At 31.5% G+C, this 57,671-nt stretch carries 47 protein-coding genes (2 of these 47 cut by a window edge); 14 read left to right on the top strand and 33 right to left on the bottom strand.

The annotated features are described in order from the left end of the window. The 4 genes from ACVC3Y_RS02360 to ACVC3Y_RS02375 all read left to right on the top strand — a co-directional run. Positions 1-8, top strand: the end of a protein-coding gene (locus ACVC3Y_RS02360; protein ID WP_452226006.1) for a DUF2200 domain-containing protein. 358 nt of this gene lie to the left of the window's left edge; the window shows 8 of its 366 coding nt (coding positions 359-366); its start codon lies off the left edge, out of view; its stop codon occupies positions 6-8. A 40-nt stretch (positions 9-48) separates the two neighbouring features. Then, entirely contained in the window at positions 49-867 is an 819-nt protein-coding gene (locus tag ACVC3Y_RS02365; protein ID WP_452226007.1) for an alpha/beta hydrolase, read from the top strand. A gap of 28 nt (positions 868-895) precedes the next feature. Next, positions 896-1,309, top strand: coding sequence for a hypothetical protein (locus ACVC3Y_RS02370; RefSeq protein WP_452226008.1), 414 nt, complete (start codon positions 896-898; stop codon positions 1,307-1,309). A gap of 124 nt (positions 1,310-1,433) precedes the next feature. Beyond that, on the top strand, positions 1,434-2,837 hold the full coding sequence (locus tag ACVC3Y_RS02375) for a M20/M25/M40 family metallo-hydrolase (RefSeq protein ID WP_452226009.1): 1,404 nt from the start codon (positions 1,434-1,436) through the stop codon (positions 2,835-2,837). A gap of 25 nt (positions 2,838-2,862) precedes the next feature. On the opposite strand, the gene ACVC3Y_RS02380 is transcribed toward ACVC3Y_RS02375, so the two are convergent. Next, entirely contained in the window at positions 2,863-3,375 is a 513-nt protein-coding gene (locus ACVC3Y_RS02380; protein ID WP_303426332.1) for a nuclear transport factor 2 family protein, read from the bottom strand. A 276-nt stretch (positions 3,376-3,651) separates the two neighbouring features. Here ACVC3Y_RS02380 and ACVC3Y_RS02385 point away from each other — a divergent pair, with 276 nt between their 5' ends. Beyond that, positions 3,652-4,647 carry a T9SS type A sorting domain-containing protein gene (locus ACVC3Y_RS02385; RefSeq protein WP_452226010.1) on the top strand — a complete coding sequence of 332 codons (996 nt, stop codon included), beginning with the start codon at positions 3,652-3,654 and terminating at the stop codon, positions 4,645-4,647. A 39-nt stretch (positions 4,648-4,686) separates the two neighbouring features. Here ACVC3Y_RS02385 and ACVC3Y_RS02390 read toward each other — a convergent pair whose 3' ends face one another. Further along, on the bottom strand, positions 4,687-5,625 hold the full coding sequence (locus ACVC3Y_RS02390; protein WP_303426334.1) for a sterol desaturase family protein: 939 nt from the start codon (positions 5,623-5,625) through the stop codon (positions 4,687-4,689). A gap of 133 nt (positions 5,626-5,758) precedes the next feature. Beyond that, positions 5,759-6,997: a diaminopimelate decarboxylase gene (lysA, locus tag ACVC3Y_RS02395; RefSeq protein WP_452226011.1), complete on the bottom strand. Its 1,239-nt coding sequence runs from the start codon at positions 6,995-6,997 to the stop codon at positions 5,759-5,761. Positions 6,998-7,195: 198 nt separating this feature from the next. Here lysA and sucC point away from each other — a divergent pair, with 198 nt between their 5' ends. Further along, on the top strand, positions 7,196-8,389 hold the full coding sequence (sucC, locus tag ACVC3Y_RS02400) for an ADP-forming succinate--CoA ligase subunit beta (RefSeq protein ID WP_303426336.1): 1,194 nt from the start codon (positions 7,196-7,198) through the stop codon (positions 8,387-8,389). A gap of 66 nt (positions 8,390-8,455) precedes the next feature. Here the strand turns inward: sucC and ACVC3Y_RS02405 are convergent, their stop codons facing one another. After that, the gene (locus tag ACVC3Y_RS02405; RefSeq protein WP_303426337.1) at positions 8,456-8,728 is read right to left on the bottom strand and encodes a DUF1456 family protein; all 273 of its coding nucleotides are present in this window, start codon (positions 8,726-8,728) and stop codon (positions 8,456-8,458) included. Positions 8,729-8,945: 217 nt separating this feature from the next. Here ACVC3Y_RS02405 and ACVC3Y_RS02410 point away from each other — a divergent pair, with 217 nt between their 5' ends. Further along, on the top strand, positions 8,946-9,347 hold the full coding sequence (locus ACVC3Y_RS02410; protein ID WP_303426338.1) for a TerB family tellurite resistance protein: 402 nt from the start codon (positions 8,946-8,948) through the stop codon (positions 9,345-9,347). 83 nt (positions 9,348-9,430) lie between these two features. Here the strand turns inward: ACVC3Y_RS02410 and uvrB are convergent, their stop codons facing one another. From uvrB to ACVC3Y_RS02480, 14 genes are all read right to left on the bottom strand, one after another. Further along, positions 9,431-11,434: an excinuclease ABC subunit UvrB gene (gene uvrB, locus ACVC3Y_RS02415; RefSeq protein WP_303426339.1), complete on the bottom strand. Its 2,004-nt coding sequence runs from the start codon at positions 11,432-11,434 to the stop codon at positions 9,431-9,433. Between the two features lie 91 nt (positions 11,435-11,525). Beyond that, the gene (locus tag ACVC3Y_RS02420; protein ID WP_452226012.1) at positions 11,526-14,213 is read right to left on the bottom strand and encodes a T9SS type B sorting domain-containing protein; all 2,688 of its coding nucleotides are present in this window, start codon (positions 14,211-14,213) and stop codon (positions 11,526-11,528) included. A 64-nt stretch (positions 14,214-14,277) separates the two neighbouring features. Continuing rightward, positions 14,278-16,605 (bottom strand): T9SS type B sorting domain-containing protein, encoded by a 2,328-nt coding sequence (locus tag ACVC3Y_RS02425; protein WP_303425822.1) that lies wholly within the window; start codon positions 16,603-16,605, stop codon positions 14,278-14,280. Between the two features lie 79 nt (positions 16,606-16,684). After that, positions 16,685-21,472 carry a choice-of-anchor L domain-containing protein gene (locus tag ACVC3Y_RS02430; RefSeq protein WP_452226013.1) on the bottom strand — a complete coding sequence of 1,596 codons (4,788 nt, stop codon included), beginning with the start codon at positions 21,470-21,472 and terminating at the stop codon, positions 16,685-16,687. Positions 21,473-21,637: 165 nt separating this feature from the next. Next, a complete protein-coding gene (locus ACVC3Y_RS02435; protein ID WP_452226014.1) occupies positions 21,638-23,458 on the bottom strand; it encodes a gliding motility-associated C-terminal domain-containing protein in 1,821 nt (606 codons plus the stop codon). Positions 23,459-23,488: 30 nt separating this feature from the next. Beyond that, positions 23,489-25,936 (bottom strand): T9SS type B sorting domain-containing protein, encoded by a 2,448-nt coding sequence (locus tag ACVC3Y_RS02440; protein ID WP_452226015.1) that lies wholly within the window; start codon positions 25,934-25,936, stop codon positions 23,489-23,491. Positions 25,937-25,944: 8 nt separating this feature from the next. Beyond that, positions 25,945-29,265, bottom strand: a complete 3,321-nt coding sequence (locus ACVC3Y_RS02445; protein WP_452226016.1) for a T9SS type B sorting domain-containing protein — start codon at positions 29,263-29,265, stop codon at positions 25,945-25,947. An 84-nt stretch (positions 29,266-29,349) separates the two neighbouring features. Beyond that, the gene (locus ACVC3Y_RS02450; protein ID WP_303425830.1) at positions 29,350-30,174 is read right to left on the bottom strand and encodes an ABC transporter permease subunit; all 825 of its coding nucleotides are present in this window, start codon (positions 30,172-30,174) and stop codon (positions 29,350-29,352) included. Positions 30,175-30,220: 46 nt separating this feature from the next. Beyond that, positions 30,221-31,117: an ABC transporter ATP-binding protein gene (locus ACVC3Y_RS02455; protein ID WP_303425832.1), complete on the bottom strand. Its 897-nt coding sequence runs from the start codon at positions 31,115-31,117 to the stop codon at positions 30,221-30,223. 127 nt (positions 31,118-31,244) lie between these two features. Then, positions 31,245-31,760, bottom strand: a complete 516-nt coding sequence (locus ACVC3Y_RS02460; protein WP_303425834.1) for an IS1096 element passenger TnpR family protein — start codon at positions 31,758-31,760, stop codon at positions 31,245-31,247. A gap of 116 nt (positions 31,761-31,876) precedes the next feature. Next, positions 31,877-32,893 (bottom strand): COX15/CtaA family protein, encoded by a 1,017-nt coding sequence (locus ACVC3Y_RS02465; RefSeq protein WP_303425836.1) that lies wholly within the window; start codon positions 32,891-32,893, stop codon positions 31,877-31,879. A gap of 2 nt (positions 32,894-32,895) precedes the next feature. Further along, positions 32,896-33,345 carry a GNAT family N-acetyltransferase gene (locus ACVC3Y_RS02470; protein WP_303425838.1) on the bottom strand — a complete coding sequence of 150 codons (450 nt, stop codon included), beginning with the start codon at positions 33,343-33,345 and terminating at the stop codon, positions 32,896-32,898. Between the two features lie 26 nt (positions 33,346-33,371). Then, positions 33,372-34,790, bottom strand: coding sequence for a CCA tRNA nucleotidyltransferase (locus ACVC3Y_RS02475; RefSeq protein WP_303425840.1), 1,419 nt, complete (start codon positions 34,788-34,790; stop codon positions 33,372-33,374). A gap of 75 nt (positions 34,791-34,865) precedes the next feature. Beyond that, positions 34,866-35,426, bottom strand: coding sequence for an L-threonylcarbamoyladenylate synthase (locus tag ACVC3Y_RS02480; protein ID WP_303425842.1), 561 nt, complete (start codon positions 35,424-35,426; stop codon positions 34,866-34,868). A gap of 103 nt (positions 35,427-35,529) precedes the next feature. Between ACVC3Y_RS02480 and ACVC3Y_RS02485 the strand changes: the two genes are divergently transcribed. Next, positions 35,530-36,288 (top strand): lipopolysaccharide kinase InaA family protein, encoded by a 759-nt coding sequence (locus ACVC3Y_RS02485; protein ID WP_452226017.1) that lies wholly within the window; start codon positions 35,530-35,532, stop codon positions 36,286-36,288. Positions 36,289-36,354: 66 nt separating this feature from the next. On the opposite strand, the gene ACVC3Y_RS02490 is transcribed toward ACVC3Y_RS02485, so the two are convergent. The 5 genes from ACVC3Y_RS02490 to ACVC3Y_RS02510 form a co-directional block, all read right to left on the bottom strand. Beyond that, positions 36,355-37,110, bottom strand: a complete 756-nt coding sequence (locus tag ACVC3Y_RS02490; RefSeq protein ID WP_452226018.1) for a glycosyltransferase family 2 protein — start codon at positions 37,108-37,110, stop codon at positions 36,355-36,357. Beyond that, complete coding sequence (locus ACVC3Y_RS02495) at positions 37,103-38,185, bottom strand: CDP-glycerol glycerophosphotransferase (protein WP_452226019.1); 1,083 nt, start codon at positions 38,183-38,185, stop codon at positions 37,103-37,105. The genes ACVC3Y_RS02490 and ACVC3Y_RS02495 overlap by 8 nt, the downstream gene beginning before the upstream one ends. Before the next feature lie 36 nt (positions 38,186-38,221). Then, positions 38,222-39,160, bottom strand: coding sequence for a Stealth CR1 domain-containing protein (locus ACVC3Y_RS02500; RefSeq protein WP_452226020.1), 939 nt, complete (start codon positions 39,158-39,160; stop codon positions 38,222-38,224). 24 nt (positions 39,161-39,184) lie between these two features. Beyond that, positions 39,185-40,054 carry an ATP-grasp fold amidoligase family protein gene (locus tag ACVC3Y_RS02505; RefSeq protein ID WP_303425851.1) on the bottom strand — a complete coding sequence of 290 codons (870 nt, stop codon included), beginning with the start codon at positions 40,052-40,054 and terminating at the stop codon, positions 39,185-39,187. Positions 40,055-40,214: 160 nt separating this feature from the next. After that, on the bottom strand, positions 40,215-41,030 hold the full coding sequence (locus ACVC3Y_RS02510; protein ID WP_303425853.1) for a 2,3,4,5-tetrahydropyridine-2,6-dicarboxylate N-succinyltransferase: 816 nt from the start codon (positions 41,028-41,030) through the stop codon (positions 40,215-40,217). A gap of 203 nt (positions 41,031-41,233) precedes the next feature. On the opposite strand from ACVC3Y_RS02510, the gene ruvX reads away from it, so the two are divergent. From ruvX to mazG, 5 genes are all read left to right on the top strand, one after another. After that, a complete protein-coding gene (ruvX, locus tag ACVC3Y_RS02515; protein ID WP_303425854.1) occupies positions 41,234-41,644 on the top strand; it encodes a Holliday junction resolvase RuvX in 411 nt (136 codons plus the stop codon). Between the two features lie 150 nt (positions 41,645-41,794). Continuing rightward, the gene (locus tag ACVC3Y_RS02520; RefSeq protein ID WP_303425856.1) at positions 41,795-42,373 is read left to right on the top strand and encodes a T9SS type A sorting domain-containing protein; all 579 of its coding nucleotides are present in this window, start codon (positions 41,795-41,797) and stop codon (positions 42,371-42,373) included. 116 nt (positions 42,374-42,489) lie between these two features. After that, on the top strand, positions 42,490-43,080 hold the full coding sequence (gene def / locus ACVC3Y_RS02525) for a peptide deformylase (RefSeq protein ID WP_303425857.1): 591 nt from the start codon (positions 42,490-42,492) through the stop codon (positions 43,078-43,080). A gap of 56 nt (positions 43,081-43,136) precedes the next feature. Then, complete coding sequence (locus tag ACVC3Y_RS02530; RefSeq protein ID WP_452226021.1) at positions 43,137-43,556, top strand: DUF5606 family protein; 420 nt, start codon at positions 43,137-43,139, stop codon at positions 43,554-43,556. Positions 43,557-43,634: 78 nt separating this feature from the next. Further along, a complete protein-coding gene (mazG, locus tag ACVC3Y_RS02535) occupies positions 43,635-44,408 on the top strand; it encodes a nucleoside triphosphate pyrophosphohydrolase (protein ID WP_303425861.1) in 774 nt (257 codons plus the stop codon). 230 nt (positions 44,409-44,638) lie between these two features. On the opposite strand, the gene ACVC3Y_RS02540 is transcribed toward mazG, so the two are convergent. The 7 genes from ACVC3Y_RS02540 to ACVC3Y_RS02570 form a co-directional block, all read right to left on the bottom strand. Further along, positions 44,639-46,561 carry a DUF349 domain-containing protein gene (locus ACVC3Y_RS02540; RefSeq protein WP_452226022.1) on the bottom strand — a complete coding sequence of 641 codons (1,923 nt, stop codon included), beginning with the start codon at positions 46,559-46,561 and terminating at the stop codon, positions 44,639-44,641. 116 nt (positions 46,562-46,677) lie between these two features. Next, the gene (locus ACVC3Y_RS02545) at positions 46,678-47,412 is read right to left on the bottom strand and encodes a shikimate dehydrogenase family protein (RefSeq protein ID WP_303425865.1); all 735 of its coding nucleotides are present in this window, start codon (positions 47,410-47,412) and stop codon (positions 46,678-46,680) included. Continuing rightward, positions 47,405-48,424 (bottom strand): DUF368 domain-containing protein, encoded by a 1,020-nt coding sequence (locus ACVC3Y_RS02550; RefSeq protein ID WP_452226023.1) that lies wholly within the window; start codon positions 48,422-48,424, stop codon positions 47,405-47,407. Before ACVC3Y_RS02550 ends, ACVC3Y_RS02545 begins: the two co-directional genes overlap by 8 nt. After that, positions 48,425-49,432: a DUF368 domain-containing protein gene (locus ACVC3Y_RS02555; protein ID WP_452226024.1), complete on the bottom strand. Its 1,008-nt coding sequence runs from the start codon at positions 49,430-49,432 to the stop codon at positions 48,425-48,427. It lies immediately after the preceding gene. 54 nt (positions 49,433-49,486) lie between these two features. Continuing rightward, a complete protein-coding gene (locus tag ACVC3Y_RS02560) occupies positions 49,487-50,872 on the bottom strand; it encodes a tetratricopeptide repeat protein (RefSeq protein ID WP_303425871.1) in 1,386 nt (461 codons plus the stop codon). A gap of 138 nt (positions 50,873-51,010) precedes the next feature. Beyond that, entirely contained in the window at positions 51,011-52,144 is a 1,134-nt protein-coding gene (locus ACVC3Y_RS02565; RefSeq protein WP_407941826.1) for an aspartate aminotransferase family protein, read from the bottom strand. Between the two features lie 49 nt (positions 52,145-52,193). Further along, positions 52,194-54,008, bottom strand: coding sequence for an OstA-like protein (locus tag ACVC3Y_RS02570; RefSeq protein ID WP_452226025.1), 1,815 nt, complete (start codon positions 54,006-54,008; stop codon positions 52,194-52,196). Between the two features lie 320 nt (positions 54,009-54,328). Here ACVC3Y_RS02570 and ACVC3Y_RS02575 point away from each other — a divergent pair, with 320 nt between their 5' ends. Then, positions 54,329-55,144 (top strand): CBM96 family carbohydrate-binding protein, encoded by an 816-nt coding sequence (locus ACVC3Y_RS02575; RefSeq protein WP_452226026.1) that lies wholly within the window; start codon positions 54,329-54,331, stop codon positions 55,142-55,144. 104 nt (positions 55,145-55,248) lie between these two features. On the opposite strand, the gene ACVC3Y_RS02580 is transcribed toward ACVC3Y_RS02575, so the two are convergent. The 3 genes in view from ACVC3Y_RS02580 to ACVC3Y_RS02590 are tightly spaced (at most 24 nt apart) and all read right to left on the bottom strand, a layout consistent with a single transcriptional unit that may run on beyond the window. Next, a complete protein-coding gene (locus tag ACVC3Y_RS02580) occupies positions 55,249-56,520 on the bottom strand; it encodes an adenylosuccinate synthase (RefSeq protein WP_303425876.1) in 1,272 nt (423 codons plus the stop codon). Between the two features lie 10 nt (positions 56,521-56,530). Beyond that, positions 56,531-56,983: a Fur family transcriptional regulator gene (locus tag ACVC3Y_RS02585; protein ID WP_303425878.1), complete on the bottom strand. Its 453-nt coding sequence runs from the start codon at positions 56,981-56,983 to the stop codon at positions 56,531-56,533. Positions 56,984-57,007: 24 nt separating this feature from the next. Continuing rightward, positions 57,008-57,671, bottom strand: partial view of a RelA/SpoT family protein gene (locus ACVC3Y_RS02590; protein WP_303425880.1) — the final stretch only. The gene runs 1,553 nt beyond the window's last position; 664 of the gene's 2,217 nt are visible here — the last part of the coding sequence; its start codon lies off the right edge, out of view — the gene reads right to left on this strand; it ends in the stop codon at positions 57,008-57,010.

Raw genomic sequence — 57,671 nt, forward strand, 5'->3', positions numbered from 1 at the left:
TAGCATAATTTTTATTTTTTTTAGTTCAATATTAATCCCAACAACAAAATGAAGAAATCTATTTATTATTTATCGGTTATAGCACTCTTAACCTTTGGTTGTGTTAATACAGCTAGGGTTCAGGATATTATTCCTAATCACGATAGTTTCACTATACACTCTAGTTTTGTAAACGAAACACGCGTCATTAATGTGTGGCTTCCACCAAATTATAAAAATAGTACGGATGCTTTTCCTGTGTTATATATGCCTGATGGCGGAATAAAAGAAGATTTTCCACATATAGCGAATTCCATAGCCAAACTAGTTGAAAGCAAAAATATTCCACCAGTAATTCTTGTGGGTATTGAAAATACAGAAAGAGGAAGAGACTTAACAGGTTTTTCGGAAGTGGAAGCGGATGCTGAATATTGTCCGTTAACCGATGGTGCAAAAAACTTTAGAGCATTTATAACCGAAGAATTAATGCTTCAGATAAATACAAAATACAGAACAAGTTCACAAAAAGGTATTATTGGTGAATCTTTAGCAGGTCTTTTTGTTATGGAAACCTTCCTTGTACAACCAAATGCATTTGATTTCTATATCGCAATGGATCCTTCACTTTGGTGGAATAATCACTATCTAGAACAAAATGCTTCCACATACCTAAAAGCTTTTCCAAATAAAACAAAGAAACTGTGGTTTGCTGGCTCGGGAGTAGAAGACATTTCCATACATACTAATAATCTTGCAAAAACCTTAAAAAGTAATTCGACTAGTGCGTTAATTTGGAAATATGAAGATGCACCTAATGAAAAGCATAGCACCATTTTTAGAGCTAAAAAAGAACAAGCTCTGACTTGGATAATGAGTGAAAACAACTAATCTAATATTATATAATAAAAAAAAACAAATGAAAAACAAATTAAAAATCATAGTATTCTTACTATTAGCAACGACATCGATAGTGCATGCCCAAAAAGTGAAGCTTAAAAAAGGTAAAGCTTTAATTGAAGATGTACATGTATTTAATTGTGAAAAAGGACCCGCAGAATGGGTGACTCTAATGGATAAGGAAACTGGAGAAGAGCTGATTTTTATAAGAATAGAGTTTGGAGCAAAACAAGGAAAACAAGACTATACTATTTACAAATTTATTAAGGAAGATATAATTGTTGAAATTTCAGGTTATAGTTTTTTAAAAAATCATGTGAAGTTTTTATACAACAACAAAGTATTTGATTTAAACGGGAAATTAGATCTTTCTAAAATAAAATTATTAAAAGAAAAGTTTGATGAAGATATTACGAATAGAACCAACTATTAAAAATAAATAATAAAAGTAGAAGTGTTTTATACTTTAATTAAGAATCTTAATTTCTAGAAGCAGTATCTTTAAACTTCAATTTGACATTCCTGTAAAAGTAGGAATCGACATTCAAAATAATAATATGAAAAAATTCCTTCTTTTACTTTTAGCTTTAAGTTCAATTACAAGCTATTCTCAAACAGACCAAGAAATTCTTAAAAAAATATACTCGCAATCATTAACTAATGGTAAAAGCTATGAGTGGTTAGATTATTTATCCAATCAAATTGGAGGGCGTTTATCTGGATCTATTCAAGCAGAATTTGCTGTACAATGGGGAAAAGAGGAACTAGAAAAACTTGGATTAGATAAGGTTTGGTTACAAGAAGTTATGGTGCCAAAATGGGTTCGTGGAGCAAAAGAATATGCATTTATGGAGTCTTCAAAAAAACAAACTACAAATGTTAATATTTGTGCGCTTGGTGGCTCTGTAGCAACAAATCCTTTAGGATTAAAAGCAAAGGTTATAGAAGTGCACGATTTTAAAGCATTAGAAAAATTAGGAGAAGAACAAATTAAAGGTAAAATCGTTTTTTTTAATAGGCCAATGCAAGAAGATTTAATAAGTACTTTTAACGCTTATGGTGGCTGTGTAAATCAGCGTTATAGTGGAGCTGTAGAGGCTGCAAAGTATGGAGCTGTTGGTGTGATTGTTCGTTCTATGAATCTTCGTTTGGACGATTTACCACACACAGGAAGTATGACCTATGATAATCTACCTATAGAAAAACGAATACCAGCAGCAGCAATAAGTACTAATGATGCAGAGTTATTAAGTACTTCATTAAAATTAGATGAAAACTTAGAGTTTTATTTTAAACAAAGTTGCTCACAATATAAAGATGTACTGTCTCATAACGTAATTGGCGAGATTACAGGGAGCGAATTTCCTAACGAATATTTTGTGGTAGGTGGTCATTTAGATTCTTGGGATTTAGGAGATGGTTCGCATGATGATGGGGCAGGAGTTGTACAGTCTATGGATGTTTTAAGACTTTTAAAAGCTTCTGGGATTAAACCTAAAAGAAGTATTCGTGTCGTTTTATTTATGAACGAAGAAAACGGATTACGAGGAGGAAATAAATATGCAGAAGAAGCAAAACGTAAAAACGAGAATCACGTTTTTGCCTTAGAGAGTGATGCTGGCGGTTTTACACCAAGAGGTTTTAGTTTTGATTGTAGTGATGTTAATTTTAACCAAGTATTAAGCTGGAAACCTTTATTTGAACCATATTTAATTCATTATTTTGAAAAAGGGGGAAGTGGAGCAGATGTTGGACCATTAAAAAATGATAGTAATGTTTTAGCAGGATTACGCCCAGACTCTCAACGTTATTTCGATCATCATCATGCAGCTAACGATACTTTTGATGCGGTTAATAAACGCGAATTAGAACTTGGTGCAGCAACTATGACTGCTTTAGTGTATTTGTTTGATAAGTATGGCACGAACCCTTTGCCAAAACAAAGTGGGGTTAAAAATTAATATCTATAAAGCAGGTGCTATTTTTTTAACGAATAAAAATAGTGTCTGTTTTTTTCATGTCTTCAAGTTGCTGTAGTGCTAAAACTAATTCGCTAGCATCCCAATAGCCATATTCAAGCACTATTTTCTTATTAATAAATTGATAGGTAATATGTACAGGCATTTCAATTTTTTTATTGTTTTCTAATAGATTGCCTTCCCATATACCCCAAAAGTTCACCCATTTTTTTCCATTGTCATCCGTTACCATTTCAAATTCTCTTCTATTTTCTTCAAATGCTCTTGTTAAAAAACTAGAATCATTTTTTTTATGATACTCGGGCAAACTTGTAGCTGTAAAATACTTGTTTCTAGTGTTGTAATACACTTTTGCAGTATCTGCATACTGCATAGTTAAACTATCCCATTTTTGATAGTCATAATTATTAATAACAGCTTTAACAATGTCAATTTCTGGAGATTTTTGCGTGTAGCGATTTTTTTTGGTACAGGAAACTAGTACAAATAATAACAATCCTAATGTGATAATTTTTTTCATGAAACTAAAATTTAAATGAATAAACCGTTTTCATAAATAAATAGGAAGATTTTCAATAACTGTAAAAATGAGGCAATGCTAATTTAAATTAGTAATATGATGCTTATAAAGATACAAAATAAAAATATTAATTGTTGATTTTTAGTGAATTAACAATTGGTTAGCATGAATTCATTTATTTGATTAAACATTAAATAATTATTATTTTTTAATTAAATATTAGATGGTTTGTTTCATTTTAGTATTTTTATAGCACTATTAATCAACCTTTTAAAAATGAAAAAAAAATTACTTTATTTAGCCTGTATCATTACAAGCTTTACTTTTGCACAAACTATTACTACATTTAACAGTACAGATGGGGCTACCTATGCTATAGTGAATGGTACTATAGATCAATCGCCTACAGGAGCAGGTACTTCGTGGAGTTTTACTGGTTTAACAACAACAGAAAACTCTGTAGATACGTATGCCGCACCAACAGCTACACAAATTACAAATTTTCCAGGCACTACTAATGTTTATAAAAATACTGCAGGAACAACTGTAAACAATATTCTGTTAAAAGAAAACGGAACAGAAATATCTTTAACAGGAGCAACAACACCAGATATAGAGTTAAATTATAGTAATGATAATGCACTTATTGGTACTTTTCCTTTAAGCTTCGGATATAATAATTCCGATCCAGTCGCTGGAACTTTTACTTATCAAGGTACTAGTGGTACATTTGCAGGGAATATTGTGAAAACAGTAGAAGCCCATGGTACATTAAACATGGATGTTGATGCAATAGGGGCTTTTACAGGAACTGTTACTCAATTGAAAACAGTACAAACAGTTAGTTTGAGTATTCCACCAATTTTTAATAATATCGGTACAGCCACACAAACTACACATAATTATTATGATAATACTAGTGGGGACCTTGTGTTTAGAGTAACAGAATTAAATATAATAAGTGGGTTTTTAGGTGTTAATGAAACAGATACTATAGCTGAAAGTTTAGCTGCATACTTATTGAATGTTAATGAAAATGTTATTACAGAATTTTCTGTAACTCCTAATCCAGTACAATCTGTTTTAAACATTAATTTAAAATCACCAACAGCAATCAAATCAGTTAGTGTTTTTGATATTAATGGTAGGCAAGTTTTAAGTTCATCTAATATTACATCAGTAATAGATGTTAGTACTTTACAAGCAGGGATGTATATTGTTCAGGTGTATACCAATAAAGGAACACTTACAAAAAAGTTTATTAAAAAGTAATATTTTAGTTTTTATACTAGAAACACAAAACCTGAAAAGTTAATTTTTCAGGTTTTGTGTTTCAAGTTGTTTTCTTATTTGTTTTATGGTAAGTGTACTACCATCATGACTCCAACCAGGAGCAGCAAAAGCATACATGAATTTATGATACCAGTTTTTCGATTTCTTCATATCGTTCCAAATATCTTTGTATTCATGCGTTAAAATAATTAACGGATTATACGAATTTGGTGCGTGAGTAACACCATATTTAATTTCAATATTTTCATCTAAGGCTTTCCAAGTACCAAAAATTTTGTCAAAAATATTTAAAAATCCACCATGGTTTTTATCCATATATTCTATGTTTTGTGCATGGTGTACTTGGTGCATAGTATGTGTATTAAATACTTTTTCAATAATACCTAGTTTAGGAACGTAAACCGTATGTAATTGAAATTGCCAAAGCGATTCAATACCTAAGCAAACGACTACCATTTCAGGTGGAAAGCCAATTGCTGGCATCCACATATAAAATAACGGTTTGTAAAAAAGAGTAAACCATCCGTTTCTCACTGCTGTGCCTAAATTAAAATTATTAGAAGAATGATGTACAATATGTGCAGCCCAAAGAAAGCGTATATTATGGTTTTGTCGATGAAACCAATAGTAACTAAAATCGTCACAAAGTTGGCAAATAAGCCAAACGTACCAGGCATATCCAAATGATTCGTAGCCCATAATATTAGTAGGTACACCATCTACTATAGGGTTAAAAAGGTGGTAAACATAGTTAAATAGTACAATAGCGGCAATTGTTTTTGTTAGTGGAGCAATAATCGCAGAGCCAACACCCATAGTTACACTTGCGGCTAAATCTTTCCAAGCGTATAATTTTTGACTTCTAGCTTCTTTATGATGTTTGCTATAACTAAGCTCTAATAAAATGAGTCCTAAAAAACATGGTACACCGTAAACTAAAGGGTTTGTGAAATTCATTAAAATTTATTTTAGTTTCAAAAATACCTTGATTTTGTACGAAAACCTTGATTAAATGGTTTTTCTTTAAAAAATAAATCCACTTAAAGCATATGATGTCTTCTAGTGGATTTATTTTTATTTTGAAAGTGTTTTATTTTGCTAGTACATTTTCAGTTTTACTACTCGTAATTTCAATTTCAATTTGATTGTTTAGTATATCATCAAAGGTTTCTCTTTTACGTATTAAATGCGCTTTGTTATCCATCCAAAGTACTTCTGCTGGACGATAACGAGAATTGTAATTGCTAGCCATAGAATAACAATATGCTCCAGCATTTTTAAAAGCTAAGATATCTCCTTCATTAATCTCACTAATTCTTCTATTATTTGCAAAAGTATCTGTTTCACAAATATAACCTACTACACTATAAAAACGTTCTCTTCCTTTTGGATTAGAAATATTTTCAATTTCATGTTGCGAACCATAAAGCATTGGTCTTATTAAATGATTAAAGCCAGAATCTACTTGAGCAAATACAGTTGAGGTAGTCTGTTTAACAACATTTACTTTTACTAAAAATTGCCCAGCTTCACTAACTAAAAACTTTCCAGGTTCAAAACCAAGGGTTAGTTCTTTACCGTATTCTTTGCAAAAAGCATTAAAACGTTTAGAAAGTTTTTCTCCAAACTCTTCAATATTGGTTTCAATATCGCCTTTTTTGTAAGGTACTTTAAATCCAGATCCAAAATCTATAAAATCTAAAGTTTTAAAGTGTTTAGCCGTTTCAAATAAAATTTCGCTGGCATATAAAAATACATCAATATCTAAAATATCACTTCCGGTATGCATGTGAATTCCGTTAATATGCATTTTAGTGTTTTCTACAATACGAAGTATATGTGGTATTTGGTGAATAGAAATTCCGAATTTACTATCTATATGTCCTACAGATATATTCGTGTTTCCTCCAGCCATTACATGTGGATTTATACGAATACAAACCGGTGTTTTTGGATGCTTTGTTCCAAATTGCTCTAAAATTGAAAGGTTATCAATATTAATTTGAACGCCAAGTTTTGCAGCAGTTTCGATTTCTTCTAAAGAAACACCATTAGGTGTAAAGATAATTTGATCTGGAGTAAATCCAGCTTTCAAACCTAAATTTACTTCTTGAATTGAAACAGTATCTAAACCTGCTCCTAAAGATTTCATTAATTTTAAAATGGAAATATTAGATAACGCTTTTACAGCATAGTTAAGCTTTACTTGTTTCACCTTCTTAAAAGCAGAAGTTAAACGCGTATACTGAAAACCAATTTTTTCAGCATCATATACGTAAATTGGGCTTCCAAAATCTTTGGCTATTTGTAATAATTGATTGTTTTTCATCTAAATATTTTTTTCAAAGATATTTTTTTCAACGTGTTTTAAAATTAAAATGGTATAATATTACATATTTAAAACAATTTGTTAATTATTTAACAAATTTGAATTTATATCGTTTGTTGCTTTTTTTCATAATTAAATATTAGGGTAAGTTCTTGTGATTATTTACTTTTGTAAATCTAAAATTTTACTTTAAACAAGATGAATTTACACGAATATCAAGGAAAAGAATTATTAAGCAGTTTTGGCGTACGTATTCAAAGAGGAATCGTTGCACAAAATGCTCAAGAAGCAGTAGCAGCTGCTAAAAAATTAACAGAAGATACAGGCACTGGTTGGCACGTGATTAAAGCACAGGTCCATGCTGGTGGTCGTGGTAAAGGTGGAGGAGTTAAGCTTGCAAAAAGCTTAGATCAAGTTGAAGAAATTGCAGGACAAATTATTGGAATGGATTTGGTTACACCTCAAACTTCTGCCGAAGGTAAACGTGTACACCAAGTTTTAGTTGCAGAAGATGTGTATTATCCTGGTGATTCTGAGCCAGAAGAATATTATATGTCTGTACTTTTAAATAGAGGAACAGGTAAAAATATGATTATGTATTCTACTGAAGGTGGAATGGATATCGAAACAGTTGCTGAAGAAACTCCTCATTTAATTTTTCATGAAGAAATAGATCCAGCTTTAGGTATTATGGGTTTTCAAGCTAGAAAAATAGCTTTTAACTTAGGTTTATCTGGATTAGCTTTTAAAGAAATGACAAAATTCGTAACAGCTTTATATAAAGCATATGTAGAATCAGATTCTTCTTTATTTGAAATTAACCCTGTTTTAAAAACAAGTGATTCTAAAATAATGGCAGTAGATGCTAAAGTATCTTTAGACGATAATGCTTTATTTAGACATAAAGACTTAGCTGCATTACGCGATTTACGTGAAGAAAATGCAATTGAAGTAGAAGCTGGAGAGCATGGATTAAACTATGTAGACCTTGATGGAAACGTTGGTTGTATGGTAAATGGTGCTGGTTTAGCGATGGCAACAATGGATTTAATTAAGCAAGCAGGTGGTGAGCCAGCTAACTTTTTAGATGTTGGTGGTACAGCAGATGCAGCAAGAGTAGAAATTGCATTCGAACTTATTTTAAGAGATCCAGCTGTAAAAGCTATTTTGATTAACATTTTTGGTGGTATCGTTCGTTGTGATCGTGTTGCTCAAGGTGTGATTGATGCTTATAAGAACATGGGTAATATAGAAGTACCAATTATAGTACGTTTACAAGGAACAAATGCAGACATTGCTAAAGAATTAATTGATAATTCTGGATTAGATGTAATGAGTGCTACCGAGTTTCAAGAAGCTGCAGATAAAGTACAAGCTGTATTAGCTAAATAGAATAAAAATACTATGTTAGTATGCCAATTTTGGTATTACTTAAATAGATAAAGTAAAAAAGAGCAACTAATTGTTGCTCTTTTTTTGTGTTGTACTGTTTGCTTTTTTTTCTCCTTTTTTTGGCATTGGCCCACGTAAATGAATTACTAAACCATTAAGAAAATTACGTAATATTTGATCGCCACACTCCATATATTTGGGGTGATCTTCTTTTCTAAAAAAAGCATTAAGCTCACTCTTTCCTATCCTAAAATCTACTAGAGCAAGAATTTTAATAATATCGTCATCACGAAGTTTGTGGGCTACACGTAGTTTTTTAAATATATCATTATTTGTCATAGTAGAATTTTAAAAAATGTTGTTAGTTTTATTACTGAAACCCGTCTAAAACCATGTAAACAAAGGTGTTACTGCTAGTTTTTCGAGGGTTTGTTTCTATGAAACTAGTATAAAATCGATGAATTACTCTTTTTTTTTCGACAAGATACAATATATCAACGATTATAAAAGAGGGATTATATCTAACTTTATAATAATTAATTAATTCCTAATAATAATGATAAATAGGGTAGAAAAACTAAGCCTTTTGTCCGAAATGATTGCGTTTGCAAAGTGTGATAAAAAAGTAAAAAGTATAGAACATAATTTTTTGTTAGGTGTTGCAAAACAATTGCATATATCTCGCGAAGATTTCGATTATCTTATTGCACATCCTATAAATTATAAACATTTACAATCCCATAGTGAACGCATTGTGCAGTTTCATAGATTGGTTTTATTAATGAGTATTGATGGAGAAATTACAGATCAAGAAATTATTAAATTGCATAATTTTGGATTACGAATGGGATTAAACCACGAATCTATTAATAAAGTATTGTATTTAATGGATAGCTTCCCAAACAAAATTGTACCACCAGATGTACTGATTGATATTTTTAAGGTACAATATAATTAAAGTTAGAAATAAAGAAGTTAGGTATAAGTAAAAAGGAAATCAATCCTGAAGAAGTTTATATATAACATTGTATTCAATTCACTTTAATTTTTCAATGCTTCCAGTTTGCTTTGATAGATTTTAATTTCATCACGTAGTTTTGCAGCAACTAAAAAGTCTAAAGCTTTTGCTGCTTGTTCCATAGTTTTTCGTTTTTCACGAATTTTCTTCTCCAACTCACCTTTACTTAAGTATTCGTTTTCTGGTTCGGCTGCTTTTGCAGCTTCTAATTCATAACTATAGGTGCTTACCGAGTTTTTAGATAAAGCACTATCTAAGCTTTTATTCAATGCTTTTGGTACTAAGTTGTTTTTGGTGTTATATGCAATTTGTTTGGAGCGTCTGTATTCGGTTTCATCAATAGTTTTTTGCATACTTTTAGTGATTTTATCCGCATACATAATTGCTTTTCCGTTAAGGTTTCTTGCCGCTCGACCAACCGTTTGTGTTAGTGATCTTGCCGATCGTAAAAAGCCTTCTTTATCTGCATCTAAAATAGCGACTAGTGAAACTTCTGGTAAATCTAAACCTTCACGTAATAAGTTTACACCTACCAAAACATCATATATTCCTTTACGTAAATCTTGCATAATTTGTACACGTTCTAGAGTATCAACATCACTATGAATATAATTTACGCGAACTTGAATTCGGCTTAAATATTTGGTTAATTCTTCTGCCATACGTTTGGTAAGCGTTGTAACTAATGTACGTTCGTCTTTCTCTACGCGTTGTTGAATTTCTTCAATCAAATCATCAATCTGATTTAAACTTGGTCTAACCTCAATGATTGGATCTAATAAACCTGTAGGTCGAATAACTTGTTCTACATAAATACCATCCGTTTTTTGAAGCTCATAATCTGCAGGAGTTGCACTTACATAAATGACTTGGTTTTGAAGCGCTTCAAATTCTTCAAATTTTAAAGGTCTATTGTCCATTGCAGCAGGTAACCTAAAACCATATTCCACTAAGTTTTCTTTTCTACTTCTATCTCCTCCATACATAGCGTGTACTTGCGAAATGGTTACGTGACTTTCATCAACAACCATTAAAAAATCCTCTGGGAAATAATCTAACAAACAGAAAGGTCGTGTTCCTGGCTGTCTTCCGTCAAGGTACCTTGAATAATTTTCTATTCCAGAACAGTAGCCTAATTCACGAATCATTTCTAAATCAAATTCGGTACGTTCTTTCAACCTTTTTGCTTCTAAATGTTTCCCTATTTCTTTAAAATAATCGTGTTGTTTTACTAAGTCGTCTTGAATATTTTTTATAGCACCTTGTAACACATCTGGTGAAGTAACAAACATGTTTGCAGGATAAATAGTTAAAATATCGTATTTTTCAATGACTTGATTCGTTTGAATGTTGAAGGATTCAATTTCTTCGATTTCATCACCAAAAAAGTGAATTCGAAATGCATCATCTGCATAACTTGGAAAAATATCTACTGTATCCCCTTTAATTCGGAAGTTTCCATGGTTGAAATCTGCTTCTGTACGCGAATACAAACTTTGTACTAATTGGTGTAACAATTTCGTTCGCGAAATGATTTGGTCTCGTTTTAATGTGATGACATTTTTTTGAAACTCTACCGGGTTTCCAATACCATATAAACATGAAACGGAAGCTATTACAATAACATCACGTCGACCAGAAAGTAGAGAAGAAGTGGTGCTTAATCGCATCTTCTCTATTTCTTCATTAATAGATAAATCCTTTTCTATGTATACACCAGAAGTCGGTATGTATGCTTCTGGTTGGTAATAATCATAATACGAAACAAAATACTCGACAGCATTTTCAGGGAAGAACTGTTTAAACTCACTGTATAACTGTGCCGCTAATGTTTTGTTATGCGCAAGAACTAAAGTTGGTCTTTGTACTTCTTCAATAACATTAGCAACAGTAAATGTCTTCCCAGAACCTGTTACACCAAGTAAAGTTTGATATTTTTCGTTTGTATCTAGTCCATTCACTAGTTGTTTAATAGCTTGTGGCTGATCTCCAGTTGGTTTAAATTCGGATTCTATTTTAAATTTCATATGTTATTGTCATGCTGTACTATGATTCCGCATCTAAAAACGTAATACCTTTAATTGACTTCAAGCTAGTGGAAATTGAAATCTTAGGAAGCTATCGTTTTAAAGTAAAATGTCCTTTAAGTTCCTCATCAGTATGTAATGTGATTAGGTACCAATAATCATTGCTTTCTAGGTTATATCCTCTGTAGGTTCCATCCCAAGATTTTTCAGCAGGGGAAACCTCTTTTAGAAGTTTACCATATCTGTCAAAGATTAGGATTTGTTTAATGGTATTTTGAGTATCTGTTATTAACCAAGTATCATTAAATGTATCTCCATTAGGTGAGAAAAATAAAGGGATATTTATTTCTTGGATACTATCGATTGTAAAAGGAATCGATTTAACGACACAACCATTTTCATCTTGAACAACTAAAGTATGTATACCATTGGCAAGATCTGAAAATGTTGGATTCATTTGTGAAGTACCAGAATCTACAGTATATAAATAATTTATACTAGTATCCGTCATACTTACTGTTATGGAATCATCCACGATTGTAATATTAGAAGCATCCAGTGTGAAATCTGTAGCAGGATAAATAGTGATATCAAAACTAGTTTCGTTATCACAAGTGTTAGGAGCGGTACCAATTATATTATAAATATAAAGAGTTTGCGATGTTGTGATCATATCACCAGCGTTTAATTGCGTTCCACCACCATTGGTTGCGGTGTAATAGTTTCCATTAGTTAATGTTGGTAAAGTATAACTTGTACAAACTGCTTCGTTGGATAAAGTATCTACAGGAGGGTTTCCGGTAACCGTAATATCAAAGCTAGATTCGTTAGAACAAGTGTCAGGAGCAGTGCCCACTTCGTTGTAAATATAAATAGTTTGTGTGGTTGTAATATTGTCCCCAATGTTCATTTGTGTTCCGCCACCATTGGTTGCTGTGAAATAGTTTCCGTTGGTAATAGAAGGAAGTGTATAGCTAGCACAAACAGTTTCGCTAGAAACGGTATCTACAGGAGGTGTTCCGCTAACAGTTATTGTGAAACTAGATTCGTTTTCACAGGTATTAGGAGCGGTTCCCGCAATATTATAAATATAGATAGTCTGCGTAGTTGTAATGGTGCTTCCAGCAGTTAGAGCAGTTCCACCACCATTGGTTGCGGTGTAATAGTTTCCATTAGTTAATGTTGGTAAAGTATAACTTGTACAAACAGATTCGCTAGATACTGTATCTACAGGAGGGTTTCCGCTTACAGTAATTGTGAAATTAGATTCGTTAGAACAAGTGTTAGGAGCAGTCCCAACTTCGTTGTAAATATAAATAGTTTGTGTGGTTGTAATATTGTCCCCAATGTTCATTTGTGTTCCGCCACCATTAGTTGCTGTGAAATAGTTTCCGTTGGTAATAGAAGGAAGTGTATAGCTAGCACAAACAGTTTCGCTAGAAACGGTATCTACAGGAGGTGTTCCGCTAACAGTTATTGTGAAACTAGATTCGTTAGAACAAGTATTAGGAGCGGTTCCAATTATATTATAGATATAAATGGTTTGTGTTGTTGTAATAGCACTTCCTGCAGTTAGTGCAGTTCCTCCACCATTGGTTGCCGTATAGTAGTTTCCGTTAGTAAGCGTTGGTAAGGTATAACTTGTACAAACGGTTTCGTTTGAAAGAGTATCTACTTCTGCGTTACCAACAAGTAACTGTGCCGCATTAGTAACCAAGTCACAAGATGCAGAAGTGACTTCGCAATAATATTGATTCATATCAAAAGTTAATGGCGCATTAGTAATGGTTAAGGTGTCTGTTGTTACTCCAGAATAATTAGCATCATTCGTTACATTTACCCAATTTCCAGCACTGTTTAAAACTTTCCATTGGTAGGTATATGTTTCGGTACCAGATATAGCAATTGTAAAAGTAGCTGTACCATTCTCACAAATGGTTTGTGAAGTTGGTTGTGTAATTGTTGGTGTATTATCCGGAATTGGATCTGCGGTATGCGAACCAAGATCTGCACAACTTTCATTTGTGTTGGTATCCCAATCTGAAGAAACAAACGTACTATTAGGAACAACAGCATCAGGATTTCTTTTTACCGTATATCCTACATTATTAGGAGCATTTACAACATCAATAAGTGCTCCGTTTTTTAAAAGCTTAATTTCATCATTACCATTAATACCTAATCCCATTTCAGTATCTTCTGTTAGTCCACAAGCCGTAGGGCCACCAATTTTCACTAAATAGGTTTGAAGAGGGCCAATAGAACCAGGTAAGATATGTGTAACACTCGGAGTTGCATCTCCAACATCTCTAAAGCGTTGTAATTCATATTCACCATTAAATGTAAGTGTTGTATTAGTCGGATTGTAAAGTTCTATAAGACCAGTACTACCTCCATTTACATCATAAATTTCTGAAATATAAACATCTGGAGAATCACATTCTGATTCTAATACCGAGAAGTCAGTTGTAGAATTTCCCACACAGCCACCTGTGCTTGTAATGGTTATGTTAGATGTAGTAGAAGTTCCTGCAGGAATAAAAGCTTCAATTACATTATCGTTAATGATATTAAAAGTCGTACTAACACCATCAAATTCTACTGTAGCAGCAGCATTAAAATTGCTTCCATCTATGTAAACTATTGTGTTTTCAGGACCACTTGAAGGGAAAAAAGATGTAATAACAGGAGCTGGACACTCTGATTTAAGCGTTTTATTAGAAGCGATAGTTGTGTTTAAAAAGAGTAAGAACCAGAATAGGGAAATTGAATATTTCATTTAAAAAAATTAGACTGCAAATTAAAAAATAATAAATAAATACAAAGTTAAGCGTATGTTACCATTATCTAATTAAAGCAAAATGACCTTTGTATGTTTTTCCGTTAGAAAAGCTAACAACAAACCAATAATCTGAAGATGGTAAATTTTCGCCATTAAATGTACCATTAAATCCTTGATTTTGTGGGGTTATTTGTTTTAAAAGTTTACCATATCTATCAAAAATTTGAATAATCATAGTTGCTTTAAAGTCTAAATCTACACCTAAAGGCATCCAAGTTTCGTTGTAATAATCTCCATTAGGAGTAAAATAAGATGGGAAACCTAATACATAAATAAGTTCTTGAACGGTTTCACAACCATTTTTATCACGAATGTAAACCATATGTTCACCTGCTGAAACATTAGTAAAGGTATTACTTTCTTGGTATAAACCACTAATAGAATCTATCGCAAACTCATAATCTCCATTACCTGAAACAGTAATGCTTATTGAGTTTTCTGGAGCAATACCCGAAACCGAAACCGATTCTACAAAAGCACTTTCGGTAGCTTCAACAAGGATATCTCTAGTTGCAGTACAGCCATTAGGAAGTGTAACAATAACTGTATAGATGCCAATTTCATTAATATATATAGTCTCGCTACTAAAGGTTGTTGCTAGGTTGTTTAAGCGCCATTGATAAGTGAAATCTCCCGGAGAGCCTGTTTGTATTCCTGCTTTTAATGGAATGGTATTTGGATAATTGTTTACGCAATATTTTATAGTTTCATCTTCTAAGAGAATAGGGGATTCTTCTGTAGTTAAAGTTACTGTGCTTACAGCAAAACAATCACTTCCATTAATAATAAGCACATAGATGGTTTCTAAATCTTGAGATGTATTTGTGTAGTTTCCATTGATACTATTTGTTTCTGCTAGTAAATCTGCTTCCGAAGGAAAAAATGTAATTACGGATCCTGCAGGAACTTGTGTTTCTATTTGGGAGCGTAGCTGATTTAAATCAAATTCGGTAAAACCGTCTACAGGTGCATTATCACATGCTGGAAATGGTGGAATAATAACTGTGTTTGTTGAAATATCTAAAATTACTTCCGCTACAGCGAAACAGCCAAACTCATTTTCTACACGAGCAAAAACGGATTGTAAAATCGTATTGTTTTCAAAAGATGTTGGATTAGGTATTTCGCCTATACCTTGTTCAGCATCGGCTTCAAACAGATAATAATCGGTAACATAATCTCTGTTGTTAGTAATAATATTTGGTTCGGCATCGAACAGATTATATCTTGTAATTCCGTCTTGGTTTAAATCGCAAGCAACTAAGGAGTAGTCGTTTACTATAGGTTTTGGAGCATATTCTACATTGATTTCCCCAGAGGTTATACAGGAAGTAGGGTAGGTAATAGCAACGCTATATATACCTTGATCCACAATAGTATAGGTTGGGTTTGTTTCTCCAGCAATAGGCAGACTATTTTTAAACCAAGTATATCCTGTAGCTCCAGTTTGTGTTGCATCTAGTTCTAGGGTTTCGTTTTCGCACAAGGGATTTCTTGTTGCTATTAGCCTATCTATGCCGAGGTTAATGTTTGAGGTAAAACTTCCGGCTTCTAAAAAAACAGCAGAATCGTACCTGTAATTAAACTCATCTGCAATGACTAGTTTTACATGGTACGTTTGGTTTGGTGTAATGGCAGTGGTTGCTGTTAAAACCGTAGTTTGACCATTAAAATTTATAGGAGCAGTGTTATTGTTCCAACCTCCAAAATAATTTCCATTAATTGCTTGGCAAGAACCAGGAATTCCTGAATGTACAGTGGTTACTTTTACAGGAGTATTTGTTCCTGGTACTAAAGCAATATTTGTATACGTTGAAGCGCTTACTGGGCGAATTAAAAAGCCAAATAAATCGGAATATTGACAGGTGCTATTATCTCCTTCTTGGTATTCTTCGGAAGCAAATAAATATCTAAAACTTATTTGATTACTAACCGATTGAAAATCGAATTCTAAAATAGTAGCATTATGCGTGTTGTTTTCTCCTAAGGCGGTTTCTAAATCTGTATCCCCAGACCATCCAGTTGCATCATCATCACTTAAGCTTGTATTTGGACCCGGAACGTTAGATAATCTTCCGGTGCTTAACACCAGGCCACTAGCGATAGGGAAAGAGGTTCCTGTAGCATCAAAATAACCATAACTTTGGTCTGTACCATTAAAGTTTCCTCCAACAACATTATTTACAATCACATTGCTAATACAATCACTATTTATTAAAATATCTTCAATAAGTTGTTGTGGCGTATAGGTATTATTGTCTACTTGTATGTTTTGAGAAAACAGCAAACAAGTGAAAAGAGATAATAAAACCGAGAAATAATTCTTCATTACACGCAATTGGATTGCAAATATAAGTAAGAACTTACTTTTATATATACTATGAAGTGTTAAAGAATGTTGTTACACCTTATCGTTTTAGCGCAAAATTTCCTTTAAGTTCAAACTTTTTACCTTCTTGTATTACTTCAGCAACAAACCAATAATCGTTAGTTGGCATGTTTTGCCCTCTGTAAGTTCCGTCCCAACCTGGAGAAGTATGTGTTAGTGTTTTTAAAAGTTTGCCATATCTATCAAAAATATGCACAATAGTGCCAGTAAGTTGGTTCACACCTGTAATGTGCCAAGTATCATTATAGCCATCATTATTTGGTGTCATAAATAGAGGAGTATCTATAATTATAATTTCTTTGGTAGCAGAAGCACAACCATTGGCATCTAAAACTGTAATAATATGTGGACCAAGAGTTACATTATTAAAAAAGTTAGATTCTTGTGCAGGACCGTTATCTAGAATATAGAAGTAATCGCCAATTCCACTAATAGTAACTGTTATATTATTTGGATCTGAAAAATCTACTTGTTCTGTAAATTCTATAGTTGCCTGTTCGGATTCTATAACATTAAAAGTAGTAGAAGTAGTGCATCCAAAAGCAGTTGTTACACTTATAGAGTAGGTTCCTATTTGTGTGATTTCAATTTCTGGAGTTGTTTCGCTGTTAGACCATGCATAGGTGTCGTTACTAAAACCTGTATTTGCACTAACTATAAGAGGAAGACTTTCTAAGCAGATGGTTTGGTCTTCAATTTCTACTATTGGTTTTCTATGTACAATAGTATTAAAACTAGTTATGCTATAACATAGTGTGTTTTTATTTTCGATGCGTATGTAAAAGGTTTGTCCATCGAAAGCAATGTAGTTTAAATCTGTAATTGCATTTTCGTTAGTAATGGCTTCATCTTCTAATTCAAAATAAGAAACATTAAAGTCGTTTGGGTTTTGACTTCCTAATACGATTGCTGTTTGTTGTTCTAAATTAAATTCTTCCATAGAATCATAATCTTCATCACATGTTTGTAAGTCTGTTACAGTATATGCTATAGGATTACTATTAACTTGTAATATAAAGGAAGAAGTAATATGACAGTTAGAAGTTGTATTCTCAGCTCTAACATAAATCGTGTCATTATTAGAGACGTAAGTATAATTATCGTTTAGCGAGTTTTGTCCATTTTCTGCATCTGTAGAATTTCTATAAAACGAAACAGCTACATTTGTTGTATCGTCTAATAAGCTATCTATGGTTTCTAAAAGGTTAAAAGTATTATTATCACTTTCGCAAGTTTCGATATTAGAAATAGCGTTTATAGTTGGTGGGACGTTTACAATTAGTTCAATAGGTACTGCTACATGACAAGTAGAAATAGTACTCGTGATTTTGATATATGCTGTTTGTGGATTGGTAATATTGGTATAATTACTTGGGTTTGTGATTATATTTGTGTGCGCTTCTACGTCTTCAATTGAAGGATGGTAAGTTATTTCTATATCATCTTGCCTTACACCTAAAACATCTACTTCGACATCTGTTAAATTAAAGTTTGTAAGTCCGTCTGTATCTGTATCACACTTTTGTAGCGGTCCAGTAAGGTTTACATTTGGTACTTGTATGATGTTTAATCCAAACTCGGCGATACCATGACAGTAGGTTCCATTTTCTATTCTAGCATAAATCTGTTGCGGATTTTCTATGTTTTCATATTGAAGTGGTAGGCTATTTTGTTCGTTTTCTGCATCATTAAATGAGGTGTAGAATGTTATTGTTAGATTGTCTGTAGAAGCTGCAGACATTTCTATTATTTTTTCAGAAAAATCAAAAATCTCTTTGGCATCATTTGAAATGTCATCACAAACAATAAAATCATTAGGAGCTGTAAATTCTGGAATTAATCCAACTTCTATCTGTAAAGAACTTGTGTCAAAACAATCTATATCTGTAACGTTTTCTACTCTTACAAAGATTTCTTGTGGATTTTCTATGTTTTGATATTCTGTATTTTTATCTATTATACCAACTCTGTCGATAGCATTTTGTGGTGTTTCAAAATACAAAACACGTTTTCCTGTTTGGTTATTTAAGATTTCGGTATCTTTTTCATTAAAAATAAAATCTGCTGTTTGGTCTCCATCTGCTTCACATTGTCTAAAATTAGAGATATCTGTAAAAATAGGTTCTGTATTAACGGTTATTTCAAAAATAACTAAAGCAAAACAGGTTGTGATTTCACTTTCTACTCTTGTATAAATTGTTTGTGTATTTGCATTATAAGCAGCGGTGTTTGTTATTGCATTTTCATTTGCATTAGCGTCATTTTCTGAGGTATGAAACGTAATTGTTAAGTCTGAAGTGCTAGTAACTATTTCGCTTATTTTATTATCCAGATTTACAATATAGGAAGCGTCATAATCGTCATCACATATTACTATATCCATAGGTTGCATGACAGTTGGAGCAGGGATTACATGTATTTCTAACTCAGCGACATCATAACAATTTGTGTCTGTATTTACGACTCTTGTAAATACTATTTGCGGATTTGTAGTATTTGTATAAAAAGGAGGTAATTGGTTTTCGTTATTATCGGCATTTTCTTCTGTTAAAAAATAACTAACTGCCGTATTTGTAATTCCTTCACTTACATAACTATTAAAGTCTTCTAAAGCAATAGAGGTATAGCCATCATCATCTGTATCGCAATAATCTACAGGAGATAAAGGTTGAATTATAGTTGGAGGGTTTATATATAAATTAATAGATGTAAAATAAATACACCCAGGAGTTTCAATAGTTACATAAAGTGTATGTGGGCTACTTGTTACTGTGTAAGGTAAGGTTTTATCAATTTCGCTTACATTGTTAGTCTGGTCTTCTTCAGTTTCAAAGAAAGTTATTATAACGTCTTCAATATTATTCGCAATATTATCAGCAATATCTTCCAAGTTAAAATCATGAATACCATCATTAGATACATCATCACATGCGCTAAAATTGATAATATGTGTGCCAGATTGTAATAGGTTAGCATGAAGTTCTACACCAGATATAGAAGCACATCCAGTAGCATTACTTACTACTCGAATATAAACGGTTTGTGTATTAGGCTCTGTGTTATTAAAATTTTGATAATCTGAAATTGGATTTGCACCAGTTTCTGCATCTTCATAAGTTATATGAAAAGATACCGTAACATCCGTTAGACCGTCTAATACATCTGGAATTATTGTAGATAAATCGAAAGTCGCTAATCCGTCATCATCTGGTTCACAAGCATTAATTTGTTGTGTGTCCATATTTATAACAGGATTTTCTAAAACATTAATTAATAATGTTGTTGTGCTAACACATCCAGTTGTTGCATCTACAACACTTACAAAAAGTTGCTCTGTTATATTGGTGTTTGCATATGGCAAAGGAATTGCATTTTCTACATTATTGGCATCTGTTTGCGAGTAATGATAGTTTACAATGTAGTTCGAATTCCCTCCTGATATTTCGTCGTTTTTTACCGATAAATCTATGGTTGTAAAACCGTCTGAAGTAGCATCATCGCATATATCTAATTGTGTAGGGTCTATAATTGTTGGTAACGAATTTACAACAAGGTTAAAGGTAGAGAATGCTAAACAACCATTCGCTGTATCTTCAATTCTTACGTGAATTATTTGCGGATTACTTGCATTTTGAATTGGAACAGTAATCGGGTTGTTTCCACTTTGTGCATTAGTATCTGAATCGTGATAACTAATATTATAATTGGAAGGCGGTACAGAGGCTAAAATTTCGGTTTCCATAGTAGAAAGATCGAAGGTTTCTACTTCATCATTACTTATGTCATCACAGATTTCATAATCTTCAATTTCTCCTGCAGATTGTTCCGAACTTAAAGTAACAGATATTTCATCTTGTATTTCGCAAAAAGTATCACTTATAGGAATAGTTACTAAAACTTGGTACATACCAGATTGCGTAACATTTTCTAAATCATGTTGTGTTTCCCCTGTTATTAAAGTCCCATTTAAAAACCATTGGTACGTTGCTAAAGGATTTTGTGTATCTGCATTAAGGGTAATAGAGTCTGCACAAGTTGTAATGTCTTCTCCTAGATTTACAGTTGCATTAAAACTGTTACCTTCAATAAAAACAGCAGAATCATAATTTTGGTCATCTTGATCTGCTATTACTAATTTAATTTGGTATTGTACGTTTGGCTGAATACTAGCTGTTGCCGAAAGTACTGTTGTACGACCATTAAAATTAGTGTCGCCAATGTTATAACCATCAAAATACGTTTCATTTTCTGCAGCACAATGACCAACAATTTCATCGTGTATGGTACTGGTGTTTACCGGTGTATTCGTTCCTGGTACTACAGCAATATTTGTATACGTAGTTGTGCCAACTTCTCTTAACAGAAAAGCAAAACCATCAGAATATTCGCAAGGGTAAGTTGCATAGTATTCTTCGGAAGCTAAGATATAGTTAAACTGAATTTGATTTGAAACAGAAATAAAATCGAACTCTATTGAAGTCGCATTCACTGTATTTGTAATGCCGAGAGCAGTTTCTATATCTGTATCTGTTCCCCAACTGGCATCTCCATCATGTAAGTTATTTTCGTTTGTAGTATTACCAGCAGAAGTTACGTTTCCAGTAGAAAGTAAAATACCATTTTCAAAAGGAAAATTAGAAGTCCCCTTTTCAAAATAACCATAACTAGTTAGTCCATTTACACTTCCGTTTACGTTAGAAACAATATTGGAAACCTCTACACAACCTAGAATTAAATTATTCTCAATAAGTTGTTGAGGTGTTTGTGTATTATCTATAGTAATTTTTTGCGAAAAGGAGTTATGCAAAAAACTAATACTTACTAAAACACATGTAAATAGTAACCTTAGTCTATGGTTTTGTTTTATGGGACTCTTTTTCAAATTATTATACTTAGATTTTATGGGTCAAAACTAAGTAGAAATTAGATTAAATGCAAATTAAATCGGTGAAATACATTAAAAATAAATAGGTTATCTATTTAAATAGACCCAACCCGTTCTAATTTTAAAGTTAGAATCGTTTAAATTTAGTACATAAAAATAGGTGCCAACCGGAAGTAATGTATCTAAATTATTTAAACCTCGATTGGCTTTGCCTTCCCATCTTTTGGAGTTGTCTCCAACAAAGATTAATGTACCATATCTATTATATATTTGCAATTCATGGTTTTCGAAAATATCGTATAAACCTTGAATGTTAAACCAGTCGTTAACGGTGTCGTTATTTGGTGAAAAACCTTGAGGAATAATTGGTGGGCAGTTTTCTGTTAACAGGTTGAATTGATAAATAGCTGCACAACCTTCGTTTTCCTGTTTTATAAAAATGGTTTGCGGACTTGCGTTACTTTGGAAATTTTCTGGTTGAATTATATTATTTTCATTATTAAGTAAGTCTTCCAATTCTTCATAAAAACTAATGGTGTTAATGTCTACATTTTCAATAAATTCTAATTGGTTTGTTATATTAAAAATGGCAGTATTAAAACCTATATCACAACTTAACATCGTTTCTAGTTTTGTTATTTCTGGTAGCGGGATAAGTTGTATGTTTTCAATGGTTATGTTGTTCGTTTCGTTTAATTCAATTACAATTCCGCTAGAATCTCCAATATCATCTACCACAAGACTTAAAGTGAAATTGTCTGGTATATTATCCGGTATTGTAAGAGATATATTTCTATTTTCTAAACCATCAATAGCTATTTCGTTTTGTGTTGTGCTTTGCGCTATAAGAATATTATTAGCATAAAAAGCTATAGGTGTATTTTCAGGTAATACTTCTGTACTATTTATATTATATACGGTATAATCTAGGTCTATTGTTTTGCTATAACAAGGTATTGTGTAATTGTTAAGTGTTATTGTAGCGTCTGGTAATTGGCTATTTAATACGGTAATAATGTTGTTTAGAATAATTAAATCTGCCTGTGTAGTTAATTTTATAGCTGCTGAAACATCTCCAATTGCAATATTATTTTGAATGGAATATACGTCTAAATCTACATTGTAAAAAGTTGTCGAGTTTGTAAACGTATTGGTTCCATTAAAAGCATTATCTGCTAAGTTTAATGGAGGGTTAGAGATTACAGCTTCATTGATAGTTAATGTTTCTCCAAGATTTAATGCGTTATCACCTTCCCAAGCAAGAAATCCAATTTTAGCGCCATCATTATCTAAAACATTAATGTTTTCAATAATAATTGTTTTTTCTTGTACTTCACGATTAATAATTTCTAAACCTTGAAAAAGGCTTACTTGATTTATTGGTAAGCTAGATTCTTCATAAATAATATACATACTCCAACCAGCAAAGTTTGTTCTGTTATTACAATATCCAGGATTGTTAGTAAGTGTTTCCGAAATATCTAAATCGCTAAATGTGTAATTGGTATTTCCTAAAGCGGAAACTATATCTGTAATGTTAGTAAAACAGGAGAAATAGGTTAGGGTGCCGTTTGTGGGATCTTGATAATTTACAGTATAGATTTCATCTGCAATAATAGTATTGTTGTTTAGTGTAACTTCTTGATCTCCTGTTCCAGACCCTGCCCAATATAAATATGCTGCTAAAATTGATGCACTGTTAGGTATATTTAAATCTGCTGAAGAGCTCGGTAAAATTTCACAAAATTCTCTGACTAAATTGTTTTCAAATTCATTTAAAGTATTACCAATTGCGGTATAATTTATACGACCATTATACTGTTGGTATAAAGTAATGTCTTGCCCTCTTAGTTGAAGAATACCAAAGAGTAAAAATGTTAATGCAAGAAGTCGTTTACGTATTTTCATAGGTTACTATGTAAATGTACGTGATTAATTTTATCGTTTTAAGGTAAAATGATTGAAATATTCTCTACCATCTTGTAAAGTAATAGCAAACCAATAGTCGTCATTAGGTAAGTTTACTCCATTAAAAGTACCATCCCAACCAAGCCCGGAAGGGCTTATTTGTTTAATTAGTTTACCATAACGATTAAATATTTTAATTTTTGTATTTGGTTGGATAGGATTAGAAATCCCTAATACTTGCCAAGTGTCATGCACGCCATCATTATTTGGAGTAAAAAATCTTGGAAAGCCAATTACGGAAACGTTTTGTTTTACAATACCACAATTGTTTTTAACATCCATTACATGAATAGTATACATTCCTGGATATACATTGTTTAAAATATTACTAGGTTGGTATGGCGTATATAAAACACCATCGTTGTTATATAATGCATATTCATAAATCCCTTCTCCAGAAGTTAAAACGGTAATGGTATTGCTAATGTTTCCATCTATAATTTCAACAGTATCTATGGTTGCTGTATTGGAAGCTTCAACAATTATTGTTCTCGATTTATCACAATTGTTAGCGTTTGTAATAGTCACTGTGTAATTACCAACTTCATTCACTTGAATTTCATTTGTTGTTTCACCAGAAGACCAAGAGTAGGTGTAATCATTTGGATTTCCTATAACTCCACTAGACAGTGTTATGGTTTGCGGATAAAAATTTAAACAATAAAACGTTGTTTCGTCTTCTAAAATATCTGGCCGTTCATTGATTATTAATGCGACTTCACTAATTCCGTAGCAAGCATTATTATCCTCAGCTCTTGCAAATAATGTTTGTGAATAGGGAGTTGTATTTGTGTATGGAGTTGTTAATTCGTTTTGTTCTAAAAGTGCATCGTTATATGTTTCATAATAGGTGATAGGAAGTGTAATACCATTTATGTTTTGAATGTCTGTAGTAAAGTCATCAAGATTAAAGGTGTTTATTCCGTCTTCGGAATCTATTTCATCACAAACTTCTGGTGGAAAATAATTTTGAATTTGAGTAGTGCTTACTTCCAACGTAAGTGAAGCAACAGAAAAGCAACCTGTACTGTTATTAATAATTTGCGCGTATACAGTTTCTGGGTTTTGTGTATTAGTAAAACTATTTCCATCTATTTCATTTATACTATTTTCTGCATCTATTTGTTCTTCATAAAATTTAACTAGAGCATTTGTATTTCCAATAGTTAGAGATTCTTGTGCTTGAAAGAGATTGAAAATGGTTAGTCCATCTACGGTACCATCTTCATCACATTGAAAAAGTGAACTATTACTACTTGAAGGGGGCGCCAGAGTTACTAAATTTAAAGGGGTAATATTTTTACAATCAGGTTCGTTAGCGTCTTCAATTCTTACAAAAAGGGTGGTATTGGAGCTATAATACGGGCTTGTTAAAGGGCTCATATTACTTATAGCTTGCGCATTGGTTTCGTGATAGGTGATATTTACTTGTGAAGCGTTTTGACCGTCTAGTATTTCTTCGGTTTTAGATTCTAAATCAAAAAAAGTAACGCCATCCATTGCGTCTCCATCGTCGTAATTATCACAACTTTCTAAATTGGTTGGAGCAGCAAAATTTGGACCTGAGTTTACTGTTAATTCAAAAGGAGCAATATCAAAACAACCATTAGCTGTATTTGTAAGTCTCGCATATATTGTTTTTGGATTTTCAAGATTTGTATATGGACTAGTTAATGGGCTAGTATTTAGGTTTGCATCGCTTTCGGAATCATGATAGGTGACATTTACATTGGTTTGCGTACCAATTATAGATGGTGTATTGTTATCTAAATTAAAAGTTGTTGAGCCATCATCAAAAGGTGCTGTTACATCACAGGCTTCCATGTTTAGTGCATCAGCAGAACCTGAATTATTAGTTGGTGGTTCTGCAAATTCTGCAGTTCCAGTCCATTCTAAAGTAAAAGGACTTGTACCAACAGGTCTATCTATAACAATATAGTATGTCTCTCCAGCAAGAACATCAAGCCATCTAACAAAACTGTTTCCTTGTCCACCTGGACCTTCGGAAGTGTCTGTTTCTGTATCATTCATTCCCGTAAGGTTGTTTCCTTGATTTGCAGCTTGCGGATTTGTAGTAGAGCATCTAATTGCTTGCCCAATTGCACCACAACTTACATTTGGACCAAATACAAAAAAGTCATAATCAATTTCAATTCTTCCACTTCTAGGTCTTAAAGTAAAACCAAGTGTACCATTATTAACTACAGTAACTTGTAGCCATAAGCTATTGTTTTCGCTACTAGAACAAGTGTTTGATCCAGAAAGCTCTTGTGTGCCAATACCGTTTGCGTCTAAATTTACACTAGAATTTCCACAAACAATAACAGCATCTATACAATCTGTTGGTAATTGAGCGAAAGTAAATTGCACAAACAGAATTAGAATGGATAGTATAAGTAGTTTACGATTTGTTTTCAAAAGGGCGATTATCTTTTAAGTGTGAAGTGATTAAAATATTCTCTTCCGTCTTGTAACGTAACGGCAAACCAATAATCATCATTAGGTAGGTTTTCCCCATTAAATGATCCATCCCAACCTTGACCAATTGGACTAATTTGTTTTATTAATTTTCCATAGCGGTTATATATTTTAATCTTAGTATTTGGTTGAAAGATACTAGAAACACCATACACTTGCCAATAATCATTTACGCCATCATTATTTGGTGTAAAGAATTTAGGGAAACCAATTACTGATACTTTTTCTTCTACAATACCACAACCGTTTTTTATATCTCTAATAGAGACAGTATAGATTCCTCCAGGGGCTACATTTGTAAATGTATTACTTGTTTGATAATATGCATATAACCCAGCATCATTAAAAATGGCATATTCATATTCTCCTTCTCCAGAAGCATTAACAACTATTGTATTATTAGAGACTGCATCTAGAACCTCTATAGAATCAATAGTAGCGATATTTGAAGCTTCGACTATAATCGTTCTGGATTTTTCACAATTTTCGGAGTTGGTAACGGTAACTGTATAGCTTCCAGCTTCATTAATTAGAATTTGGTTTGTAGTTTCTCCATTAGACCATAGATAAGTATACTCATTAGGATTGCCAATAACACCACTTTCTAACGGTATTGTTTCTGGATAGGAATTTAAACAATAATAAGTTGTTTCGTCTTCTACTAATTCTGGGCGTTTATTTATTGTTAATGTAATTTCACTAATACCATAGCATGCATTGTTGTCTTCAGCTCTAGCATAAATAGTTTGCGTGTAAGGCTCTATGTTTGTGTATGGAGATACTAATTGGTTTTGCTCTACTAGAGCATCATTATAGTTTTCATAATAGGTAATAGGTAGCGCAATACTATTTAAGTTTTGAATCTCTGCAGTAAAATCATCTAAGTTAAAGGTGTTTAAACCGTCTTCAGAGTCTAATTCATCACATACAGGTTGCGGCGTATAGTCTTGTATTTGAGTTGTGCTAACTTCTAGTCTAAGTTTTGCAATTACAGCACATTCTGTTGTGTTATCTGTTATTAGAGCAAAAATTTCTTGAGGATTACTTGTATTTGGAAAGCTAGTTGCATCTACTTCATTTTCTTCATTTTGAGCATCTATTAATAAAGTGTGAAAGGTTACAGAAACATTTGTAGCACTTCCCGTTAATGCATCTTCTGCTTCTGTTAGGTTGAAAACTGTGTTGCCGTCTATAGTTCCATCTTCATCACATTGAAATAAGCTACTGTCATAGCGATTTGGTTTCGGGTTTACTGTAATATTAAAAGAGGTAGTATCAAAGCAGTCAGGGTTTAGGTTGTTTTCTATTCTCGCAAAAATAGTCTCATTTATTGGTGTAACATTATAATATGTGTTTGCTAATGGCGGATTATTATTAGTAGCGTCTGTTAGCGAATTATGATATGTTATGGTGTAATCTGCGGCGTTTTGTGTGCCTAATACATCACTATTAAAGTCAGTAAGTAATATATCTGTTTGTCCATTGGTATCATCTCCATCATTACTGCCATCATCACATGTTATAAAGTCATCGACAGTATTAGCTATTGGAGTATTAAAAATTTGTAAACGGAATGTTGTAGTATCGTAACAGTTAGGATTATTAATATTATGTATTCTAGCAAAAATGGTTTCCGGGTTTGTTTGATTATCATATGCTCCAACGATTTCATTTTCATTATTGTTAGCGTCTACTTGATTTTCAAAATAATGAACACTATAAATGTTAGGGTCTTGGGTATCTAAAATTTGAGCGTCTTGACTGGAAAGGTCGAAAGCCCAGTGTGCGTTATTGTTGTCATCGCAAACAATATAGTCGTTTGGTTGCGTGGCAGTAGGTATATCGTAGTATTCAATGATGGCTTTTCCTTCCAGAGTTTCACAATCTGCAGAGTTTAAATCTATTATTAACTCATAAGACCCTGGTTGCGATATGGTTAGGTCGTAGCTTGAGTTTGGTAATGGTGTTCCGTTATAAGACCAGGAATAGGTAGCTCCTGGTATATCATCTGCAAAAAGAGTAAATATATCTCCTGTGCAAAGCGGTAGAAAAGTGGTTTCTGTAGCGTTTCCAGTAATATCAATTTTTTCAGTAAAAAAGGAAGAGATAAAAGGAGGAAGTCCTTGTCTTGCATTTCTTCCATTTAAATCTATGTTTGCATGTTGGTAATTACAACCTATACCAATGGTGTTAGGGTTTTCAATTGTGCTTAAAAACGGAACTCCTGTATTGTAGGTTTCACTTAGTGATCTAAAAATTTTCCCGTTAGGAGCTAGTTGTAACGCACTTCGGTACATTTGTCTGTCGTCTATAACCACTTCACTAGCACTAATATTTGCCGCATTTAGATCGTATTGTAATAATGCTCCATATTGTGCATTAGGGTTCGAAAAATCGGAATTTGGAGTTTCATAATATGTAGTGACATATAGCAATTGGCTGTCTGGAGAAAACTCTAAACCATAGGAGGATTGCGGTTTTGATGTAGCACTATTAAAATTAATATTAATTTGCTGTCTATTGCTTACTAATCCTGTATCCGTATCGAAATCGAAAAGAAATAAACCTTGACCAATATTGGCAGCTGCTAATTTTGTGCCATCTGGAGAGAATTTTAGGTAACCTCTTTTTTCGTCTATATTGATTCCTGAATTAGAAGCTACGGGAGTTAGGTTTATTCCTGTGTTGGAAACTTCATAAGCATAAAAAGTATCATTTCTATCACCTCCACTGCTGTCTGCAAAAGTAATTACCCAAATGTTTCCAGATTCGCAATCTTTTAATACTGCACTAAGTTTTTCTGAAGTATTACTAAGCAACTGTATGTTTTTTGTTGCCGTTACGCTACCAAAACCTGCATTTAGAGACATGTCCACTTCCGAGTAGTGAAAACCTTCATCTATAGAGCCTTGATATTCGGTATCTACGGTAAAAATATAATAAATATCTTCATCCTCTGGTTTCGGAATAATTATGGCAGATTGTGTGCTAGAAGGATTTCCTTTTAAGCTATTTCCATTAGGCATTACGTTATGTGCTTTATCAAACACGGTTATACCATCTGTATAAAATAATAGATTTCCATCTTGGTCCGAAATACTAGTGCAACCCTCGTCTGTTCTTAACTGTCCGTCTGTAATTGAAATAACAGTTCCAGTAGTAGTATTAAATTGAATCCCTGCATTATCTCCAAAATACCAATTGGATGCTTGATCTTGAGAATAAGAAATAGCAAATGTTAAAAAAAGTAGATATAGTATTTTTTTCATCTTATGTAGCAATAGCTACCAAAGATATTACATTTTTAATGGAATAAAGGAAGGTGAATGTTAAATTGAATAGACTTTCCTAATTTACAAATCTCTGTTTTTTAAAATTCTGTACGATAAGAATAAAAATAAAGCAGTCCAACAAAGTACAATAAGAAACTCATAACCATGTACAGCATAGTCATAGGTAAGATCTATTTTATCTGGGAACTTGGTCATTACTATACGTTGAAAAGGTTGGTCAATTAATTTGTACATCGACTTTAATGGGAAGAAATTTTGAATTTTTTCTGCAAGTTCAAAGTTACTTTGCCAAGTAATCAATCCTAAAATAATGTTTTCTAGTATGAATAATATAAATAAAAATGCTAATGCAAATGCCGAGCGTTTTACTAGCATTCCAAAGAATAAACACAGAGTGAAAAAGCCTACTAATTTTACAAAATATGCTGCTATGAAATTTGTTTCTCTAAATATGATACTAGCTTCAGTATAGCTAGAATAATACATGCCAATACAAAAGGAAGCAACTGTTATTAAAATAGTAGCTACTAATGAAAAGAAAACAATGGTATAAAATTTAGAGAGTATAAACTCTTTTTTACTTAAACCATCAATAAGGTTTTGTTTTATCGTTTTGTTGCTATATTCATTACCAATCATACTAACAACAACAATAGCAAAAAAGAATTTAAATTGCGCTGCGAAAAACGTAGTAATATGCCAGATTATAGGAAAGTTGAATATCCCTAGTTCGCCTAATTCTAAAGTGAAAAAACCAAAGAAGTTTATCTTAATAGAAGATAAAATTAATACGGTAAAAGGTAGGACAAAGGAAACAAATATAAGTACTTTACTAGCTCTGTTTAGAAGTAATTTTTGTAATTCAAGATTTAATAGTCGTAACATGTGATAATTTTTTGTGCTGAAGCATGTCCAGTATGAGTTGGATGAATTAGTTGTTGTCTGTAAGTTGAAGAAATTGTTCTTCTAAACTTTCTTTACGTTTTACTAAATGCGATAAGACGATACCTTTTTCAAACATTAATTTGTTAAAATTAGTAGCATCCATTGGTTCGTTTAAAAAAGCCGTAATTAATCCGTTTTCCACTTTTATGTTTTTAAAAACAGCGTCATTTTCTAAGCATTTTAATAGTTCTTCTTGTTTTTCAGTTTTTAATTCAAAAAAACCATGACTAGAAATCATCTCGTCTACACGCCCTGAGTATAATTTCTCACCTTTACGAAGCACTACAACGTGTGAGCATACTTTTTCCACTTCATCTAATAAGTGAGAAGCTAAAAGAATGGTTGTTCCATTTGCAGCAATATCTTTTATTATCTTTCTAATTTGATGAATTCCTTGCGGATCTAATCCATTTGTAGGTTCATCGAGTATTAAAATTTCAGGATCATTTAGCAAAGCAGAAGCAATTGCTAGACGTTGTTTCATACCTAAAGAGTAGGTGTTAAACTTGTGGTCTTTTCTGTCTACTAAGCCAACAACTTCAAGTTTTTCTTCAATTTTACTATAGGCTACACCTTTAATTTTGCAAACCAGTTTTAGGTTTTGTGCTGCTGTCATGTATGGATAAAAGTTTGGACGCTCGATTATTGCTCCCACTTTTTTTAATGCATCATGTGTAGATACATTACCATCAAACCATTTAAAGTCTCCTTGGGTTTTGTTTACTACATTTAAAACAATACCTAAGGTTGTAGATTTTCCGCTTCCGTTTGGTCCTAGAATACCATAAACGTTTCCTCTGTTAATAGTAAATGAAAGATCTTTTACTGCTGTGACAAAACCAAATTTTTTAGTAAGGTTATTAATCGTTAAAATAGATTCCAAAATATAAAGGTTTGATGGATTAGTTATTAGTAAGACGAAGTACGCGAAAAATTGTTACAATAAAATAAAAAAAGCACGCTAATTATTTAAATTAGCGTGCTTTAGTTTCCATGAATAGTATCTGAAATTAATTCCAGTTTTCTTCAAAGTCTAAGTTATCGTAATCGTCGACGTCATAGCCATCATCAAATTCATCAAATTCGTCTAGGTCGTCACTTTCAAAGTTTTTAATAGGAGCTTCATCTGGAATTTGACCATGAACAAACATGAGGTTTGGGTAGTCTGTTCCTTCCGCTTCATCTACAATTTCAGCAAGCTCTACATAAAATGTCCACATGCTTAAAAAATCATAGACATAAATTAGCTTGGTTTGCATTTCATGAACTACATCATTTATGGTAGATTCGTTCATTAAGCGAACAGCATTCGCACCTTCACTAACATCAAACATCGAGATCTCTTCCCCTTGTTCCCAAGCATCATTACTTATATAAAAAGAGGCCATTTCTAAACCATCAAATCCAAAGGATTGTGTGATTGTATTGTGTAAATCTTCTAAGGTGTCTGTTTCACGAATTTCTAAATCGCGAAAAACATCCTCTTCGGTATCGTTATCTAGTATTATTCTAAATCTATAAATCATTTTTTGTTATTGTGTTGTTAAGTTATTAAGGTCGCTTAATAACTACAGGAATCTTGTTTGTTGCTTGCGCTTCGTTTAAAACAACAAATTCTTTGCAAAGATACTTATTTTTTAAATTATTTACTGAAACGATGTAGTGTAAATGTCATCGCACTTAATAGAAAAAATGCACCAATTTGGTGTGCTACACCTAACCAAACTGGCACTTGTAAAATAACAGTGCAAACACCAAGAATAAACTGAAGTGTAACAAGTGCTATTAATGCTTGTATGGCTTTGTTTTGATAAACAGTGCGTTTTATGTTTCTAGATTTTTTCCAAATTAAAAACACCATAAAAACAACTAGGTAAGCGAGTATTCTATGTACAAACTGTACACCGCTTTTTCCTTCGATAAAGTTTAAGTAAACAGGGTTTTTCTCTATTAAAACGGTTTCATGCATAAATTTACCTTCGTTCATCATTGGCCAATGGTTGTGTATAAAACCGGCATCTAGTCCTGCTACAAAAGCACCATAAATAATTTGTATAATCAATATAGTTAAGCTCAATTGTACGATTTTTTTAAAGCTTTTATGTATGGTTTTTTTATTAGGAAACATTAAATCTAAAGCGACCCAAAAGGTATACGCAAAGGTGATAAACGCAGTTGTTAAATGTGCTGAAAGTCTAAAATGGCTTACATCTGGATTATCAACTAACCCACTTTTTACCATATACCAACCTAGAAAGCCTTGGAAAGCCCCAAGACATAAAAGAATTACAGATTTTTTTATTGTAGGTTTACTAAGTTGTTTGGTAATTAAAAAGTATAAAAATGGAAGAAAAAATACCATGCCAATAAACCTACCAATAACGCGGTGTAACCATTCCCAAAAATAAATGTCTTTAAAATCTTGAAGATTAAAATGATTATTTAACTTTTGGTATTCTGGATATTGTTGGTATAAATTAAAAGCTTCTTGCCATTCGATGTCATTCATTGGTGGAATGGTACCAGAAATAAGTTTGTAATTTGAAATAGATAAACCAGAATGTGTAAGTCTAGTTATACCACCAACTACAACCATAATAAAAATTAAAATACATCCAGTTAGTAGCCAGTAGATTACTTTTTTATTATCTTTTTTCATGTTTAAATTAATTCTTTTTCAAAACATAAACTATTTTCAATACCTACGTATTGACCATAGTTTGGTATTAATTGATAGTTATTTTTTTTATAAAATTGCACAGCTTCTACTTGTCTTATTCCAGTTTCTAGGATGCATTTTTTGTAACCAATTTCTTTAGCCCAATTTTCTAAGGCTTCTAATATTTTGGTTGCAACACCTTGACTTCTAGTTTCGCTTAGTGTAAACATGCGTTTAATCTCTACACTAGTTGTATTATATTCTTTAAAAGCGCCACAACCAACAGGTTTATTCTCTAGATATGCAACAATGGTATTTTTTAAAACGTCAATATTATTGTATTGGTTGTAAAAGTCATGCTCGTCACCATCTGTAATTTTTAAATATGCATCTAGTTGTTTTACTAAATTAATGAAGTCTTTGTTTTCTGAGTTAGTTCTAACTAAATGCATTTTTTTTATCCTTTTTTGAATACAGCTTATTGTTCACTAATTTCAAGTCCTAAACGTTTTCCTTCTTTTAGCATTAATTGAAAAGCGGCATCAAATTCGTTTGGAATAACTCCTTCTAAAATTGCTTCTTTTATGGTTTCTTTAATGATGCCAATTTCTTTAGAAGGTTTTAAGTTGAAAGTTTTCATGATTTCTTCTCCAGAAATGGGAGGTTGAAAATTACGAACGCTATCTCTTTCTTCAACCTCTATAATTTTTTCACGAACAATCTTAAAGTTATTATGATATTTTTTAAATTTATTTGGGTTTTTTGTGGTTATATCTGCTTCGCAAAGCGTCATTAAATCGTCCACATAATCTCCAGCATCAAATACCAAACGTCGCACTGCAGAATCTGTAACAGCTTGTGCTAAAACAATAGGTCTAGAACTCATAAATACCATTTTTTGAACAAATTTCATTTTGTCATTTAATGGCATTTTTAGTCTTTTAAATAAATGATAGACCATTTTAGAGCCTTCAAATTCATGCGAATGAAAGGTCCAACCTACTTTTTTACTAAATCTTTTTGTTGGTGCTTTTCCAATATCATGCAATAATGCAGCCCAACGCAACCAAAGATTATCTGTGTTTGGGGCAATATTATCTACAACCTCTAAAGTGTGATAAAAATTATCTTTATGTTTTTGTCCTTCAACTTCGTCAATTCCTTTTAAAGCTGTTAGTTCTGGTAATATATACTGTAATAAACCGGTTTGTTCTAATAGTAAGAACCCAATAGAAGGTTTTTTAGCCGAAAGAATTTTATTCAATTCTACTACAATACGTTCTTTGGTAATTATCTTTATTCGTTTGTTATTTCTAGAAATAGCATCCAGTGATTCTTTTTCAATATTAAAATGAAGCTGTGTTGCAAAACGTATTGCACGCATCATACGTAACGGATCATCACTATAGGTAATGTCTGGGTTTAAAGGTGTTTTAATGATTTTAGCATCTAAATCTGGAACACCTTGAAAAGGATCTAGAAGGTTTCCAAAATTATCTTCGCTTAAATCTAAAGCAAGTGCATTAATCGTAAAGTCTCTTCGGTTTTGATCGTCTTGCAATGTACCATTTTCTACAACTGGATTTCTACTGTCTTCGTTGTAGGATTCTTTTCTTGCTCCAACAAATTCAATTTCAATATCGTCATAACGAAGCATTGCTGTTCCGTACGTTTTAAATACTTGTACTTTTGGTTTGTTGGGTAAATTTTTGGCTACTTGTTTTGCTAGAGCAATTCCGCTACCAATAGCAACAATATCTATATCTTTAGCTGTGCCACGTTTTAAAATAAAATCGCGGACAAAACCACCAATAACAAAACTTTCTAAATTTAATTCTTTAGCAGATTTTGATATTATTTTAAATATTTTATGATTTAATGCTTGTTTGTAGTTCATAGACTAAATTCCAAAAAGTCAAAATTCAAATTCCAAGATATACTTTTTGGAATTTAGCACTTGGCGTTTTATTTTTTACTTTCGTATAACTTTAACAATACCATTACTACCTAACTTAATAATAGACGATGGTTTTGTTGGTTTTTTTTCGTTTTGCAAATTTACAACATAGTCTACACCTTTTAAAATGTCGGGACTTATTTCTTTAAAGGATTTTGGGGTAGGTTGGCCACTTATATTTGCTGAGGTTGAAACTATTGCTCCATTAATTTTTCTACATAATTGGTAACAAAACTCATCATCGGGAATTCGAATCGCAATTGTTTTATCTTCTGCAATTAAATTTTGTGCTACATTTTGTGCATCATCATAAATGATGGTTATTGGTGTTTCGGAAATATCAAAAATACTTTGTGCAGCTTCAGGTATTTTTTTCACGTATTTTTTTAGCATTCTATCATCTGCAACTAAGCAAATCATAGCTTTCGTTTCTATGCGTTTTTTTAGCTTGTATATTTTTTCAACAGCTTCTGCATTGGTAGCATCACAGCCAATACCCCAAACGGTATCTGTTGGATATAAGATTATTCCTCCATTTTTTAGCGTTTCAACGGTGTTTTTAATTTCTTTGTGCATATATAATTGAAAAAAATATAACTGTTTTTTTGATTTTTTTTGAAACTACAATTTTATTAAATGAATAGATAAGAATCCATAAAACTAATTGTAATTTTGCGTTATGAAGTACGAAGTTAAAAGTAATTTTTCAGAATTTGAATCTGTATTAAAAGATTATATTCTAAATTTTGATAATCAAGGGGATGATTATGGCAACCAGAAGCGAAATTCGTTAAAACTATTTCAGTTAAATGATCTAACTATAAACATTAAATCGTTTCGTGTTCCTAATTTAGTGAATCAAATTGTTTATCGATTTTTTAGAAAAAGTAAAGCCGAACGTTCTTTTGTATATGCAAATAAATTACTCGATTTACAAATAGGTACTCCGCATCCAATAGCTTACTTTGAGTTGCCAAGTCCTTTATTATTTAAGAAAAGTTATTATGTAAGTGAACATTTAGATTACGAATTAACGTTTAGAGAATTATCGCATAATCCAGATATGCCAGATCATGATAAAATATTGAGAGCATTTACTCGCTTTACTTTTATGCTGCATGAAAAAGGGATTCATTTTTTAGACCATTCTCCAGGAAATACTTTAATTAAAAAAGTAGGAGCGGAGTATCAATTTTATTTGGTGGATTTAAATAGAATGGAATTCAAAGAAATGTCATTTAATGAAAGAATACATAATTTTGCTAGATTAACAATGTATAAGCCAATTGTTGAAACCATGAGCGATGAGTACGCAAAAGTTTCGGGTGAGGATTACAATAAGGTTTTTAATTTAATGTGGAAGGAAACGGAAGCTTTTCAAGAAAAATTTCACAGAAAAAGAAGGCTTAAAAAGAAGCTGAAATTCTGGAAAAAGTAATTTTTATCGCAATTGTAAAGCGGTATTTAATAAATAATAGAGTATTAAGTTAAAAGTTACTAAAAACTATTCTCTTCCTCTACGTAATAGCCAAAGTTTTAAATAGCGCATAAAAACAACATAAGCTTGTATTGTACCAATGGTAAAACCTACAAGACCATCTAAAAAACCTCTTTGCATAATATAATGTTTAAAAAAGCCATATAAGGGTTTTATTACAAAATGATAAGGCGTTAGTTTACCTGTTTTTTTGTCATAATCTTTAGCTTGCCACCAAGCGTATCGATTCATTTTTTCTAAATACTTATCAAAAGTAATATAAGTGTTGTGGTAAAATTTATTTGTTAATTTACCAACACTGCCTTCTACTTTTATTTCTGCATGTACGTGTTTATCTTCGTATTTGCATAAATCACGTTTAAAAAGACGAATTACTTTGTCGTTTCTCCAACCACTATAATGTACACGTTCTCCCATGAAGTGGTTCATTCTGCCAATCCAATAAGCAACATGTTCTATTTTAGGTTGTTTTAATATTGCTAGTATTTCTTTTTTTAGTTCTGGGGTAACACGTTCATCTGCATCTACTAATAGAATCCATTCGTATTTGGCTTGCGGGATTGCCCAATTTTTTTGTGAAGCAGAGTATTCATATTCACGACGTATTACTTTTGTTGCTAATTCTTGAGCTTTTTCAAAAGTACCATCTGTACTCAAACTATCTACAACTAGTATTTCGTCTGCAAAACTTACAGATGCAATAACAGCTTCAATGTTATGAATTTCATTTCCGGTAGGAATAATCGCAGTGAGTTTATTCATTGTTTTTTTGTAAAGTATATGCTTTGTTATAGCTTTTAAAAGTAAAGTAGTTTAAACGTTTTCGCATTTTATACTTTCGCACCAAATTTAAAGGTTTTTGTTTTAAATAGCTTTTATCTTTATGTAAAAATGAAATACTTGCATTTATGATGCGTTCGCTAGACTTTCCATCAAAATAAGGATGTAAATCTTGAATATAATTTTCAATATTTTTAATCAAGTTATCCGGATGTGTTAGCGCTTTTCGAAATATTTTTTCTAAATCGGCAGCTTGGGATACATGTAATAAAAAATCGTGTTGAAAAGTATGATTAAAAGTTACTACTGGTTTTTTTTGTAATAAAAATTCTTGAATTGCAGAGGTGGTGTCAGCAAACATTATATCTGCTTTTTTATATAAAGGAATTAAATCTGTTGTGTTGAAAAATGTGAAATTGGCATTGTTTATAGATTTCCATTTGCTAATAATGGCTTTTGGTAGTTTTGGATGTAATACCATGATAAAATGAAAAGTTCCAGTCGAGGATAATCTTTTAATTTCCTCGTAAACCGAATTGTTGTAGGCTAGACTTAGACTTTGTGTAAAAGTAGAAGCTATCATAATGGTGTTTTTGCTTTCTTTTTTTTCAATAGGAAACAAAGGGTCTACTTTGCTCCAGCCAGTCTCTATTACTTCAAAATATGGATGTTTTTTTTGTTGCGCTTTAAAACCATTTGTGGTAGAAGGTCCTTGTGTGCAATACAAATCGAAAAACCCGCGAAGCCTAAAGTGCGAAAAAGTATTTTTCTTTGAAGGTCTTTTTTGAGCATTAAAACCATGAAATACCTGTACTTTTAATCCGGAAATAAAATCGGGAACACTATCTGTTGCAGTTAATACAACATCTGGTTTGTAGTTTATAACTTCTTGAATGGTTTGTAAAGTATTCTTTTTTTCTTGGATTGCTTTTTTGCCATCGGTTATGTCTGCAAACCATTTTACAGTGTAACCACGTTTTGTAATTTCAATATCTAAAGGCATACCAATTGGTAGTGCATAACTATAAGATATGTATATTAAAAACTTGTACTGCATTAATTTTATTGTTTTTGTTAAAGTAATTTTTTACTGTTAGTTTACTCGTTTTTCTAACCAATTTAAAAGGTATTCTAAGATAGTTGGAGGGCAAAGGTCTAAACTTTGCATGCCTAAAAATAATTTGTTTTTACTTTTTCTGTTCAATTTATATTTATACCAAAATAGTGGTTTTTTATAAGATCTAAAATACATAAGTTGCAAGTCGTCTTTAAAATAACAGGTTTCGTTTTTTATTTCTAGATGATTTGCTAATCCTTGAGGCGTAAATTGCGTATTGTCTCTAAATCTGTGTTTTATGTTATTAATGAACACCTCTTTATTTTCGTTGAAATATTTTTCGAAAGTAGATTTACGAAGTGGATGTGGTGTATGCTTAAAATTATAATAGGAATTAAAGCCTAGAAGTCTAGCTGCATTTTGCTGTATAGATTTATGACCAGTTCTAGGTTTTTTTAACTTTTTATAAAGTATATCGGTATCGAACTTTAACCATTTCCCTCTTAAAACGGGAAGCCCATTTTTAAAAAAATCATCTGGTTTTGTTTCTTTAATTAAAAAGAAATCGTCGTTAAAGTAAATAAAATGTTCTGCTAAATTGGGTATTCTGTATATGCAAGTTTCAATAGGTCTACAGTTAAAAACTGGTAAATAGGTTTCGTAATTTGCAAAAACAACACTATGATCTACTATGTTTACCTTGTTGTATTTGCTTTTTTTAGGTGTTAAAAAACCAGGAGTTTGTTCGTCTGTAACTACATGAATATTTCTAATATATGGAGCGAATTTTAAAATAGAATCTATAGTGAATTTAATTTCATTAACTTGGTCATACCGTGTTCTAAACTTTTTTGTTTTCGCTTTTTTATTATCTTTTATATATGGTAAAATCTTTGCTTTATGCTTTTCATCTTCCCCATCTACCCAAAGTATTACAGCATCAATTGGTTTTTGTGTTGTATTTTCTTTTGTCATAATAGTAATTAATTAAAAGTAAAATTAATTTACTTTGGTAATAACGTGGTTTTTATTTTCTTGTTTTGGTAGTATAAAATAATCTCCTATGATTTTATTGTATGCTTCAGGATAAAACTCTTTTCTTGCATCTGATGGGTAAAAGGTCATTTCCCCAAAAATAGATTTTCCGTTTATCGAATAAAAATCTACACGAACGAAGGGTAATTTGTCTGCTAATTTTTCAGAAAGCATTGCCATTTCTTGAAGATTGCTAGGTTTTTCTATATCAGAAGAAATGCTTTTGTAGTTTTTACTTTTACCAAAGGGTAATATATTAAATTCTAAATCAAAACAACCTTGTTTATGGTCTTCATCTCTATCTATATGCACATCAATAAACTTTGGTTTTCCGTTAAAGCAATAAAATTTATAATCTACTAATGAGTTTTTGTTATTTTCTTTTAAGAATTTTTCAATTATAATTTTAGGCTTTATGTCCTTATAAGCCCATTCTTGACCTTTTCGGTAGTATTGGTTTTTACTTAACCATTTGTTAAATAGATTTTTTGCTTTTTTAGTATCTAGCTTATTTTTATTGGTAACAATTAAATTATGGTTGTTGGTATGATTAGCTTTAACTACAAATTTGTTTGGTAATTTATTAAAATCTATGTTATTAACGTTATCATAAACAGCATAAAGTTCATTAAGATATTGTGCGCCAATTTTTTTTTCAACATAAGATCTAACAGCATGTTTATCTGCTAGTAGTGTTAGTATTTTTGGACGATAAAAAACCTTGTACCATTCAATTTTAGCATTAAACTCAATCGGGTTTTCTAAATTTAATTTTTTTCCTGAAAAGTATTCATAATGGTATTTTACATATAATTTAGAGGGTAGAAATCGCATTTTTCTAAGCGTTCTTAATGTAAATTTACGAATACTCTTAATCATTAATTTTTAGGTTTCAACAAATATAGTAAAAGTAAAAAGCTTTTATAAGAAGTGTTTTTATAAAAAAACCGCAATGAAATTTCAAAGCGGTTTATAATTAAATTTTTGTTTGTTTTTAAACAGCTACATCATATTCACGTAAAGCATCATTTAAAGAAGTCTTCTTATCTGTACTCTCTTTACGTTTGCCTATAATTAAAGCACAAGGTACTTGAAATTCTCCTGCAGCAAATTTCTTAGTGTAACTTCCAGGAATTACAACAGAACGCGCTGGTACAACTCCTTTGGTTTCTATCGGTTCATCTCCAGTTACGTCTATAATTTTAGTACTCATAGTTAGTACCACATTAGCACCTAAAACCGCTTCTTTTTCTACGCGAACACCTTCTACCACAATACAACGTGAACCTATAAAAGCTCCATCTTCAATAACAACAGGTGCAGCTTGTAAAGGTTCTAAAACACCACCAATACCAACACCACCAGAAAGATGTACATTCTTGCCAATTTGCGCACAACTACCAACAGTTGCCCATGTGTCTACCATTGTTCCTTCGTCTACATATGCTCCAATATTAACGTAACTTGGCATTAAAATGGTTCCAGGAGAAATATATGCTCCATGTCTAGCAACTGCATTTGGTACTACACGAATTCCTTTTTCTGCATATCCTGTTTTTAGTGGTATTTTATCATGATACTCGAAAATACCAACCTCAAGGGTTTCCATTTTTTGAATAGGAAAATATAAAACTACTGCTTTTTTTACCCATTCATTTACTTGCCAACCATCTGTAGTTGGTTCTGCTACTCTAAGTTTCCCTAAATCTAAAAGGTTTACAACCTCCTTAATTGCAGAAATAGTTTGTGGTTCTTTTAATAAATCTCTGTTGTTCCAAGCTGTTTCAATTAGCTGTTGTAATTCTTTCATTGCTATTATATATTTGCATTTTCATTAATACGAAAACTGCTATTGTTTCAAATTTTAGTTCTGCAAAGATAAATCTATAATTGGTTTATATAAAAGGTTGTATTAAAAATATAGTATAAATACCAAAACAATAAAATTAGCCTTATTTTTGTAAAATAATAATAATAACTTATTAAAATAACTCTCCTTTTTTGAGAATGTGTATGGCAAGAATTTTAGCATTAGACTTTGGTACCAAAAGAACAGGAATAGCAGTAACAGACGAATTGCAAATTATTGCTTCTGGTTTAACTACAATAGATACTAAAGAGTTAATTACTTTTTTAAAAGACTATTTTTCTTTAGAAAAAGTAGAGCTAATTCTAATAGGTGAGCCTAAGCAAATGAATAATGAGGTTTCTGAAAGTGAAGTCGCAATTCAAGCTTTTATTAAAAAATTCACTATTGCTTTTCCCGAGATGCCGATGCAGCGTGTAGATGAACGCTTTACTTCTAAAATGGCTTTTCAAACAATGATAGATTCTGGTTTATCTAAAAAAAAGCGTAAGAATAAAGCATTAGTTGATGAGATTAGTGCTACTATTATTTTACAAAGTTATCTGTATTCAAAATAGATTTTACTTTTTTTAATCGTTTAGTATGTATTTTATCGATTAAAAAAGCAAAAAAAATTCATTTAACGAGAATTTTTATTCAGTTGTCTAAAAATTAGATAGTTATAAGTTTGTGCGTATATATTTGTTGCAACCCAAATTTATTAACTTATGAAAAATCACTACTTTACAATGCTTGTATTGGCATTATTCTCGTTTACACAAATTCACGCACAATTTTGTCCTCCAACGGGATATGCAACTCCTTCTAATCTATATTTTATATATGAAGCAGGATCTTCAAATTGTGTCGATAGACCAACAACAGTGACCGTTGAGTCCTCCACCTTTACACAAACATCTTGTCAAGATCAATTATCTGTTTATGAATTGTCTTCTGGATCATCATTAGCCGATACAGAAAATATAGCTGTAGACTTTGGTTTTTCTATTTGTGAATATTCAGGTGGAACATTATCTGCAGAAGAATTTGAATTAATTTTTAAATCCATGCTAAAAGTATATCCTAATCCAGTTACACGTGGCGATAACTTACATATTGAAATAGGTGTAAATACTTCTGTAAAAGTAGAAGTGTATAATGTTACAGGAAAGAAAATGCTAAGTACTAATAAGTCACATTTAAACCAGCTATCTGTAGATGTTTCTAATTTAGAAAACGGTATTTATATAGCACAAATTGTTACAGATTTAGCAACAATTACTAGGAAAATAATTATTATGAATTAGTATAATTACTTCTATTACCTAAAAAACTCCTTAAATTTTAAGGAGTTTTTTTATACTTTTTAGCCAAGTAGTTAAGTAAGTATTGTATTTTTGCATGAAATTATTTAAAATACCTCATGATATTACCTATTGTAGCTTATGGAGATCCTGTTTTAAAAAAAACAGCAACAGACATTACTAAAGATTACCCAAAATTAGACGAGTTAATTTCTAATATGTACGAAACGATGTATGGCGCTTTGGGTCTAGGTTTAGCAGCTCCACAAATTGGATTACCAATTCGTATGTTTTTAGTAGATGCAGAACCTTTTGCCGAAGACGAATCTTTTTCTAAAGAAGAACAGGAACAATTTAAAGGGTTTAAAAAAACCTTTATAAATGCAAAGATTTTAGAAGAAAAAGGAGATGAATGGGCTTTTAATGAAGGTTGTTTAAGTATTCCTGATGTACGAGAAGACGTCTTTAGAAAACCAGAGATTACTATCGAGTATTTCGATGAAAACTTTGAAAAACATACCGAAACATACGATGGTTTAATAGCTCGTGTTATTCAGCATGAGTATGATCATATTGAAGGTATTTTATTTACAGACAAACTATCTTCATTAAAAAAACGTTTAATTAAAGGAAAGCTAACAAACATATCTAAAGGAAAAATAGGAGTAGATTATAAAATGCGATTTCCTAACCAAAAAAAGAAACGATAAAATTTGTTTTGCAATGGCAAACATTTGATATTTGCCATCTTTAAAAAAATAAGTATATGAGCTTAGAAAAAGTATTATCCATTTCTGGAAGACCAGGATTATATAAATTAATTGCACAAACACGTGGTGGCTTTATTGCAGAATCTTTATTAGATAAGAAAAAGATTTCTGTAAATATGCAACATAACGTTAGTATTTTAAGTGAAATAGCGGTGTATACACTGCAAGAAGAATTACCTTTAAGAGAGGTTTTTAATAAAATAAAAGAAAAAGAAAACGGTAAAGCAACTTCTATTAGTCATAAAGAAAGTAAAGATAAGTTAGAAGAATACTTTTTTGAAGTATTACCAGATTATGATGAAGATAGAGTATATGCTAGTGATATTAAAAAAATCATTCAATGGTATAACTTATTAGAAAAGCATGATATGTTAGACTTTGATAAAGCAGAAGCTTCTTCGGAGGAAGAAGAATAACATTCTCAATTAAAATATTAAAAAAATCCAACTTATGTAGTTGGATTTTTTGTTTGTAAATTTACCAAAACGCGATATATGAATTCTAGAGACAACCAATTGAAAGCCTTTGATAGATTATTAACTATTATGGACGAATTACGCGAACAATGCCCATGGGATAAAAAACAGACTATGGAGACTCTACGTCATTTAACTATTGAAGAAACCTATGAATTAGGAGATGCTATTTTAGATAAAGATTTAGAAGAAGTAAAAAAGGAATTAGGAGACGTATTATTACATATTGTTTTTTATGCAAAGATTGGGAGTGAAACCAAAGCCTTTGATATAGCAGATGTTTGTAATGAAATTTGCGATAAATTAATACATAGACATCCACATATTTATGGAGATGTTAAAGTAGAAAATGAAGCGGATGTAAAACGAAATTGGGAAAACTTAAAACTTAAAGAAGGAAAAAATAGTGTGCTTGAAGGCGTTCCAAAAAGTTTGCCAGCTCTAGTAAAAGCAAATAGAATTCAAGATAAAGTTGCTGGTGTGGGATTTGATTGGGAGCAACCAAGCCAAGTTTGGGAAAAAGTAGAAGAGGAGCTTCATGAATTTCAAGAGGAAGTAAAAGCAGAAAACCAAGAGGCTATGGAAAGTGAATTTGGGGATGTTTTATTTTCAATGATAAATTATGCTAGATTTTTAAATATAAACCCAGAGAATGCATTAGAGCGTACTAATAAAAAGTTTATTAAACGTTTTCAGTATTTAGAAGAAAAAGCGAAGTCTTTGAATAAAAATTTAAAGGATATGACGCTTGCAGAAATGGATGTTTTTTGGGAAGAAGCAAAAAAAATATAGTTTTTTTTTATTAATATAATCCAAAATTAATTTTCTACCGTATATACTACAAATGGCACTACTTTCATGAGTAGGTTAATAGCAGATCAAATTCTTAAAAGTGTCATTCTATTATCAATGTTATTTTTTAGTAGTAAAAAATAACAGTTTAGTTAGTTTAGTTAGGAACTAATCCTATTTGAATTTTAGTTATTCAAATAGGATTTAGTTTTTATATAATGCCTTGTAATTTAGTAAAGTTCTTTGATTTTACGAAGTTTATTTTTCCAAAGCTCTAAAGATTCTTTATGCTTGTTTATATTTTTATGGACTTCTTTAACTAAAGGATTATCGTCTTTAACATTGGTGAAAAACTGAAGATTATTTTCTAATTGATTAATTTCTCCTTTTACTTCGTCAATTTTCTTTCTAATAAAGGAGCGCTCATTATCTAAAAATCTACTGTCTTTAGCGTTACTTAAGTTTTCTAATTTGTTTTCAAACTTCATCATTTCAGCTTCCGCTTTATCCATTTTAAGTGCATCAAATAAAGAGTCTAAAGTTTTACTAAATTTTCCTTCTATATAGCGTTTGTTTGGTGGTACGCTACCTAAGGCTTTCCATTGTGCAATATGATCTTTTATACTTTTTAAGTCTTTATCATTTTCACCAGTCATTTCTAATGACTTCATGGTTTCTAATAGCTCTTTCTTTTTATTGTAAACCTCGAAGCCTTCTTTGTTTTCTGCATCCTTTATCGCATGAAACTTATTAAAATAATGATTGCAAGCACTTTTAAATTGTTTCCATATTTTATCACTATCTCTTCTCGGTACATGACCAATGTTTTTCCATTCCTCTTGAATTTTTTTCATTAAAGGAGTGGTCGTTTCAAAATCATCGTTATCCTTATTGTCCTCAGCAATTTTAATTAAAGCTAGTTTTTTATCTAGATTGGTATGTTGTTCTTTTTTTAAATCTTTATAAAAAGCATTTTTGTTTCTATTAAAGTCTCTAACTACATCTTTAAATTTAGACCAAGTTGCTTCGTTTACTTTTACAGGAACTTTTCCTGCGCTAAAAAACTCTTTCCGTAATGCTTCTATTTCTTTTATTTTGCCTTGCCAAGCGCTATGTGATTTTACTGGCTGTTTAGAAATGCTTTCAATTTTGGCAATAATAGCATGTTTGGTTTCTAAATTTAATTCGTAAATCTTGTCTAAGTCTTTAAAATAATCTTGACGTTTATCATGAATAATTTTGGTAGCAGCTTTAAATCTATTCCAAATATCGTCTCTATGTTCTTTTGCAACAGGTCCTAAATCTTCTTTCCAGAGTTTGTGTAATACCTGAAGTTCTCTAAAAGCACGATTTAAATTATCGTCTTGTGCAAGTTCTTCTGCTCTTTCAATAATTTTAAGCTTTTTATCTAAATTATGTTTAAAGTCTAAATCACGTAAATCTCTATTTAAATGTAAAAAATCATAAAAAATTTCTACATGATGATGATAGGTATTCCAAGCATTATTGTATTTATCTCTTGGTATTGATCCTGCATTTCTCCATTGTTCTTGCAGTTCTTTAAAATGGTTATAGGTGGTATTAATATTTTCTTCAACATTAATTAAACCTTTAATTTCTTCTATAATACGTAATCGTTCTGCTAGATTATCTTTATGGCTTTTTTCAATGCTTTTGTAGTGAGCATTTAATTTGTCGCGATATACAAAATAGGTTTCTTTAAATTGTTTATGAATAGGGTTTGAGTAATGAAAATCGATTTCATTGCCACCTTCATTTAAAAACTCTTCCTTCTTTTCGTCTAAAAGTGTGTTGAATTTGGCTTTAAACTCTGCTCTTATGTCTTCAACATGTTTTTTTATGGCTTGCACTTTTTCATTTGTAACCAATTTTTCAAGTTCTGCAGTTAAGCCTTCTAAATCCATAGCATGATAGTCTTTTACCTCTATCTCATGTCTGTCTTTTGTGTCTTCGTCTTCAGCATCTTCAGCGTTTACAGCTTCAATTTCATTTAAAACTTCATCCTGATTTTCTTGCGTGTCCTGATTTTCTGTTGGTATCGTTACATGGTTTTCTTCTGTTGTAGTAGAATTTTCTGTAGACTGATTTTCTTGTTTTCCGTCTGCTTGTAGCAGGTTATCTTTCTCTGACATTATAAAAATGATTGGTTCGTAAAAGTACTCTAGCGTTAAAGATACTAAACAAGGCTTATATTTTCAAAAAAGAAGCTAGTATTAACTAAATGAATTTTAAGGAGTATTCGTATTCATTACTTGTTCCAGATTTGCCAAGATTTTTCTGCTTGTAATTGTAGCATTTTGTAGCCATTAATTATGGTTGCTTTTTTTTGCTTTCCATACTTTAAAAAAGTAGATTCTTCTGGATTATAAATAAGATCAAAAAGCAAGTGTTTTTCTGTGATTGCTTGGTAAGGAATATTTGGACACGCTTTTATGTCTGGATAGGTGCCTAATGGTGTACAGTTTACTATTATAGTATTCTTTTTTAGGATTGTTTCTGTTAGCTGTTGGTAAGAAATTTGATTCTCTTTTGTTGCGTTTCTAGAAACATAGGTATAAGAAATGTTTAATTTTTTTAAGGCATAAGCTATCGCTTTGCTAGCGCCTCCAGTGCCTAAAATTAGTGCAGATGTATGGTGTGGTTTTAGATGTGGTAGTAAGGAATTTTTAAAACCATAGTAGTCTGTGTTGTATCCTTTTAGTTTGCCTTTTTTGGTGAATTTTATGGTGTTTATTGCGCCAATTTTTTTAGCATTTTTATCTAATTTATCTACATACGGAATAATAAGTTCTTTGTAGGGAATAGTAATATTAAAGCCTTTAATGTTACTATCTTCTAAAAGTGAAGGGAAATCTGTTATGCTTTCTAAGTCAAAGTTTTGGTAGTTGGCATCCGTTATTTCTTCTGCTTTAAACTTTGCAGTAAAATAAGATTGCGAGAATGAGTAATCGATGTTTTTTCCTATTAATCCAAATTTACGCATTTGTTTTTCTTGTTTTTTGTCCGTAGAATTCTATAGCTAAAACGATAGCAATCCCTAGTATTGTAAATAGAATAGCAAGGTACGTTTCTTGATTTAATTCTGGTATAAAGCGCTTGTAGTTTTCTATAATTTTTGTTCCTGTAGAATCTGTTAAAAAACTACCGTCTTCATATGTTTTATAGACTGTTTTTTTAAAAGGCCAAACAACACCCAGAGACCCAACAATAAAACCAATTATGGAAGCTGTTGTTATGCTTTTATAATTTTTTAATATATAACTTAATACATGCGAGAATGTTACTAAACCAGCAAAAGATCCTAATGTAAATACAGTAAGTACTTTTAACATTCTTAGACGTTCTGAATTTTGCATAAACGAAAAATCGCCTTTAAGCATATCTGCAAAACTATCATATAAAGCGTTTACAGAATCTACTAAAAGTAATACGTAATTACCTAAAAGAATTAGAATAAAAGAGCCAGAAAAACCAGGGAGAGTCATACCCGAAACACTAATGATACCGCAGATAAATACAAACCATAGATTGTCGTTTTCTTTAGCAGGATCTAAAAAACTTATGCTAATACCAATTGTAATTCCGATAAATAGAGCAAGATAGGTTTTGTAATTCCAGTCTTCAAAATCTTTACTAATGTAGTATATGGAGCCTATTATCATTCCGAAAAAAACACTCCAAACATAAAGTTCGTAATGGATAATTAAATAATCTAATATTTTTGAAATACTAAAATAACTTATAATCATTCCGAAGAATAACAAACTTAAAAATCGACCATTAATGTAGGTAAAGAAACTTTTAAATCTTCCATTAATAAAAAGCTTAAATGCTTTACCATTTATTTTTTGAAGTGAATAAATAAACTCTTCATAGAAACCAGCAACAAAAGCAACTACACCCCCAGAAACACCGGGAACTTTGTTCGCAGCTCCCATTCCTAACCCTTTTAAGACTAGAAATATTTTGTCTGTAAATGTTCTAGTACTTTGCATTTATTTTACTTTATTACCTATTTTTTCTAGAATAAAAATGGTTAAAAATCCAGTGATCATTAAGGCAACTGCTGTTAATAATTGAGCATTTGTCTGGTTTATTTCTGAAAAATTAGAAGGTAAAATACTTTTTTCAACAATTGTTTTATAGCTCTCAAAATTTTGGATAGTTTTTTGGTACACAGAAAGAGTTCCTAAATCACTAAGACTAGAAAATGGAATAATTTCACCAGTAGTATCGCTCATAACAGAGACCGTTTTTTTCCATGGCCAAACCTTGTTTAGCGAGCCAAAAATAAAACCAGTTAATACTGCTAATGTTATATTGTGATAATTTTTAAATAACCATTTTAAAACACGTGAAAAACTTAATAACCCTACAATTGCACCAAAAGCGAAAATGGCTATTTTTTTGATATCTAAACTATCGATTGCAAGACTTAAAGTTTTGTAAGCACCAAGAATTACTAAAATAAATGAGCCCGAAATTCCTGGTAAAATCATTGCGCAAATGGCAATTGCACCAGCAAAAAATAAAAAGTAAGGATTGTTGCTGCTAGCCATAGATGGCAAAGAAGTTATGTAGAAGGCTAGTACTGCACCAATTATTACGGCTAAAATGGCAGCCAAGTTCCATTTCGTAATTTGTTTACCTATAAAAAGAATACTAGCTATAATTAGTCCAAAAAAGAAGGACCAAATTAAGATAGGATGTTGTTCTATTAGATATTTAGCAAGCTTCATAAAAGAAGCAAAGCTGATGATCATTCCTATTAGCAGTGCTAGTAAAAAGTTACCATTTGCTTTTTGCCAAAAGGCAGAAATACCTTCGGTTTTTAAAATTTTAAGTGTGTTTAGATTTACATTGCTAATGGTTGTTATTAGCTCTTCGTAAATTCCAGAAATAAAGGCTATTGTGCCACCTGAAACACCAGGAACAGCATCTGCTGCACCCATTGCAATTCCTTTAAAAGATATGATTAAGTAGTCTATAAACCGTCTTTGCATGCTTTGATTTTTTGCTTAAACCAAAGGTAATATTTTAAGAAGACAATTTTTGCATTATTTTAATTTTAGTAACTTTTTCACCATAGGCTTATTAAAAACATTAGGGAAAAGTTCTTCAATAATAAAAACGTATTCAGGATTTGAGCGCGTTGCATTTTTTAAGTGAAAGGTTCCTTTTTCTGTTTCATGTTGTAAAAAGTATAGGCCACCAAGTCTGTATTCTAATTCTGCGTTTTCTGGATGAAATTCAACTGCTTGTAAAAAGTTATAAATTGCGGCTTCGGTTTCTCCAAGTTTTAAAAGAATGTCTCCTCGAGTAATCCAAGTGTCTACTTCGTAATTCCCTAATTCTAATACTTTTTTATATCCACGTTCTGCTTCTTCTAAAAAGTTTAAGCGATGGTTTATTTGAGCATATAGTTTCCAATAGATCACATTTTCTGTGTCTATATTTATAGCTTTATTTATATAGTATAAAGCTTTATTGTAGTTTTTCTTTTTGTTATAAAACTTTGTGATTGCAATCCATCCTTTATCTAATAATGGGTCTTCATGTACCGTTTTATAAAAATATTGAACCGCTAATTCGTTATTTCCTAATTTTTCATAACATTGAGCAATGCGTAATAAAGCAAAGGAGGTAGGATCATCTAGTTGTAAAGATAAAGTGTAACTTTCTATAGCATCATTAAATCTTTTTAGCTTTTCTAGAACTTTTCCTTTTTCTAGATATGCGCCAACAAATGTATCGTCCGAAATAATTGCAAAATCATAAGCGGCAAGAGCTTTAGTGTATTCTTTAGTGGTATAATATTGTTTGCCTAATTGATGCCAAGCAACTTCACAGTATGGATTCTTATTTAAATAGTCATTTAGGTAGGCGATTGCTTCATCATTTTCATCTAGAAAATCGAAACAATAAATCATATTATATAGTGCAGAATAATCTTCAAGGTCTTGTTCTAAGCATTTCATGAAGTTTTGTTTGGCTTCTTCAAATTTATCTAAAAACAGATATTCCATACCAATTAAAGAATATAAATCTGTTGTTTCATCTGCAAATTCTAATGCACTTATTAATACATCTACAGCTTTTGCATGATTATCTTGTTTAGAAAAAATATTAGCTTTTTGAATATAGATTTCTTCGTTTTGAGGTTCTAAATTATGAAGCTCATTTAAAAGTTTATCTGCTTTCGTTAATTCGTTTTCAAAAATATAAACTTCCACTTTAAATAATCTTAAGTTTATAGAGGTAGGATGCTGTTCAAGGCCTAATTTAATGGCTTTTTTTGCTAAAGCAACCTTACCTTGGTTAAGGTAGTGGTGTATAATATTCTCGAACTCCTCTGAATCGAAAAACAACACATTGTTTGTTTTTAGCATCGATTCAAATTTAGTAAGTGGTAAATTGTTGTTGTCGTTTTGACTAAACTCCATAGGCAATAAGTATGGTTCTTCTATAATAAATGTACTATTCTAATTAGCTAATAATGTAAAATGTGCTAAATCTTTTTAACAAAGTAATGAACAGTGCTTTTTGTTGGTGTTTGTTGTTGATAAACAGAAAGTTACGAATTACTTGTTTGGTTCTATTGTATTTAAAATAGCAAGAATAATGCCACAACCTTCAATAATTTCTTGGTTAGAAATGGTTAAAGGTGGAGTAATTCGGATTGCTTTTGGTTCAAAAAGTAGCCAAAACAGAATTAATCCTGCATCTTGAGAACGTAAGATTACTTGATTTGTTATTTCTGCAGAAGAAGTTATTGCAGCAAGCATTAAGCCTTTTCCTCTAATTTCTGTAATTAGTGGGTGTACTAAATGTTTTCTAAATAGTGCTTCTTTTTCAAGAGTTAATGCAATTAGATTGCTTTGGGTTACTTCTTTTAAAGTTGCTAATGCAGCAGCAGCAATTACAGGGTGACCACCAAATGTAGTTATATGTCCAAGTTTTGGATTGTCTTGTAATAAATCCATAAGTGCAGCTGAAGCTGTAAATGCACCAATTGGCATTCCGCCACCAAGTCCTTTTCCAGTTACTAAAATATCTGGAGTGCAATTGTAGTTTTGAAACCCGAATAATTTTCCAGTGCGCCCAACACCAGGTTGAATTTCGTCTAAAATAAAAAGTGCACCTACTTTTTTACAACGAGCTTCTACTTTTTGTAAATAGTTATTTGTTGGTGCTATAAAACCTGCCCCACCTTGAATGGTTTCTAAAATAACACATGCGGTTTTATTGGTGATTTTTTCTAGTTGTGCTTCATTATTAAATGTAATAAAGGAAACATCAGGAAGTAAAGGTCTAAATGCTTGTTTGCGTTCTTCAAAACCCATAACACTCATTGCTCCCATTGTATTGCCATGATATGCTTTTTTTGCAGCAATAATTTGGCTTCTTCCTGTAGCTCGTTTTGCTAATTTTAACGCACCTTCTATTGCTTCTGTACCAGAGTTTGTTAAGTATGTTTTTTCTAAAGATTTAGGTAAGTGTTTTGCTAAAAGTTTTGTAAGTTCTACAGCTGGTTTTTGTATATATTCTCCATAAACCATTACATGTAAATATTTGTCTATTTGTTCTTTAAGCGCAGCAATTACTTTTGGGTGTTTATGCCCAAGTGTACATGCAGAAACACCCGCAACAAAATCTAAATAAGCTTTATTGTTGCTGTCGTAGATGTAGGACCCTTTAGCTTGGGATATTTCCATTGCTAATGGATGTGGTGACGTTTGTGCTTGGTATGTTAAGAAATCTTTTTTAATGTTTTTCTTCTTTAGATTCTATTAATTGTGGTTGTATTTTCTTTACAACGTTTAGCGGAAGTGTAGCTCCTTTTTTTAATTTTTTATTAGGAACATTTCTAGAAGCTTTAGGGCTTGCTATAGTTTTTTTTGATTTTTTTGCTTCTGCTTCATCTGCTTTTTCTATTCTATCTAGCATTTCCTTATCAAAAAAGTCTTCTTGTGGAACATAATCTTCTAAACCTTTAATAATGGGGAGGTTTAAAGGTGGGTCATCACTAAATAAGTCTTCTACACTTTTGGGTCTTTCTTCTTCTCTCCAATCAAAACCGCGTAATTTTCTAACGTTTTTTGGAAACTGGGATTCAGGATATGTCTTTCCGTCTACTTGTCTAATTTTTCGAAGTTCTTCAATTTCCCCATTAGCAAAAAGCATCATAATGCTTCCGGATTTGGATTTGTCTATTCCAACTAATTCATTTTCATCATTTCTAGCGAAATAAATGGATTCTGCATTTTTGTTAATGTCTACTTGTTTTAAGGTGTTTTCTTCAGAAAAAAGTCCGATTAGTATTTTTCCTGTAATTTGATTAAATCCGGCTCCTAGCGTGTCTTTGCTAATAATGAAAGCGTTATCGAAAACGATGAGGGAATCTAATTTTTCTGTTTTAGGATTCGATTTAAGCTGAATGGTATCTCCAGTCATCTGGTTGCCAAGATTCCAAAGAACTGGTTGCCTCTTGGTTACAAAAGCATCTTTAGAGTTTACGTTAGAAAGATTGATAAGTTCTGTTAATCCTGTTTGATGGTTTGCGTGTATGGAATCTGCCTTTCCGCTCATATCCGATTTGTAAAACTTCGCGTTTTTAAATGCTCTAGTTATTCTGTTTTCTGCTTTTCCAGTAACCATTAACGTGTCTGCATGTATATACACCGAATCATTTTCTTGTAGCGAAATAGCTAAAGCACGTTTTGTAATAAAAACAGAATCTTTTAGTTTGTAAATTTCGGCATAATGTCCTTTTACAATACTGTTGTTTATGGTGTCTGTAACTTTTATATTATTTGTAGCCGAAGCAAAACTTCTATTATTGTCAAAGTACATACTATCACCTTCAAATAGGCGATTTTCGTAATCTATTTTAGATTTTTTTACCGCATAGCCTTGTTTGGTTTCTGTATTGTAGAAGCCTTTTTCACAATATATTTTGCTGTCTTCGGTAACTATTGTTGAAGGCCCATAAAGGAATGCATGACCGGTTTCTGTGTAAAAATCTAATTGTTCTGTATCTATGGTATAGTCCGGATTTACCAGTTTTACCTTTTTTACAAATTGGTATTTTTTAGCGTTCATGTAATACCTGCCAATTTTACTTGTAATTGTTCCTGAAGAATCTCGAACTACTTTTCCGCCGCTTTTGTAAAAGGATTGTTGTTTAGCACGATCAAAATACAAAGTATCTGTTGTTAATGTAGAAGCTGGTTCTTTTAAAATAACCTCTCCGCTAGCAAAAGCTAGTTTTGTTTTGCCGCTATATTCTACATATTTAGAAGTCATATTGATACTGTCTCCTTGTACCATTTTTACGTTTCCGTAGGCTTCTACAAAATTCTCGTTAGAATAGAGTAGTGCTTGATCACACCACATGTCTACGCCTTCGTGTACAATATGAATTTGACCAGAATCATCACGCGTCATTATTTTTAAACCAGGACTGTCTTCTTCTTTAAATTCTAAAAAACCGGAGTATTTAATTTCTATTTGCTGTTGCGCTTGTGCAACAATAAATGTAAAAAATAGTAAGAGTGTATATATATGCTTTAGCTTCAAAATCTATAATTTGTGGTAAAAATAACTATTATTATGATGTGGTATTATAGATTAAGAATTTTTTAATAGTAAAAAATCTCTCTAGTATTTATAAAATAGGTTTGATTTTTATAAAATTGCTTGGCTATACTCGTAAAGGTAGTACGATATAAATATGGTGTGTTCTTTATATTAGCTTACGGAAATCGTATGATTAGGGTGGTTTTATCTGTTTAAAATGTAATTTATCGAAATTTTGTTATTGTTCTTTTTATTATAATGATTTACATCATATTTATGTTATTTTTTTGTTTAAATAATTAAATTTTTCACAAAAAAACATGAAAATAATTTCATTAAAACCATTTTTGTTTTTACTATTTATTTTGCAAAGTGTTCTTAGTTTTTCTCAAACAACAATTATTGCTTCAGCAGATTCTTATACTTGGAACACAAATCCAGGTGTAAACTATGGAACTAAAAGATTAATTATTAGTACTGATACTGATAATACTTCACATGTTAGGCATTCGTATTTAAAATTTAATATAGCATCTTTACCATCTGTAACTTCAGCAAAATTAAGACTTACTTTAGAGAGTAGTCCTGCTGTAACAAGAAATTATACTGCTTTTTTAGTAAATGATTCATGGTCTAATGGAGGTATAAAATGGAATAATGCACCAGCAGTTGTTGGCGCTTCCTTAACCACAACAAATAATGTAGGCAACGTAATTGAATTTGATCTTACTACTGTTGTTTCTGATCACATTACAAATGGAGATACAGTGATTTCTATAAAACTTGTTTCTAATCAAGAAGATCTAGCTAGCTTTATTTATAGTACAGATACTGCTGCTGCTAATGCAGATAAGCCAAGGTTAGTGATTAATGATCCAACATTGTCTTTAGAAAATGAAATAGAATCTGATGTAAATAATATAGCTGTTTACCCAAACCCAACAACTAATACTATATTTTTAAAAGGACTCTCTACGGAAGGAACTACAGTATATATTTATAATACTCTTGGGCAATTGTTAAAACAAGAAATTTATAATGAAAATGTAGATTTAAGTGCTTTTGAAGCTGGAGTTTATTATGTAAAGGTTTTAAATGGAATGCAACAAAAAACATTTAGTATGCTTAAAAAATAAACTTTAATTTTTTAAATAAAAAAACCTGTCTAGTATATATATAGACAGGTTTTGTTTTTTATAAGTTTGCTTCTCTAGGTAAGCAATAATATACAATAATGTAACTACATAAAAATAGTCTGTTTTCTATCTGGACCAACAGAAACCACATGGATAGGGATTTCTAATTCTTTTTCAAGAAAAGCAATATATTCATTTAGCTCTTTTGGAAACTGTTCTTTATTAGTCATTTGTGTTAAATCTTCTTTCCATCCTTTAAAATCTGAATAAATAGGAGTAAGATTTTCTGGTTCTATATTGTAAGGTAAATGTGTAATCGTTTCTCCTTTATATTTATATGCTGTACAAATTTTAAGGGTTTTAAAACCAGAAAGCACGTCGCCTTTCATCATCATTAATTTAGTAACACCATTTACTTGACAAGCATATTTTAACGCTACTAAATCAAGCCAGCCACAACGTCTAGCTCTTCCAGTAACTGCTCCAAATTCATGACCAATTCTTGCCATGTCTTCTCCAACAGAATCAAAAAGCTCCGTTGGGAATGGCCCAGAACCAACTCTTGTAGTGTAGGCTTTAAAAATACCATACACATCGCCAATTTGGTTAGGAGCAACACCTAAGCCTGTACATGCTCCAGCTGCTGTAGTGTTACTTGAAGTTACAAAAGGATAGGTTCCAAAATCGATATCTAATAGCGATCCTTGTGCTCCTTCTGCAAGAATACTTTTTCCAGATTTTTGTGCTTGGTATAAGTATTCTTCAGAATCTATAAATTGTAAAGACTTTAAAACTTCAACAGATTCAAAAAATTCCGCTTCCATTTCTTCTAAGTCATATTGTACATCTACATTATAAAAGGCAATCATTGCTTCGTGCTTGTTTGCTAAAGCTCTGTATTTTTCTTTCCAATCACTTAGTTCTAAATCGCCAACACGAATTCCGTTTCTACCCGTTTTATCCATGTATGTTGGTCCAATTCCTTTTAAGGTAGAACCAATTTTTGCTTTTCCTTTAGAAGCTTCACTTGCTGCATCTAAAAGTCTATGCGTTGGTAAAATTACGTGTGCTTTTCTAGAAATGATAAGCTTGGTTTTATAATCTAAATTAAATTGATCTAAACCTTCTAATTCTTTTGCAAAAACAACAGGATCTATAACTACACCGTTACCAATTACATTTATAGATTCGTCGTGAAAAATCCCGGAAGGAATGGTTCTTAAAACGTGTTTTATACCATCGAATTCTAGTGTGTGTCCAGCGTTTGGACCACCTTGAAAACGTGCAATAATATTGTAGTTAGCGGTTAAAACATCGACAATTTTTCCTTTGCCTTCGTCTCCCCATTGTAAACCTAGTAGTAAATCTACTGCCATTATAATTTAGTTATTTAGTTGCTTTTTTTGTGCCGTAAAAGTAGAGCGAGTGATTATTGATTTCAATATCAAAAACTTCTTCAATTGTTTTTTTGATAGATTGAATTCTAGGATCGCAAAACTCGATAACTTCTCCAGTGTCTGTAAGAATTACGTGATCGTGTTGTTTATCGAAATAAGATTTTTCATAGTGTGCCTGACTTTGTCCAAACTGGTGTTTTCTCACCAATGCACATTCTAGAAGTAATTCTATTGTATTATAAAGAGTGGCTCTACTAACACGATACTTTTTGTTTTTCATGTTTAGGTATAGCGACTCAATGTCAAAATGTACATCACTATTATAAATTTCTTGAAGAATAGCGTAACGCTCAGGCGTTTTACGATGCCCTTTACTTTCTAGAAATTTTGTGAATACATTTTTTACAATTTCTTGGTTTTTTGTATCTGTTTTTACACTCATAATTTCGGCGTAAATTTACACTTTTTATACTCTTTTAACCTTATCAATTCCATTAATTTTTTTAAGGTTATTCATAAGTTTTGTTAATAAGTTTTTGTTTTTTACTACTACATTGATTTTTCCAGAAAATATACCATCATCACTTTGAAAACTAATGCTTTTCATATTAACATGCATGTTTGCCGATATTAATTTAGTAATATTATTTACTAAACCTAAATTATCGATACCAGAAAGTATAATTTGTGCAGAGAATTCTTGTTGACTAGAATCTATCCATTTTGCAGATAAAATTCTATATGCATAATTAGATTGTAAACTAACTGCATTAGGGCAATTTTTTTTATGTACTTTAATACCTTCATTAACGGTTAAAAAACCAAAAACGGGATCTCCAGGAATTGGATTACAGCATACTGCCAATTTATAATCCAGTTTTTCTTCTTCTTTACCAAAAACGAGTAAGTCGTATTTATTTGTTATTTCGTCTTTTTCAATTTCTTCTTTACTTAAATTGGCTTTTCTAGAAATTTTATTCTTTAAATAACTTACAAAAGCATTGCTTCTGGAGGAAGCATATTCTTTTAGCATGATATTATCTATAGCGCCGGAACCTACGCGATAAAATAAATCTAAACTTGTTTTAAGTTTAAAATAACTTACCATTTCGTTTATGGAATTTTCGTTT

The sequence above is a fragment of the Lacinutrix cladophorae genome (assembly GCF_053604645.1).

What these genes read in the sequence shown, in the direction of transcription:
- ACVC3Y_RS02365 (WP_452226007.1), top strand. Translation starts at nt 49, where the DNA reads ATGAAGAAATCTATTTATTATTTATCGGTTATAGCACTCTTAACCTTT.
- ACVC3Y_RS02370 (WP_452226008.1), top strand. Translation starts at nt 896, where the DNA reads ATGAAAAACAAATTAAAAATCATAGTATTCTTACTATTAGCAACGACA.
- ACVC3Y_RS02375 (WP_452226009.1), top strand. Translation starts at nt 1,434, where the DNA reads ATGAAAAAATTCCTTCTTTTACTTTTAGCTTTAAGTTCAATTACAAGC.
- ACVC3Y_RS02380 (WP_303426332.1), bottom strand. Translation starts at nt 3,375, where the DNA reads ATGAAAAAAATTATCACATTAGGATTGTTATTATTTGTACTAGTTTCC.
- ACVC3Y_RS02385 (WP_452226010.1), top strand. Translation starts at nt 3,652, where the DNA reads ATGAAAAAAAAATTACTTTATTTAGCCTGTATCATTACAAGCTTTACT.
- ACVC3Y_RS02390 (WP_303426334.1), bottom strand. Translation starts at nt 5,625, where the DNA reads ATGAATTTCACAAACCCTTTAGTTTACGGTGTACCATGTTTTTTAGGA.
- lysA (WP_452226011.1), bottom strand. Translation starts at nt 6,997, where the DNA reads ATGAAAAACAATCAATTATTACAAATAGCCAAAGATTTTGGAAGCCCA.
- sucC (WP_303426336.1), top strand. Translation starts at nt 7,196, where the DNA reads ATGAATTTACACGAATATCAAGGAAAAGAATTATTAAGCAGTTTTGGC.
- ACVC3Y_RS02405 (WP_303426337.1), bottom strand. Translation starts at nt 8,728, where the DNA reads ATGACAAATAATGATATATTTAAAAAACTACGTGTAGCCCACAAACTT.
- ACVC3Y_RS02410 (WP_303426338.1), top strand. Translation starts at nt 8,946, where the DNA reads ATGATAAATAGGGTAGAAAAACTAAGCCTTTTGTCCGAAATGATTGCG.
- uvrB (WP_303426339.1), bottom strand. Translation starts at nt 11,434, where the DNA reads ATGAAATTTAAAATAGAATCCGAATTTAAACCAACTGGAGATCAGCCA.
- ACVC3Y_RS02420 (WP_452226012.1), bottom strand. Translation starts at nt 14,213, where the DNA reads ATGAAATATTCAATTTCCCTATTCTGGTTCTTACTCTTTTTAAACACA.
- ACVC3Y_RS02425 (WP_303425822.1), bottom strand. Translation starts at nt 16,605, where the DNA reads ATGAAGAATTATTTCTCGGTTTTATTATCTCTTTTCACTTGTTTGCTG.
- ACVC3Y_RS02435 (WP_452226014.1), bottom strand. Translation starts at nt 23,458, where the DNA reads ATGAAAATACGTAAACGACTTCTTGCATTAACATTTTTACTCTTTGGT.
- ACVC3Y_RS02445 (WP_452226016.1), bottom strand. Translation starts at nt 29,265, where the DNA reads ATGAAAAAAATACTATATCTACTTTTTTTAACATTTGCTATTTCTTAT.
- ACVC3Y_RS02450 (WP_303425830.1), bottom strand. Translation starts at nt 30,174, where the DNA reads ATGTTACGACTATTAAATCTTGAATTACAAAAATTACTTCTAAACAGA.
- ACVC3Y_RS02460 (WP_303425834.1), bottom strand. Translation starts at nt 31,760, where the DNA reads ATGATTTATAGATTTAGAATAATACTAGATAACGATACCGAAGAGGAT.
- ACVC3Y_RS02465 (WP_303425836.1), bottom strand. Translation starts at nt 32,893, where the DNA reads ATGAAAAAAGATAATAAAAAAGTAATCTACTGGCTACTAACTGGATGT.
- ACVC3Y_RS02470 (WP_303425838.1), bottom strand. Translation starts at nt 33,345, where the DNA reads ATGCATTTAGTTAGAACTAACTCAGAAAACAAAGACTTCATTAATTTA.
- ACVC3Y_RS02475 (WP_303425840.1), bottom strand. Translation starts at nt 34,790, where the DNA reads ATGAACTACAAACAAGCATTAAATCATAAAATATTTAAAATAATATCA.
- ACVC3Y_RS02480 (WP_303425842.1), bottom strand. Translation starts at nt 35,426, where the DNA reads ATGCACAAAGAAATTAAAAACACCGTTGAAACGCTAAAAAATGGAGGA.
- ACVC3Y_RS02485 (WP_452226017.1), top strand. Translation starts at nt 35,530, where the DNA reads ATGAAGTACGAAGTTAAAAGTAATTTTTCAGAATTTGAATCTGTATTA.
- ACVC3Y_RS02490 (WP_452226018.1), bottom strand. Translation starts at nt 37,110, where the DNA reads ATGAATAAACTCACTGCGATTATTCCTACCGGAAATGAAATTCATAAC.
- ACVC3Y_RS02495 (WP_452226019.1), bottom strand. Translation starts at nt 38,185, where the DNA reads ATGCAGTACAAGTTTTTAATATACATATCTTATAGTTATGCACTACCA.
- ACVC3Y_RS02500 (WP_452226020.1), bottom strand. Translation starts at nt 39,160, where the DNA reads ATGACAAAAGAAAATACAACACAAAAACCAATTGATGCTGTAATACTT.
- ACVC3Y_RS02505 (WP_303425851.1), bottom strand. Translation starts at nt 40,054, where the DNA reads ATGCGATTTCTACCCTCTAAATTATATGTAAAATACCATTATGAATAC.
- ACVC3Y_RS02510 (WP_303425853.1), bottom strand. Translation starts at nt 41,030, where the DNA reads ATGAAAGAATTACAACAGCTAATTGAAACAGCTTGGAACAACAGAGAT.
- ruvX (WP_303425854.1), top strand. Translation starts at nt 41,234, where the DNA reads ATGGCAAGAATTTTAGCATTAGACTTTGGTACCAAAAGAACAGGAATA.
- ACVC3Y_RS02520 (WP_303425856.1), top strand. Translation starts at nt 41,795, where the DNA reads ATGAAAAATCACTACTTTACAATGCTTGTATTGGCATTATTCTCGTTT.
- def (WP_303425857.1), top strand. Translation starts at nt 42,490, where the DNA reads ATGATATTACCTATTGTAGCTTATGGAGATCCTGTTTTAAAAAAAACA.
- ACVC3Y_RS02530 (WP_452226021.1), top strand. Translation starts at nt 43,137, where the DNA reads ATGAGCTTAGAAAAAGTATTATCCATTTCTGGAAGACCAGGATTATAT.
- mazG (WP_303425861.1), top strand. Translation starts at nt 43,635, where the DNA reads ATGAATTCTAGAGACAACCAATTGAAAGCCTTTGATAGATTATTAACT.
- ACVC3Y_RS02540 (WP_452226022.1), bottom strand. Translation starts at nt 46,561, where the DNA reads ATGTCAGAGAAAGATAACCTGCTACAAGCAGACGGAAAACAAGAAAAT.
- ACVC3Y_RS02545 (WP_303425865.1), bottom strand. Translation starts at nt 47,412, where the DNA reads ATGCGTAAATTTGGATTAATAGGAAAAAACATCGATTACTCATTCTCG.
- ACVC3Y_RS02550 (WP_452226023.1), bottom strand. Translation starts at nt 48,424, where the DNA reads ATGCAAAGTACTAGAACATTTACAGACAAAATATTTCTAGTCTTAAAA.
- ACVC3Y_RS02555 (WP_452226024.1), bottom strand. Translation starts at nt 49,432, where the DNA reads ATGCAAAGACGGTTTATAGACTACTTAATCATATCTTTTAAAGGAATT.
- ACVC3Y_RS02560 (WP_303425871.1), bottom strand. Translation starts at nt 50,872, where the DNA reads ATGGAGTTTAGTCAAAACGACAACAACAATTTACCACTTACTAAATTT.
- ACVC3Y_RS02565 (WP_407941826.1), bottom strand. Translation starts at nt 52,144, where the DNA reads ATGGAAATATCCCAAGCTAAAGGGTCCTACATCTACGACAGCAACAAT.
- ACVC3Y_RS02575 (WP_452226026.1), top strand. Translation starts at nt 54,329, where the DNA reads ATGAAAATAATTTCATTAAAACCATTTTTGTTTTTACTATTTATTTTG.
- ACVC3Y_RS02580 (WP_303425876.1), bottom strand. Translation starts at nt 56,520, where the DNA reads ATGGCAGTAGATTTACTACTAGGTTTACAATGGGGAGACGAAGGCAAA.
- ACVC3Y_RS02585 (WP_303425878.1), bottom strand. Translation starts at nt 56,983, where the DNA reads ATGAGTGTAAAAACAGATACAAAAAACCAAGAAATTGTAAAAAATGTA.